Origin of the sequence: Burkholderia sp. AU31624 (genome assembly GCF_020420065.1) — a bacterium.
In the GTDB taxonomy this organism is placed as follows: domain Bacteria; phylum Pseudomonadota; class Gammaproteobacteria; order Burkholderiales; family Burkholderiaceae; genus Burkholderia.
This window is the reverse complement of sequence record NZ_JAIZRT010000007.1, coordinates 115,056-172,063: the sequence shown is the minus strand read 5'-3', so window position 1 is coordinate 172,063 and position 57,008 is coordinate 115,056. Positions and strand designations below refer to the sequence as shown.

The 57,008-nt window shown below is 67.2% G+C and carries 54 protein-coding genes and 1 pseudogene (2 of these 55 cut by a window edge); 10 read left to right on the top strand and 45 right to left on the bottom strand.

Annotation, left to right across the window (positions count from 1 at the left end; translation table 11 throughout):
* Nucleotides 1-1,502: the 3' portion of a PEP-utilizing enzyme gene (locus LGM89_RS25355; RefSeq protein ID WP_226274307.1), read on the top strand. The gene continues 934 nt to the left of window position 1, outside the view; 1,502 of the gene's 2,436 nt are visible here — the last part of the coding sequence; its start codon lies off the left edge, out of view; the stop codon is at nt 1,500-1,502.
* A gap of 44 nt (nt 1,503-1,546) precedes the next feature.
* Here LGM89_RS25355 and LGM89_RS25350 read toward each other — a convergent pair whose 3' ends face one another.
* A complete protein-coding gene (locus LGM89_RS25350; protein ID WP_089498935.1) occupies nt 1,547-1,921 on the bottom strand; it encodes a sugar ABC transporter ATPase in 375 nt (124 codons plus the stop codon).
* Nucleotides 1,922-2,194: 273 nt separating this feature from the next.
* On the opposite strand from LGM89_RS25350, the gene LGM89_RS25345 reads away from it, so the two are divergent.
* On the top strand, nt 2,195-3,175 hold the full coding sequence (locus tag LGM89_RS25345; protein ID WP_226205165.1) for a helix-turn-helix domain-containing GNAT family N-acetyltransferase: 981 nt from the start codon (nt 2,195-2,197) through the stop codon (nt 3,173-3,175).
* A 355-nt stretch (nt 3,176-3,530) separates the two neighbouring features.
* Here the strand turns inward: LGM89_RS25345 and LGM89_RS25340 are convergent, their stop codons facing one another.
* The 9 genes from LGM89_RS25340 to LGM89_RS25300 form a co-directional block, all read right to left on the bottom strand.
* Entirely contained in the window at nt 3,531-4,412 is an 882-nt protein-coding gene (locus LGM89_RS25340; protein ID WP_089498937.1) for a hypothetical protein, read from the bottom strand.
* 448 nt (nt 4,413-4,860) lie between these two features.
* Nucleotides 4,861-5,931, bottom strand: a complete 1,071-nt coding sequence (locus LGM89_RS25335; RefSeq protein ID WP_089498938.1) for a substrate-binding domain-containing protein — start codon at nt 5,929-5,931, stop codon at nt 4,861-4,863.
* A 166-nt stretch (nt 5,932-6,097) separates the two neighbouring features.
* Nucleotides 6,098-7,156, bottom strand: coding sequence for an ABC transporter permease (locus tag LGM89_RS25330; RefSeq protein WP_226274306.1), 1,059 nt, complete (start codon nt 7,154-7,156; stop codon nt 6,098-6,100).
* Nucleotides 7,153-8,724 carry a sugar ABC transporter ATP-binding protein gene (locus LGM89_RS25325; protein WP_226274305.1) on the bottom strand — a complete coding sequence of 524 codons (1,572 nt, stop codon included), beginning with the start codon at nt 8,722-8,724 and terminating at the stop codon, nt 7,153-7,155. Before LGM89_RS25325 ends, LGM89_RS25330 begins: the two co-directional genes overlap by 4 nt.
* 101 nt (nt 8,725-8,825) lie before the next feature.
* Nucleotides 8,826-10,208, bottom strand: a complete 1,383-nt coding sequence (locus LGM89_RS25320; protein WP_089499082.1) for an LLM class flavin-dependent oxidoreductase — start codon at nt 10,206-10,208, stop codon at nt 8,826-8,828.
* Nucleotides 10,209-10,234: 26 nt separating this feature from the next.
* Nucleotides 10,235-11,002: an ABC transporter permease gene (locus tag LGM89_RS25315; protein ID WP_226274304.1), complete on the bottom strand. Its 768-nt coding sequence runs from the start codon at nt 11,000-11,002 to the stop codon at nt 10,235-10,237.
* The gene (locus LGM89_RS25310) at nt 10,999-11,733 is read right to left on the bottom strand and encodes an ABC transporter permease (RefSeq protein ID WP_089498942.1); all 735 of its coding nucleotides are present in this window, start codon (nt 11,731-11,733) and stop codon (nt 10,999-11,001) included. The genes LGM89_RS25315 and LGM89_RS25310 overlap by 4 nt, the downstream gene beginning before the upstream one ends.
* A 4-nt stretch (nt 11,734-11,737) precedes the next feature.
* Nucleotides 11,738-12,541: a transporter substrate-binding domain-containing protein gene (locus LGM89_RS25305; protein ID WP_319001515.1), complete on the bottom strand. Its 804-nt coding sequence runs from the start codon at nt 12,539-12,541 to the stop codon at nt 11,738-11,740.
* Between the two features lie 223 nt (nt 12,542-12,764).
* The gene (locus LGM89_RS25300; protein WP_226274302.1) at nt 12,765-13,331 is read right to left on the bottom strand and encodes a UTRA domain-containing protein; all 567 of its coding nucleotides are present in this window, start codon (nt 13,329-13,331) and stop codon (nt 12,765-12,767) included.
* A 716-nt stretch (nt 13,332-14,047) separates the two neighbouring features.
* On the opposite strand from LGM89_RS25300, the gene LGM89_RS25290 reads away from it, so the two are divergent.
* Nucleotides 14,048-15,157 (top strand): polyamine ABC transporter substrate-binding protein, encoded by a 1,110-nt coding sequence (locus tag LGM89_RS25290; RefSeq protein WP_226274300.1) that lies wholly within the window; start codon nt 14,048-14,050, stop codon nt 15,155-15,157.
* A 148-nt stretch (nt 15,158-15,305) separates the two neighbouring features.
* Here the strand turns inward: LGM89_RS25290 and LGM89_RS25285 are convergent, their stop codons facing one another.
* The 6 genes from LGM89_RS25285 to LGM89_RS25260 form a co-directional block, all read right to left on the bottom strand.
* Nucleotides 15,306-15,857 (bottom strand): DNA-binding protein, encoded by a 552-nt coding sequence (locus LGM89_RS25285; protein ID WP_226274299.1) that lies wholly within the window; start codon nt 15,855-15,857, stop codon nt 15,306-15,308.
* Nucleotides 15,858-15,908: 51 nt separating this feature from the next.
* Nucleotides 15,909-17,156, bottom strand: coding sequence for an MFS transporter (locus LGM89_RS25280; RefSeq protein WP_226274298.1), 1,248 nt, complete (start codon nt 17,154-17,156; stop codon nt 15,909-15,911).
* A 297-nt stretch (nt 17,157-17,453) separates the two neighbouring features.
* Nucleotides 17,454-17,783, bottom strand: a complete 330-nt coding sequence (locus LGM89_RS25275) for an H-NS family nucleoid-associated regulatory protein (RefSeq protein ID WP_089498947.1) — start codon at nt 17,781-17,783, stop codon at nt 17,454-17,456.
* Nucleotides 17,784-18,110: 327 nt separating this feature from the next.
* Nucleotides 18,111-19,460: a reverse transcriptase family protein gene (locus tag LGM89_RS25270; RefSeq protein ID WP_089498948.1), complete on the bottom strand. Its 1,350-nt coding sequence runs from the start codon at nt 19,458-19,460 to the stop codon at nt 18,111-18,113.
* Between the two features lie 265 nt (nt 19,461-19,725).
* Complete coding sequence (locus LGM89_RS25265) at nt 19,726-19,887, bottom strand: plasmid fertility inhibition factor family protein (protein WP_226274297.1); 162 nt, start codon at nt 19,885-19,887, stop codon at nt 19,726-19,728.
* Between the two features lie 29 nt (nt 19,888-19,916).
* On the bottom strand, nt 19,917-20,297 hold the full coding sequence (locus tag LGM89_RS25260; RefSeq protein WP_226274296.1) for a hypothetical protein: 381 nt from the start codon (nt 20,295-20,297) through the stop codon (nt 19,917-19,919).
* A gap of 661 nt (nt 20,298-20,958) precedes the next feature.
* Here LGM89_RS25260 and LGM89_RS25255 point away from each other — a divergent pair.
* Nucleotides 20,959-21,231 (top strand): hypothetical protein, encoded by a 273-nt coding sequence (locus LGM89_RS25255; RefSeq protein WP_089498949.1) that lies wholly within the window; start codon nt 20,959-20,961, stop codon nt 21,229-21,231.
* A gap of 351 nt (nt 21,232-21,582) precedes the next feature.
* Here LGM89_RS25255 and LGM89_RS25250 read toward each other — a convergent pair whose 3' ends face one another.
* The 10 genes and pseudogenes from LGM89_RS25250 to LGM89_RS25205 all read right to left on the bottom strand — a co-directional run bounded on the left by LGM89_RS25250 (nt 21,583) and on the right by LGM89_RS25205 (nt 29,989).
* Entirely contained in the window at nt 21,583-22,506 is a 924-nt protein-coding gene (locus LGM89_RS25250) for a LysR family transcriptional regulator (RefSeq protein ID WP_089498950.1), read from the bottom strand.
* Nucleotides 22,507-22,628: 122 nt separating this feature from the next.
* A complete protein-coding gene (locus tag LGM89_RS25245; protein ID WP_226274523.1) occupies nt 22,629-23,186 on the bottom strand; it encodes an ester cyclase in 558 nt (185 codons plus the stop codon).
* A gap of 72 nt (nt 23,187-23,258) precedes the next feature.
* Entirely contained in the window at nt 23,259-24,440 is a 1,182-nt protein-coding gene (locus LGM89_RS25240) for an MFS transporter (RefSeq protein WP_089498952.1), read from the bottom strand.
* Nucleotides 24,441-24,690: 250 nt separating this feature from the next.
* Nucleotides 24,691-25,008 (bottom strand): annotated as a pseudogene (locus LGM89_RS37395) (hypothetical protein); the annotation flags it as partial.
* A 57-nt stretch (nt 25,009-25,065) separates the two neighbouring features.
* Nucleotides 25,066-26,106 carry a polysaccharide deacetylase family protein gene (locus LGM89_RS25230; protein WP_373452580.1) on the bottom strand — a complete coding sequence of 347 codons (1,041 nt, stop codon included), beginning with the start codon at nt 26,104-26,106 and terminating at the stop codon, nt 25,066-25,068.
* A gap of 86 nt (nt 26,107-26,192) precedes the next feature.
* Nucleotides 26,193-26,579, bottom strand: a complete 387-nt coding sequence (locus LGM89_RS25225; protein ID WP_226274532.1) for a hypothetical protein — start codon at nt 26,577-26,579, stop codon at nt 26,193-26,195.
* A 102-nt stretch (nt 26,580-26,681) separates the two neighbouring features.
* Entirely contained in the window at nt 26,682-27,392 is a 711-nt protein-coding gene (locus LGM89_RS25220) for an SDR family oxidoreductase (protein WP_226274295.1), read from the bottom strand.
* Between the two features lie 186 nt (nt 27,393-27,578).
* Complete coding sequence (locus tag LGM89_RS25215; protein ID WP_089498955.1) at nt 27,579-27,983, bottom strand: extradiol dioxygenase; 405 nt, start codon at nt 27,981-27,983, stop codon at nt 27,579-27,581.
* 274 nt (nt 27,984-28,257) lie between these two features.
* A complete protein-coding gene (locus tag LGM89_RS25210; protein WP_089498956.1) occupies nt 28,258-29,223 on the bottom strand; it encodes a dTDP-4-dehydrorhamnose reductase family protein in 966 nt (321 codons plus the stop codon).
* Between the two features lie 352 nt (nt 29,224-29,575).
* Nucleotides 29,576-29,989, bottom strand: coding sequence for a DoxX family protein (locus tag LGM89_RS25205; RefSeq protein ID WP_089429970.1), 414 nt, complete (start codon nt 29,987-29,989; stop codon nt 29,576-29,578).
* 1,039 nt (nt 29,990-31,028) lie between these two features.
* Between LGM89_RS25205 and fliD the strand changes: the two genes are divergently transcribed.
* Complete coding sequence (gene fliD, locus LGM89_RS25200) at nt 31,029-32,531, top strand: flagellar filament capping protein FliD (RefSeq protein ID WP_089498957.1); 1,503 nt, start codon at nt 31,029-31,031, stop codon at nt 32,529-32,531.
* Between the two features lie 188 nt (nt 32,532-32,719).
* Here fliD and LGM89_RS25195 read toward each other — a convergent pair whose 3' ends face one another.
* From LGM89_RS25195 to rbsK, 3 genes are read right to left on the bottom strand one after another with little or no spacing between them, the layout of a single operon-like run.
* Nucleotides 32,720-33,664: a dihydrodipicolinate synthase family protein gene (locus LGM89_RS25195; RefSeq protein WP_226274294.1), complete on the bottom strand. Its 945-nt coding sequence runs from the start codon at nt 33,662-33,664 to the stop codon at nt 32,720-32,722.
* 44 nt (nt 33,665-33,708) lie between these two features.
* Nucleotides 33,709-35,028, bottom strand: a complete 1,320-nt coding sequence (locus LGM89_RS25190; protein ID WP_226274293.1) for an MFS transporter — start codon at nt 35,026-35,028, stop codon at nt 33,709-33,711.
* Nucleotides 35,029-35,088: 60 nt separating this feature from the next.
* A complete protein-coding gene (rbsK, locus tag LGM89_RS25185; protein ID WP_226274292.1) occupies nt 35,089-36,015 on the bottom strand; it encodes a ribokinase in 927 nt (308 codons plus the stop codon).
* Nucleotides 36,016-36,256: 241 nt separating this feature from the next.
* On the opposite strand from rbsK, the gene LGM89_RS25180 reads away from it, so the two are divergent.
* The gene (locus LGM89_RS25180; RefSeq protein WP_089498961.1) at nt 36,257-37,342 is read left to right on the top strand and encodes a LacI family DNA-binding transcriptional regulator; all 1,086 of its coding nucleotides are present in this window, start codon (nt 36,257-36,259) and stop codon (nt 37,340-37,342) included.
* Nucleotides 37,343-37,379: 37 nt separating this feature from the next.
* Here LGM89_RS25180 and LGM89_RS25175 read toward each other — a convergent pair whose 3' ends face one another.
* From LGM89_RS25175 to LGM89_RS25145, 7 genes are all read right to left on the bottom strand, one after another.
* Entirely contained in the window at nt 37,380-38,450 is a 1,071-nt protein-coding gene (locus tag LGM89_RS25175) for a lysozyme inhibitor LprI family protein (RefSeq protein WP_226274291.1), read from the bottom strand.
* Between the two features lie 130 nt (nt 38,451-38,580).
* Nucleotides 38,581-39,618 (bottom strand): CobW family GTP-binding protein, encoded by a 1,038-nt coding sequence (locus LGM89_RS25170; protein WP_226274290.1) that lies wholly within the window; start codon nt 39,616-39,618, stop codon nt 38,581-38,583.
* Nucleotides 39,615-41,282 (bottom strand): amidohydrolase, encoded by a 1,668-nt coding sequence (locus LGM89_RS25165; RefSeq protein ID WP_226274289.1) that lies wholly within the window; start codon nt 41,280-41,282, stop codon nt 39,615-39,617. Before LGM89_RS25165 ends, LGM89_RS25170 begins: the two co-directional genes overlap by 4 nt.
* Nucleotides 41,283-41,318: 36 nt before the next feature.
* Nucleotides 41,319-42,713: a sodium:solute symporter family protein gene (locus LGM89_RS25160; RefSeq protein ID WP_226274288.1), complete on the bottom strand. Its 1,395-nt coding sequence runs from the start codon at nt 42,711-42,713 to the stop codon at nt 41,319-41,321.
* An 84-nt stretch (nt 42,714-42,797) separates the two neighbouring features.
* Nucleotides 42,798-42,995: a DUF3311 domain-containing protein gene (locus LGM89_RS25155; RefSeq protein ID WP_085040323.1), complete on the bottom strand. Its 198-nt coding sequence runs from the start codon at nt 42,993-42,995 to the stop codon at nt 42,798-42,800.
* A gap of 270 nt (nt 42,996-43,265) precedes the next feature.
* Nucleotides 43,266-44,387, bottom strand: a complete 1,122-nt coding sequence (locus LGM89_RS25150; RefSeq protein WP_226274287.1) for a Fic family protein — start codon at nt 44,385-44,387, stop codon at nt 43,266-43,268.
* A gap of 118 nt (nt 44,388-44,505) precedes the next feature.
* Nucleotides 44,506-45,423: a LysR family transcriptional regulator gene (locus LGM89_RS25145; RefSeq protein ID WP_089444528.1), complete on the bottom strand. Its 918-nt coding sequence runs from the start codon at nt 45,421-45,423 to the stop codon at nt 44,506-44,508.
* Between the two features lie 128 nt (nt 45,424-45,551).
* On the opposite strand from LGM89_RS25145, the gene LGM89_RS25140 reads away from it, so the two are divergent.
* Both LGM89_RS25140 and wrbA read left to right on the top strand, forming a co-directional pair.
* Nucleotides 45,552-46,277 carry a pirin family protein gene (locus LGM89_RS25140; RefSeq protein WP_089444529.1) on the top strand — a complete coding sequence of 242 codons (726 nt, stop codon included), beginning with the start codon at nt 45,552-45,554 and terminating at the stop codon, nt 46,275-46,277.
* Nucleotides 46,278-46,338: 61 nt separating this feature from the next.
* Complete coding sequence (gene wrbA / locus LGM89_RS25135; protein WP_039355294.1) at nt 46,339-46,941, top strand: NAD(P)H:quinone oxidoreductase; 603 nt, start codon at nt 46,339-46,341, stop codon at nt 46,939-46,941.
* A gap of 91 nt (nt 46,942-47,032) precedes the next feature.
* Here wrbA and LGM89_RS25130 read toward each other — a convergent pair whose 3' ends face one another.
* From LGM89_RS25130 to LGM89_RS25105, 6 genes are all read right to left on the bottom strand, one after another.
* Entirely contained in the window at nt 47,033-47,338 is a 306-nt protein-coding gene (locus LGM89_RS25130; RefSeq protein WP_069249854.1) for a hypothetical protein, read from the bottom strand.
* Between the two features lie 225 nt (nt 47,339-47,563).
* Nucleotides 47,564-48,298, bottom strand: a complete 735-nt coding sequence (locus LGM89_RS25125) for an LrgB family protein (RefSeq protein ID WP_089498967.1) — start codon at nt 48,296-48,298, stop codon at nt 47,564-47,566.
* Nucleotides 48,295-48,666 (bottom strand): CidA/LrgA family protein, encoded by a 372-nt coding sequence (locus LGM89_RS25120; protein WP_089429982.1) that lies wholly within the window; start codon nt 48,664-48,666, stop codon nt 48,295-48,297. Before LGM89_RS25120 ends, LGM89_RS25125 begins: the two co-directional genes overlap by 4 nt.
* A gap of 187 nt (nt 48,667-48,853) precedes the next feature.
* Nucleotides 48,854-50,806, bottom strand: coding sequence for a sensor histidine kinase (locus LGM89_RS25115; protein WP_226274286.1), 1,953 nt, complete (start codon nt 50,804-50,806; stop codon nt 48,854-48,856).
* A 135-nt stretch (nt 50,807-50,941) separates the two neighbouring features.
* Nucleotides 50,942-51,595, bottom strand: a complete 654-nt coding sequence (locus LGM89_RS25110) for a FlhC family transcriptional regulator (protein ID WP_226274285.1) — start codon at nt 51,593-51,595, stop codon at nt 50,942-50,944.
* A complete protein-coding gene (locus LGM89_RS25105; protein WP_039355302.1) occupies nt 51,592-51,915 on the bottom strand; it encodes a flagellar transcriptional regulator FlhD in 324 nt (107 codons plus the stop codon). The genes LGM89_RS25110 and LGM89_RS25105 overlap by 4 nt, the downstream gene beginning before the upstream one ends.
* 417 nt (nt 51,916-52,332) lie before the next feature.
* Between LGM89_RS25105 and LGM89_RS25100 the strand changes: the two genes are divergently transcribed.
* Both LGM89_RS25100 and LGM89_RS25095 read left to right on the top strand, forming a co-directional pair.
* On the top strand, nt 52,333-52,962 hold the full coding sequence (locus LGM89_RS25100) for a response regulator (RefSeq protein ID WP_039355304.1): 630 nt from the start codon (nt 52,333-52,335) through the stop codon (nt 52,960-52,962).
* 90 nt (nt 52,963-53,052) lie between these two features.
* Nucleotides 53,053-54,768 (top strand): ATP-binding protein, encoded by a 1,716-nt coding sequence (locus LGM89_RS25095; protein WP_226274284.1) that lies wholly within the window; start codon nt 53,053-53,055, stop codon nt 54,766-54,768.
* Between the two features lie 101 nt (nt 54,769-54,869).
* Here the strand turns inward: LGM89_RS25095 and LGM89_RS25090 are convergent, their stop codons facing one another.
* The 3 genes from LGM89_RS25090 to LGM89_RS25080 all read right to left on the bottom strand — a co-directional run.
* On the bottom strand, nt 54,870-55,904 hold the full coding sequence (locus tag LGM89_RS25090; RefSeq protein ID WP_226274282.1) for an alpha/beta hydrolase: 1,035 nt from the start codon (nt 55,902-55,904) through the stop codon (nt 54,870-54,872).
* A gap of 57 nt (nt 55,905-55,961) precedes the next feature.
* Complete coding sequence (locus tag LGM89_RS25085) at nt 55,962-56,387, bottom strand: organic hydroperoxide resistance protein (protein ID WP_046547194.1); 426 nt, start codon at nt 56,385-56,387, stop codon at nt 55,962-55,964.
* Nucleotides 56,388-56,613: 226 nt separating this feature from the next.
* Nucleotides 56,614-57,008, bottom strand: the 3' portion of a protein-coding gene (locus LGM89_RS25080) for a TetR/AcrR family transcriptional regulator (protein ID WP_089448963.1). 172 nt of this gene lie beyond the right edge of the window; 395 of the gene's 567 nt are visible here — the last part of the coding sequence; its start codon lies off the right edge, out of view — the gene reads right to left on this strand; the stop codon is at nt 56,614-56,616.

The following is a 57,008-nucleotide window of genomic DNA, read 5'->3' as shown; positions in this document are numbered from 1 at the left end:
CCGCGCAGGCGGCCGCGCGCGTGGCCGAGTTGCTCGATGGCGGCCTCGAGGAAGCGGTCGTGCAGCGCTTCATCACGCCCGTGCTGTCGGGCATCGCGTTCGTGCGGCATCTGGCGGTCGAAGTCGAATGGGTGGAAGGCCACCTCGAAACGCTCGCCGACGGGCAGGCCAGCCCGCAACGCGCGATCCTGTCGCGGCTCGGCGAGCCCTGGCAGCGCGGTACGTTCCCCACCGCACACGGCCTGAGCGCGCCGCAGCTGTGGACCTTCCTGCAACGCGTGCTGCGCGCGTTCCACTACGTGCCGGGCGACGTCGAATGGGCGTGGGACGGCCGGCAGCTGTGGCTGCTGCAATACCGTCCGATCAGCAGCTACGGCTGGCATCGCCACCTGACCGCCGCGAACATCGCCGAGATCCTGCCACCGCAGCCGAGCCGGCTGGTCGAGTACGCGCAACGACGCGCGGCCGGCAGCATCCCGGCGATCATGGCGCGCTGGGACGCACGCGTACTGCAGGACAACGAACCATTCACCGCGCTCTATGGCGGCGCGTCGTACATCAACAACGACCTGTTCCTCGCCCGCCTCGCCGACTGGGGCGTGTCGGCCGGCAACTACAGCGGCGAGATCGGCGGCGCGACGCCGCCGCTGCGCTGGCGCCCGCTGCGGCTGCTGGGTTCGCTGCCGGTGTTCTGGCGCATGCTGCGCGTCGCGCGCGGACATCTGCCGACGCTCGAACGCGGCTTGCAGCGCTTCGACCAGGAACTCGCGACGCTCGTCGAGCAGCACGCCGACGGCCAGCAACTCGCCGACTGGTTCACTCGCTTCTACGTGTTCGTCGTGCAGGGCAACCTGTGCATCGCGTCATCGCTGGCCAGCAGCGGCGGCGCACTGTGGGGCCGTCCGCCGACCGCATACGGCCAGCTCGACGACAGCCCGCATCGCCTGCCGTGGGAAACCGATCCGGGCACCACGCGGCCCATGCCTACCGACCTCCCGCTGCAGGCGTTTCCCGACTGGCCGCTGCCGGTTCGCGTGCTCCACACGCTCGGCGCGCCCGGCATGCGCGGCTGGTATCTGCAGGTGCGCGAGTGGTATCGCGACAATCTGATGCGCGTGTTCTTCCGGCTGCATCATGCGATGCCGGCCGCCGATCGCGGCACGTGGTTCGCGCCGCATCCCGAGCGCCGCGAACGCAACGGCAGCTTCTGGCAGGACGGCGGCGAAGGCACCGACGAGGCGGCCGGCTTCATGATCTATCCGGGTCACACGCAAGGCGTGCTCGGCCACGACATCCTGCTGGAAGACACGCTCGATCCGGGCCGGCACGCGCAGTACCAGGCCGCGCGCGCCGTGATCGCGCGCATGGGGGGCCGGCTGTCGCACGGCGCGACACTGCTGCGCGAACTGCGCAAGCCGTCGGCCGTGCTGCCGCGCGTCGATGCGGCGTGGATCGGGCGCGAGGTGCGGCTCAGCGACGGCCGGCTGACGCTGGTCGAATAAACAGGATGCGGTTGCCGTACGCCCGAGCCTGACCTGCGTGCGGGTCAGCGCACCGGCGTGCGGACGACTCCGTCGACCTTCAGCGTGCGCCGGTCGTGCGCGGCTTCGTATTCGACCGTCTGCGCGGGCGTGACGGCGCCGTACGAACGGCCGTTCACATAGACGGTGCCGTCCCGCAGCTCGACCCGGTCGCCGTTGACCGTCGCGGTGGCCCGCTCGCCCTGCAGCACGGCGCCCGAGCAGCCGGCGGTCGAAAAGCTGCGTACCGACGTGCCCGGCATCGCGGCGACACCGCCCGGGTCCGCCGCATGCGCCGCGCTGCACGGCGGCGCATCCATGCTGCCGGCCGCGTGGGCCACGCCCGCGCTGATGCCGCATCCGGCAAGCAATGCAATCGTCATCGGCTTCAGAGGGTTCATGGTGCGCTCCGTTGTCCGCCGCCGCGGATCGATGGCCAGCCGACGCCCATGCGCGCATGGCAGGCAGGCCGGATGCACCCAGTATGCGTCCGGTTCGCGGCACGCCGCCATCCGCGTCAGTACCACTCGTCGCCGCCCCGGTTCGCTCCGACACCGCCCCCCCCCCCCGGAAACACCTCCCGCAGTGCGACCCGTCCCCATGAAAATCCGCCTTGATCAAGTTGCGACCCGCAACTATTATTCATTGCGATCCGCAACCTTTCCAGGCCACCCATGGACCTCATCGACGCGCCCGCCAAGCCTCGCGAAGCCACGATCCTCGAGCTGCGCGACTTCTCCCGCAAACTGGTTCGCGAGCTCGGCTTCATGCGCGCGACGCTGGCCGACAGCGACTGGGCGCCGTCGGCCGTCCACGCGATCCTCGAGATCGGGATGGCGCCCGGCATCAACGCCCGCGATCTCGGCAACATCCTGCGGCTGGACAAATCGAACACGAGCCGGCAACTCGCGCGGCTCGAGGCGGCCGGGGTCGTCGAGCGGCGCGTGTCGAGCGACGATGCGCGCGCGATCGAGCTGTACCTGACCGCCGAAGGGAAAAAGCTCCAGAAGAGAATCGACACGTTCGCGACGGACCAGGTATCGAATGCGTTGCGCCGCATGGTGCCCGCCGACCAGCAGGCGCTGCTGCGCTCGCTCGCGCTGTATGCCGATGCGCTCGCACAGGACAACGCCGCGAAAGCGCCCGCCGCCGCGCTCGATGCGCCAGCGATCCGAGAAGGTTACCAACCGGGCTGCATCGGCGATATAACGAGCCTTCACGCCCGCTTTTATTCGGAACACTGGGGCTTCGGTGCCTTTTTCGAAAAACGCGTGGCGACCGAGCTGGCCGAGTTCGCCGGTGCGCTACCGGCCGACGGCAAGGCGCTTTGGCTATGCCAGGAAGACGGGCGGACACTCGCGTCGCTCGCGATCGACGGCGATCCGGCAACCGGCATCGCGCATCTGCGCTGGTTCATCGTGAACGACGCGCTGCGCGGGTCGGGCATCGGCCGCCGGCTCATGACGGAAGCCATGCGCTTCGTCGACGCGCAGCGGTTTCGCGAAACTTACCTGTGGACGTTCAAGGGGCTGGACTCGGCGCGCCATCTGTACGAGTCGTTCGGCTTCACGCTGACCGACGAATCCGCGGGCACGCATTGGGGAACCGAGGTGGTCGAGCAGCGCTTCAGCCGGCCGGGGCCATCGGGCGATTGAGGGGCGACGGGACGGCTGCGTCGCGCTACCCCATCCCGACGAGCGAATCGAAGACGTTCCTGATCCACGTCTTGACGTCACCCCAGGCGACTGCTTTCTTCCTGAGCATGCTTGTCAGAAACACGATCGACCACGCGACGGCCAAGGCCAGGGCGACGCATACGCTAAAAAATGAAAATTTGCTCATTAAAATCGTACGAGCCGATCGGCTGCAATCAGGACGACCTGCCGGGATTACATCGGGATTTGCGGCAGACCACGTCGTCGCAACCGGATGAACGCCTCACTCTCGATGTAAAAGACGAACGTGCAGGATAACTGCACGCGAGCGACCACACGGCACGCGGCCGGCGCATCACTTGATGCGCTGCACGCGCACGATGCCCCAGACGAGTATCGCGGTAACGACGGCGGTCACCCCGATCGCGAGCCAGATCGACTTGGTCGTGACCCACGTCCCGATGAATGCGGCGGCAAAGAGGCAGGCCGCGCCCCATTCGAGCACATTGTCCAGCCGGTTTCTCGATCGATAGCGTGGCTTGCCGGACGGATCGCGCGGGATCGGTGCCGCCCGCCGCGCGCGCGGCGCGCAAGCGGGAAACGCTTCGACCAGCGCACGGCTCGGCCACGGGTGCGTATCGGCATGCGCGTCGCCAGATCCCGTCACTCGCCAGACGGCGTCGGCATCCGGCGCGCGACGCAGTTCCTGGATCTCGCGGGCCAGGCCGGCATCGGGATCCTTCTGCCGCTCCAGCAACGCGACCTGCGCAAGTTCGGTTGCAAATGCGTCCGTGGTATCACTCACGTCCGGCAATCCGCTCGTGCGAATCAGCACGAATTCACCGAACGCGGTGGCGACGTAGTCGACGAATGCATCGTAGATCGAACGGTAGCGCGCGCCGAGCAGATCGACGAGGTTGCCCCGGCGCGCGGCTGCGCGCGCCAGCGCGCTCGCCTTCGTCGTGACCAGATACGGATAGCGCGCGTCGCGCTCCTCGGGCGTCGCACCTTCCAGATATTCGTCGAGCTCGTCAGCCTGGTCTTCCGGGTCGAAATCGTCGATGCGATACGCGAAGCGCACGTCGTCGGGCCCGAACAGCACGCGCCAGAACAGCGGAATGACCGCGTTCGCTTCGAGCGACGGGCCGCCCGCCGCGAAATAGGCATTCAATTCGCCTTGGCGCCCTTCAGGCATGCGCGGCCACGGCGGGCTCTCGAGAAACACGGGATGGGACATAACGCGGGCCCCCCAGTCGGGATGATCGGATGGTTGTCTTTTTCGGAACGACTTTCACCAACGCACGACAGGCCGACGCATTCTGTCCGACTTTACAAACCTTGTCACCCCGGTCTTTCGACTGGCTTTCCGATGATCGTTCGCGGCGATCCGGGCGGCAAACCGTCGAATAGTCCCATCACTTCGCGTACGTCATGGCCGGCACAAGCAGCCCTGCTTGCGCGATTTTCCCGTCATCATCTGGATATACAAAAATGTCCGTTCGTCCGTTGCCAGCCACGACAGGCACAGCAGTTCCGCCATCGTCCGCAGATGTCGCAGAAAGTTGGCACTCGACCTCACCAGGTATCCGAATCTCGCGCACGCCGCCGCGACCGGGCGCGTGCGCGGCCATCTTCAGTGTCCGCGTCTCGAGAATGTGATCGTCGCGCGCTACGCGCCGAGGCGCTCAGTCGACCGCCGGAATCCATGCGGCGGTCGCCGCGCCGCTCGCGCGGAACGCCGGAAACTTCGCGGCGAGTTCGGCCACGGTATGAATGTCGTTCTTCACGAGATCGTCACGCGTGATCAGCGTCGGCTTCACTGCGATGCGCGCGCCCGGGTCCTGCCCTGCGACCAGCAGCGCGGCGGCCCGCACCGACACCGCGCCGACGACCGCCGGATTGGTCGCGGCCGTCGCGACCCACGCGCTGTTCGGCGCGCGGATGGCCTCGATGTCGGCCGTCGACACGTCCGCGCTGTAGATGCGGATTTTCGACGAGAGCCGGGCCTCGTCCGCCGCGAGCTTTGCGCCGCGCGCGAACTCGTCGTACGGCGCGAACACGACGCGAATGTCGGGATTCGCGCGATACACGGCCGCCGCCTGGTTCGCGACCGATTGCGCGATCGGATTGTCGACGGTGCCCCAGCGCGCCTTTTCCTGCACCTTCGGGTGCGCATGCTTGAAATCGCGCCACGCGGCATCGCGCCGGTCGAGCGGCGCGAATCCGGCCACGTACACGTACCCGGCCGCGAACGCGTCGCCGTTGTCCTTCACGGCCTGATCCAGCAGCAGGTTCGCCAGGTCGCGATCGTTCTGCTCGATCTGCGGCACCTTCGGATTGGCGAGATCGACGTCGAACGCGACAACCTTGATGCCTTTGTCCAGCGCGCGCTGAACGACGTCCTTCAGCGATTCCGGCAAACCGTGATTGACGATGATCGCGGACACGCCGATGCTGATCGCCTGCTGAATCTGCTCACGCTGCTCGGCTGCGTCCTGCCGGCCTTCGTAGATGCGCAGGTCGACGCCGAGCGCCCGTGCCTGCTTCTGCGCGCCGGCTTCGTAGGCCTGGAAGAAATCGCCGGTCGACAGGTAGTTGACGAGCGCGATCTTCACGCCGCCCTTGTCGAACGGCGCAGGCGCCCCCTTGAGCGGACCGGCGTGGGCCGTGGGCACACCGAACACGAGCGCGGTGCCCAGCACGAGTGCACCGAGTTTCAGTTCGATACGCGACTTTCGGCGAAGCAACGAGCGCATGGCGTGTCTGTCTCCACATAGGACGATATCGGCTCAATCTATCAGCGCACCACGCGAATTCAAACCGACCGATTCAGCAATGGATATTATTTTGGATAACAAACCGTCCTGCGTGAAGATTCTCCGAACCGTGGGAGCCCGATCCTGGTCTCGGCGACCTCACGCGTCACGCCCGGGCATCGGTACGGCGACCGATGCCGAACGTAAATGCAAGGGCCAGCACGAGCAGGACGCCCTTGATGAAATCCTGCATGTAGTAGGGTGCGTTCAGCATCGTGAGCCCGTTGAGCAGCACGCCGACGAACACCGCCCCGACGACCGTGCCGAATACGTTGGGCCGCTTCGCGCCCCACACCGCGTAACCGATCAGCGCCGCCGCCACCGCATCGAGCAGCAGCGAGTGGCCCGCGCTCACGTCGCCGCGGCCGACCCGCGCGGCGATCAGCACGCCGCCCAGCGACGCGATCGCGCCCGACACGACATACGCGGCGACGCGGTAGCGCGCGGCCGGCGCGCCGGCCAGCCGCGCGGCCGTTTCGTTGCCGCCGATCGCATAGATCACGCGGCCCCAGCGCGTCGCTTCCATCGTGATGCAGGCCAGCACCGTCACCGCCGCGAGCAGCAGGACCGGCAGCGGTACGACGTCGAACACGCGCAACCGGCCGAGCGCGAGAAAGGCGTCGGGGAACACGCCCGTCGCGTCCGTGCCGTCGGGCAGCACGGAGCCGGTCGCGAGCGAACGGCCGCCGGTCGGGATCAACTGCAGGCCGGCCAGCAGGAACAGCGTGCCGAGCGTCGCGAGCTGGTCGGGTACGCGCAGCCGCGTGATCAGCAAGCCGTTGAACAAGCCGGCGGCCACGCCAAGCACGATGCAGGCGAGCACAGCCGCCCATGCGCTGCCGTGCCAGACGACCAGCACGTAGCTCGCGGCCATCTGCGCGGTGGCGGCCACGCTGCCGACCGACAGGTCGAAGCCGCCGGCCGCGAGCGTGACCGTCACGCCGATGCCGAGCAACGCGACGATCGACACCGCCTGCAGGATGCTGAACAGATTGTCGACGTTCAGGAAAGCCGGCTCCCTGAGCGCGAACACGACCACGAGGACGCCCAGCACGAGCAGGATGCCCGTCCGTTCAAGCACATCGCGGATGCGCGCCGGCCCGGGGCGCGACGACCGTTCGACGGATGCGGCATGGCGGACAGCGGAAGAAGTCACGGGTTTCATGAGCAGGCACGCACGATGGAAGAAGGGGGAGGCGGGCAATCGAGCGTCGCGCGATCGAACCGCACGATACGATCGGCGATCTCGGCCGCTTCCTCGAGATCGCTGACGAACACGATCGTCGTGCGCTCATGCGCATGACGCCGCAGCGTATCGACGATATCGGCGCGCGCGCCCGCATCGATGCCCTGGAACGGCTCGTCGAGCAGCAACAGCCGCGCCGGCTCGGCGTGCCAGCGCGCGAGCACGACCTTCTGCTGGTTGCCGCCGGACAGGTGCGCGACGCGATCGTCGGGCCCGTCGCAGCGAATGCCGAACCGCGCGATCGCCGTCGCGGCCGCCGTGCGTTCGCGCGCCCGGCGCACCGCGCCGCTCGCGAACCAGCGCGACAGGAACGGAAAGCCGATCGTGCCCGCGATCGACGCGAACGGAACGCTGTCGGGAAACAACGACGTACGCCAGCGGTCCTCGCCGGCCAGGAATACGCCGGCGCGAATCGCGTCGGCCGGCGAACGTGGCCGCCACGGCCGCCCGTCGAGCGTCATCTCGCCGGCCGCCGCCCGCACCGCGCCGAAGATCGTCCGCGCGAAGCGCGATTTGCCGCCGCCGACGGGGCCCGCGATCGCGACGATCTCGCCGCGCTGCACATCGAGATCGAACGGAGTACTGGTCGGCGTCAGCCGCATCTGCCGCACGCTGAAGCCTGGGCCTGGGCCTGAGCCTACCCCGGCTCCGGCCAGCCCGGCACGCTCCGGCGCCGGTGCACGCGTACGCGGCAACGGCCGGCCGATCATCGTTTCCACCGCGGCGTCGAAATCGATCGGCGCGGCCAGGTCGGCGACGATCCGCCCGTCGCGGACGATCGCCGCGCGATCGGCGATGCGGCGCAAATCGCCGAGCCGATGCGACACCAGCAGGATGGCGACGCCGTCGCGGCGCAACGCGTCCACCAGCACGAACAGCCGCTCGGCCTCCGCCGCCGACAGGCTGGCGGTCGGCTCGTCGAGAATCAGCAACGATGGCTGCCCGGCCAGCGCACGCGCCAAAGTCACGCGCTGCTGGTCGGCCAGCGACAGCGAGGCGAGCGGTGCGGCCAGGTCGACGTCGAGCCCGACCCGCGCGGCGAGCGATCGCGCCGCCGCGCGCCGTGCGGCCGGCGGCGCGCGCCACGGCGAGGCCGGGTCGCACAGCCGGTCGAGCAGCAGGTTGTCGGCAATCGACAGCGTCGGCACGACGGCGTCGGCCACCGACTGGTGCACGGTCGCGACGCCGAGTCGCTTGGCCGCGTGCGGCGACGCCGGCCGATAGGGTTCGCCGCGCAGCGTCAGCGTGCCGCCGTCCGCTTGCAGCGCGCCGCTCAGGATCTTGACGAAGGTCGACTTGCCCGCGCCGTTCGCGCCCATCAACGCGACGACTTCGCCGGCGCCGATCGACAGGTCGAGCGCCGCCAGCGCGACGGTCGCCTCGAAGCGCTTCGCGACGCCCGTGGCGCTCAGGACAGGCGGTAACGTCGATCGATGGGGCCGATCGTCGCGCGTCACGTCCATCGTCTCGTTCGTCGCGCTATTCATACCGAAGATTCCGGACGGCGCGATGCGGTTGCAGGAGAAACAGGTCGTCGTGGGTCATGTCACGCAACTCCACTGAGGGTCGTCCGGTATTGATCGGCTCGTCAGCCCGCTTCCGGCACCGGAAACCGGAACGAAGCGCCATAGGCGGTGTCGGGCAGGCGGTCCCTTCCGCTCAGCCGTGAACGGAAGGTGCCGCTCGCCGGCGTCGCTCGGTAAAGACCGCGCTTTTTCAGTTCCGGCACGATCAGTTCGGCGAAATCGTCGAGCGTACCCGGGCTGATGAGCGGATTGAGCATGTAGCCGCTCGTCGTCGATTGCCGCGCATGCTCGGCGAGCTGGTCGGCGACTTCGTCGGGCGAGCCGACGAGGATCAGGTCGGTGCCGCGCGTGACATTCGCGAACTTGCGCCGCACGTCGCCGGCGGTGAGCGGCTTGCCGCTGCCGTCCGGCCGCACCACGTAGGACGTGAGCCCTTCCGTTTGCGTCGTCAACGGCTCGTCGTCCGCATAGCGATCGATGTCGATGCCGGTATCGCCCGCATAGCTGACGAGTTGAGCCTGCAGGTGATAGTGCTGCTGCAGCGCGTGGTACTTCTCCTTCGCGTCGGCCGACGAACGCGCCGTCACGATCCGCAGCACCGTGAGCGCCTTCACATCCTCCGCTGCCCGGCCGTTTCCGACCGCCAGCCGCCGGATTTCATCGAGGCCGGTGCGAATCTCGTGCGGATTCGACTTCGCGACGAACACCACCTCAGCGTGCTTCGCCGCGAACTCACGCCCGCGCCCGGACCAGCCGGCCTGGATCAGCACCGGCGAGCGCTGCGGCGACGGCGCACAGACGTGCGGGCCACGCACGCGATAATGCGCGCCTTCGTGCGCGATCGGCCGCACACGGTCGCCGCGCGCGTAGCGCGGCTCGCGCTTGTCGGCGACGACCGCGTCGTCCGCCCAGCTCCCTTCCCACAGCTTGTAGGCCACGTCGAGAAACTCCTCCGCACGTGCGTAGCGTTCGTCGTGGCCGATCATCCGGTCGAGCCCGAAGTTGCGCGCCGCGCTCGTCAGATAGGAGGTCACGATGTTCCAGCCGATCCGGCCGTTGCTCAGGTGGTCGAGCGTGCTGAAGCGCCGCGCGAGCGCGAATGGATGTTCATACGTCGTGCTCGCGGTCACCCCGAACGCGAGCCGCTCGGTCTGCGCGACGAGCGCCGGAATCAGCATCATCGGATCGTTCGCGGGCGCCTCGACCGCCCACTGGACCGCCGCGTCGGCCGACCCGCCATGGACGTCATACAGGCCGAGCACGTCCGCGAAGAACAGCATGTCGAGATCGGCCTGTTCGGCCGTACGCGCGAGGTTCGACCAGAACGCGAGCGTGTTCGCGCGCAGCCGTTCGTCGGCGGGATGGGTCCACAGGCTCGGCGCACCGCCGCAGCCGACGCTGGCCTGTTCGTAAAGGGAAAACAGCAAGGGGCGAGGATCGGACATCGTCGTGTTCAGTGCAAAAGCAGGCATCAGTTGGGTGCCGCCCACGCGCCGGACGATGCGCGGCGGCGCCGTGCGGGCGGGCGATCGTCGGGCTCGCGCGTCAGGTAGCGGTTGAGGTGTGTCTCGAGACGGGCGGCCGGAATCGTCAGCAGCGCGACCAACACGACATAGACGATCGCCGCGCCGGCCAGCGACTCATAAACGCGCAAGGTTTCGAAACGAAGCGTATTGGCCGTCCCCATCACGTCGAACACGGTGACGGTCGACGCGAGGACGGTCGACTTCAGCAGCAGGATCGCTTCGCCGGTGAGCGCCGGCAGCGCGAGTCGCCACGCACGCGGACCGACGATCCGGCGCAGTACACCCGCCCGCGTCATTCCGTATGCCAAGCCGGCCTCGATTTCGCCGGCCGGCACCCCGGCAATCGCGCCGCGCAGGATCGTCGCGACATAGGCGCCCTCGTTCACGCTCAACGCGACGACCGCATACCAGAACGCGTCGCGCAACAGCGGCGACGCCCAGCTGTCGCGCATCCATTCGCGCGGGACGATCTGGCCGAAGCCGTAATACAGCAGATAAAGCTGCACCAGCAGCGGTGTACCGCGAACCAGCATGATCCAGCCGCGCGCGGGCCAGCGGCAGGGTGCGTGACGCGAACCCGCCGCCAGCGCGAGCGGAATGCCGATCGCCACGCTGGCGATACCCGACAACAGCAGCAACGCCAGGGTCGTCGGCACCGCGGCGAGCAGCTTCGGCATCACCGTGTCGAGCAGGAACGTCAGCGAAAAACTCATGCGCAGGCGCGCCTCGTACCACGATTCACGTAACGTTCGAGCATCGCGAAAAGGCCCGTCGACGCGACGCTCAACAACAGGAACAGCGCGGCCGTGACCAGGTAAAAGAAAACGTAATGCCGCGTCGCACCGGCGGCGAGCTGGCTCGCCTTCAGCAGATCCGTGAAAGACCCGAGCACGCTGATGAACGACGCATCCTTGGTCGCGTTCAGCCACACGTTGCCGACGCCCGGCAGCGCGAGCCGCGCCGCAACCGGAAGCCGGATGCGGGTCAACGTTTGCCACGGGCTCATTCCGTACGCGTGCGCGGCCTCGATCTGCCCGACCGGCACGTTGACGAGCGCCGCGCGGAAGATGTCGGTCAGATAGGCGCCCTGGATGAAACCGAGCGACAACGCGGCCACGATGAACGGATCGAACGCGAAGCCGTCGGGCACCAGGCCGCTGCCGTGCAACGCGGACTCGAGCGCTGGTGCGACCGCATAGAACGCGAGCAGCAGGCACAACAGTTCGGGCAGCGCGCGCACGAGTGTCGTGTAGAGCCGTGCCAGCCACGCGAGCGGGGCGTGCCGCGACAGCTTGCCGAGCGCGCCCGCGATGCCGAGCAGCGTCCCGGCGCAGAACGACGCAGACGCGACGCCGAGCGTCAGTGCGAACGCGCCGGCGAAGATGCGCCCGTAACCGCCGTCGCCGAACGCAAGCAATGCCAGCAGCGAATCGTCCGCGGTCATCGGCTCAGCGCCCCTTCTCGATCGTACCCTTCAGGTTCGGATAGCGAGCGGTGATCGTATCCCACGTGCCGTCCTGCTGCAGTTGCGCGATCACGGTCGACAACCGGCCGCGCCATGCATCGCCTTGACGCACGCCCGCGCCGATGCCGAGACCGAGCACGGGATTGTCCGCGCAGGTGGCCTTGACCTCGAAATCCTTGCCGTCACGCGACGACAGGAAGGCCGTAAACAAGCCCTTCGCTTCCTGCACGTAATCGACCCGGCCCGAGACCAGATCCGCGAGCGCGTTGTCGAATTTGTCGAACGCCTTGATCTGGGCGTCGCGCTTGAAACGTGCATCGAGGAACGCCGAGAAGTTCGTGCCCGCCTCCACGCCGATCACGCGATCCTTGAAGGTGGCCGGCACCGCGCAATCGACGCGGCGCCGATCGCTTTTCGCGCCGACGAAAACCGTCGGCGACTCATAGTAAGCACGACTGAAGTCGATCGCCTTCTGCCGTTCGCCGGTGATCGTCATCGACGACCAGATCACGTCGATCTTGCGGTTCTGCAGCGCGGGGATCAGCCCGTCCCATGCGATGTCGGTGAGTTCGCAACGTACATTGAGCTTGCTGCATGCCGCGTCGAGCAGGTCGACCTCCCAGCCCTTCCACTTGCCGGTGGCATCCTTCGAGAAGAACGGCGGGTACGACTCGGCGTCGATGCCGACGCGCAGCGTCGGTTGCGCCGCGTGGGCGGCCGGCAAAAGACCGATTACGAACAGCGCGGCCGCGGCGCGGCGGACCGTTGAGGGCATCAAGCGATTCATTTGGCAGACTTCTCGGATAACGTCGACATCGCCGGTGTCGCACCGGCATCGGGATGCGTGACTTTAGTGCCTGCCGATGCGTGTACCAAATGGTTATTTTTTCGATGGATATCTGATCGGAAGATATGCCGCTGCCCTACGTGCCTGAGGCCAGGACTACTCAAACCGTCGGCCTCGAATTCCGGCGTCTCTTGATTCCGGAGAACGCCGGGTCGACGGCCCCTCAACCGACGAACTTCGCTTCCACACCGCTTCGCACCACGAGATCGAAACGCTCGGGGCGGATATGGAATACCGTGGATTCGCACGTGCGGCCATCCGACAGGCGCGACGTACGCCGCAATACGAGCAATGGCGCGTGCAAGGCAATCCGGAGGTGCGCTGCGACTTCCATCGGAGAACCAATGGCCGTGACCGACATGTCCGCATCCGTGATGCGCCAGCCCAGCACGCCCTCGAGTACCTCGTAGGTCGACATTTGCCGCGCCTGCTCGAAGGTGACGATTCCGGCATCGGGCAGCAGGCAGATCTGCGCGAGCGCGATGGGCTCGTCGTCGACCCAGTGCAGGCGTTCGAGATAGATGCAGCGCGTCACGTCGGTCGAGAACGCGTGTCGAAGGCCCGTCTTGTGCGAAACGGCTTTCGCCGACGGGCGACAGGCCGACGCATGCGCGCCCGACCTGACCCACCTTGTCACCGGGGGCTTTCGACGGCCTTTCCGACGCTCGCCCGGTGACGATCGCGGCAGAAAACCGTCGAATATTCTCATCACTTCGAGCCGGTCACCCACCCTCGCCATCACACCCGAACGCGTTCATCGGCCTTCGAACGCCTAGGGAAAATCCGGAGACATCCTTACAGCGATTTACCTGATGATTCATGGAAGCGTCATGTTGCGGCGATTCAGGTGTCCGCCAAGCTTTCAATTCGCGTCACGAAACCGATGCCGCCGCGCGGCACATGCGCTGACCGAAACCTGAAACGGCAGCCACCGGCGAATCGTCAGGTGTTCAATACTTTCAACAACCCGGTCGAGAGTAATCGTGAGATTCCGTGGCCCGCTGGTGCGGTGGAGACGAGGCGATGCGCGAAACCTGCGCGCTACGATCGCGTCCTCCGACGACAGTGGCTGCGGCCCAAGCCCTCGCCTGCCGCTGTCGATCTACACCATCCTGTCCCGCCGCTCCGTTCGCCGCCACAACGCCGTCGCCGCGCGTGCGTACGTCGCGATCCATACCGACGACGTGGCATCGCTACTGCCTTAGCGCCCCGCCACTTTCCCTGACTCCGTTCGACCCATTCGCCGTGTCACCCGACCGGTGACGGGATCGGCTCGCACTGCGTTTCCTTGCAAGCCGGCTCCTGATCGAACGGACTCCTGATCGCCGTGCACCACGCTCGCTCGCCGCGAGCGACGGTCGCGCACGCCCGCTTCATCCGATGAACCATCGCGCCACGACCCGCGCCTTGCGGCTCGCTACGCGCACCGAAATGGAAGACTCCGTCATGCGAATCCGCACGCTTCGCCGCGCCCTTGCAACCGCCGCCATCCTGTCGGCCGCCGCGGCTGCCGGCACGACCGCCCACGCGGCCGGCGAACTGAACATCTACAACTGGTCCGACTACATCGCGCCGGACACGATCCCGACCTTCCAGAAGCAGACGGGCCTGCACGTCCGCTACGACAACTACGACAGCGACGACACGCTGCAGGCAAAGCTGATGTCGGGGAATTCCGGCTACGACGTCGTCGTGCCGACCTCGAACTACATGGCCAAGCAGATCCAGGCGAGCGTCTACCAGCCGCTCGACAAGTCGAAGCTGCCGAACCTCGCGAACCTCGATCCGCTGCTGATGAAGATGGTTGCCGATGCCGATCCGGGCAACCGGTACGGCGTGCCGTGGGCGTACGGCACCGACGGCATCGGCTACAACGTGCAGGCCGTGAAGAAGGCGCTCGGCGACAAGGCGCCGGTCGACAGCTGGGCGCTGGTGTTCGATCCGGCCAACATGGCGAAGCTGAAGAGTTGCGGCGTGTCGTTCCTCGACCAGGCCGTCGACGTGTTCGCGGCCACGCTGCAGTACATGGGCAGGGATCCGAACAGCACGAACCCGGCCGACTACCGCGCCGCGTACGAGGTGCTGAAGAAGGTGCGCCCGTACATCACGCAGTTCAACTCGTCGGGCTACATCAACGATCTCGCGAACAACGACCTGTGCGTGGCGTTCGGCTATTCGGGCGACGTCGGCATCGCGCACCGTCGTGCCGCCGAAGCGAAGCGCCCGTACGAGATCGGCTTCGCGAACCCGAAGGAAGGCGGGCTGCTGTGGTTCGACATGATGGTGATCCCGAAGGACGCGCCGAACCGCGACGCCGCATTGAAGTGGATCAACTACGTGCAGGATCCGAAGGTCAACGCCGGCATCACCAACGCGGTGTTCTATCCGACCGCGAACAAGGCCGCGCGCCAGTACGTGAAGCCCGCGATCGCGCGCGATACGTCGGTCTATCCGCCCGACGAGGTGCTGAGCAAGATGACGCTGCTCAAGCCGATGCCGCCGGAGATTCGCCGGCTGCAGAACCGGCTGTGGGCGCAGTTGAAGACGGGGCGCTGAACCGCGCGCCGCGGTAACGCATCGTGCCGCCGGCGGCTTGCGCGCGCCGGCGCCACGCCGTCGCCTCGAAACCGGGGACATCGCGTGCCAGCGGGCCCGCCCTGCCACGCGCGCATCGCAACGACAGTAGTCGAACCGGCCGCGCGAATTATCGCAACGCCGGCTCCGCCGAAAACGCGTGTTCCACGAAGCGGATCACGTCGTCGAACGACGACGTGCACGTGGCCCCCGCCGCGAGCTCGCGAAACGCACCGTCCGGCCCGAAGCAGATGAGCGGCTTGCGCCAGCGCCGCGCGAGCGCGATCTCCTCGGCCGTGCCGGGCCCGCCCGGCAGCGCGACGATCAGGTCGCTGCTCAGCACGTTCACGTAGTTGCGGTTGATCGTATCCGGGGCGGCGCCCGGCTCGCGGCGCGGCAGCGGCGTGAGGATCGGGATGTCGACGAACGGATGCGGATAGCCGTCGAGCGGCACGAAGCCCCCGAGCGGATCGGCTTGCGTCGGCAGGATGCCGATCGACCGGCCGGCCCGCCCCGGCACGCCGGCGAACGCGCGCGCGACCGCCAGCATCACGCCCTGCCCGCCGCCCGTCAGCAGGTTGAAACCGGCCTGCGCGAGCCAGGCGCCGAGCGGCTCCGAAAACGCGAGCCACGGCTCCTTGCCCGAGCCCATCACGCCGATCGTCTTGTTCTTCTGTTGCATCGAAATTTTCAGTGAAGTCGTTGGTCGTTGGGTGGTGCGCGATGGTCGCGCTCATTCGAGCTCGACGCCCTTGAGCTCGGGAATCAGGAACAGCGTCGCGACCATGTCGAGCACGTACAGGCCGGCGAGCAGCGCGATGGCCGTCTGGAACGAGTAGTGCGCGGCCAGCGCGCCGACCGCGACCGGGCCGAAGCCGCCGACCGCGCGGCCGATGTTCCACAGCACGTTCTGCGCGGTGGCGCGTGCGGCCGTCGGATAGCCTTCCGACATCAGCGTCCCGTAGCCGCCGACCATCCCGTTGACGAACATGCCCATCAGCGCCCCGGCCCACAGCATCGCGGTCGGATCCGACAGCCGCGCATACGCGAGGACCGTCACGACCGCGCCGAGCTGGTACAGCAGGAACGTCGGCTTGCGCCCGATGCGGTCGGCCAGTTGCCCGAACACCCAGACGCCGATCATCATCCCGACGACCGTCGCCGCGGTCCACAGCCCCGACTTCGTCAGCGAGAAGCCCATCTGTTTCGACAGGAAGGTCGGCAGCCAGATCATGATCCCGTAGTAGCCGAAGTTCTGGACCGAGCACAGGATCACGATGCCGACGCTCGTGCGCGCGGTGCGGCCGTCCGCGACGAGCAGGCGGAACGCGTTGGCCTTCGGCTGCGCTGCGCGTTGCACGAACGCTTCAGGCTCGTGCAGCCTGTTGCGCATCGCCCACGCGAGCAGCGCGGGCAGCACGCCGACCACGAACATCCCGCGCCAGCCGATGTGCTGCAGCAGGAATGGCGTCAGCAGGGCCGCCAGCAATACGCCGGCCTGCCAGCCGAGCGCGACGTAGCACGACACGCGTGCGCGTTTGCTCGCCGGCCACGCTTCCGCCGCGAGCGCCATGCCGATCCCGAACTCGCCGCCGAGCCCGATGCCCGCGATGGTGCGGTACACGAGCAGATCCTCGAAGCCCTGGGCGAACGCGCACAGCCCGGTGAAGATCGCGAACAGCAGGATCGTCCAGGTCAGCACGCGCACCCGCCCGTACCGGTCGCTCAATGCACCGAACAGGATACCGCCCGCGACGGCGCCGATCAGCGTCCACGTGACCAGCGCGCCGCCCTGCCCGGGCGTCAGATGCAGCGCCGCCGTGATCGCCGGCAGCATGAAGCCGAGGATCAGCAGGTCGAAGCCGTCCATCGCATAGCCGATCGCCGATCCGGCCAGCGCTTTCCACGCGTACGCGCCGACCTGCCCCACGCGCGGGGCCGGCGGGCCGCCGAGCGTCGAAGATTCTATGTTTGCTGCCATGGTGTCCTGCCACGATTGTCCGGCGACATTTTAAAGCCTGTGCCCGTGAGCGACGGGCCGGCAGCCCCCCGGTGAAAATGGATCGCGCGTGCGGCGGCGCCCGCTTGCAGGACGGCGAGCGGGAATTGGCGGGGAATGAACGGGAGGGAAAAACGGCGATCCGGTGTCGGCGGCGAAGCCGGTGATGTCGCGGTCAGGCCGGACACCGGATGAAAGACAGCATGAAGGCGGCGTGTTACCGGCCGGCCCGCTGGCGCGAACCGGACGGCGCCGGGCGGCCTCGCGGCCCGGCCGGCATCAGCCTTGATCGTCGCCGGGCCACCAGGTCTTGGCCTCGCGGTCGACGGCGAGCGTATCGAGATCCTTGCCTTCGAGCCATTTCGGGCGCGGGCCGCGGCCCGACCACGAGCGGCCGGTCGACGGATCGTAGTACTTGGCAGGCGCCTTGCGTTTTCGCTGAACGATGTAACCGAGCGCGCTCAGCACTTCCTGCTGCGAAATTCCCAAAAGCTCGACCTGTTCCTTGAATGCCGCGAGCGCGGCCTGCTTCTCCTTCTGCTTCGCATCCGACAGCTTGATGTTCAGGTCCCGAAGTTGTGCTTCGAGTTCCTGCAGGGCCTGGGTCATGTATTCATCCTCTTTGGGCATGTTTTCGCAAAAAGCTCCGATGGCGGAACCTACCATGAAGTTCCGCCGATGGGGGCTGTCAAATGTCTGAATCGTTTGCCGGTGCCAGCATGGCTTGCGCGATACGCACTAAACGACGCCGCGCGTCAATCAATGGCAGACAGGACCGGGCCGGCAACGCGCAGCCCGCCATGGTCGAAGGCACGGCGAACGGCTGCGGCAAGTAAGCGTCGCACCATGGCACTGGCGCGGCATGGCGCGAATGATAGCAGTGCTCGGCGTCGTGTTGCAGAAGTCGTCGGCCGGCGTCGATGCGGATACGTCGGATTACTGGCCGACGTCGCGGGCGTCCCACTGGATCCGGTCGAACAGCGCGCGCAGCTTCGCGCCGCGCGCCGCGTTCAGCGCGGCCGCATGCGCGACACGCCCGGCGAGATGCGCGCGAAAGTCCGGATGCGCATCGCGATTCTGCGACGCCGGGCCGCTGCGGATGCAGTTGGTCAGGATGGCCTTCAGGAGATCGAACGCATCGCGCGCCAGGTTCGGATGACGATTGACGACCACGCCGGCCAGTTGCTGCCGCGTACCGCGCCGCATCACGCGCGTCTTGCGCAGTTGCAGCGCAAAGCCTTCCTCGAGCGCGATCGCGGCGACCCGGATCTGCAGCCGTTCGACCTCGCGCGCCAGCGTGCCGCCGCCGGAGAAGGCGAGATCGTCGGCATAGCGCGTGTAGGTTGCACCGAGCGAACGCGCGAGCGCGGCGAGCCGCATGTCGAACCGGAACGCGCTCAGGTTCGCCAGCGCCGGCGACGTGGGCGCGCCCTGCGGCAGATGCCGCTCTCGATAACGCTGGCGGCCGATCCAGTCGAACCGGTCGCGCAGGTCCGGCGCGAGCAGCCGTGCGGACGGCACGCGGTTGGTGCACAGCCCGGTGAGCATGCGCGCGACTTCGACCGGGTACCCGAGCGTGACGAACAGCGCGTGCACGCGGGCGGCGCGTATCGATACGAAGAAATCCGCGAGATCGAACCGGACGACGACGTCGCGATCCGCATGGGGCGCCGCGAACGACACGATCCCGTGCCCCTTGCGAAAGCCGTGTACCGCACCATGCGGCGCGATGCGATCGAGCAGCCCGTGCAGGATGCGGCGCTGTGCTTCGCGCAGCCGGCCTTTCGGGATTTCGACGAGGCGGCTGCCGCCGCTGCGCTTGTCGTGCGCCACGTACGTGTAGTGATGCAACGGCGTGGCGCTGCTGCGCGCGTCGACGCGCCAGTGGTCGGACAGCCAGTCGAGCGCCGGCGCGCTCACGCCGAGCCAGCCGGCCAGATCGCCGGGCGTCGCCCATTGCGGCACGTCGCAGCCGGCGAGCGGCGCCGGCAAGGGTTGCTGGACGGGGGGACGCCGTATGACGCGGATCACGGCCGGCCGATCCTCGCGATACCAGGCGCGCACGAACGCGGCCGCATCGGCCAGAACCGCCGCAAGCACGTCGATGTCGACGTCGTCCCAGTTCGCGCCGAAGCGGGCGAGCGCGACGTCCGCGCATTCGTGCGCCCACGGCTGCGCGCCGCCTAGCACGGCAGCCATACGCGCGATGACGCCACCGCGCTCGGGCGTCCCGGCGAGCATCGCCTCGGCAATCGTGCGGGTGGTATCGCGCAGGGATGAATGCATGGAGAAAGATGGGCGGGACGATGAGCCAACGTGACTGGTGCTGCGAGGGGAGGCGTTACGCCACGCGCAACCCGGCCCCTTGCGACGCATCGGGGTGTCAATCTCATCCACGGGGTAGCCCCGTAGTCCTGGAACATCGGCTGCCTGTTCCGGGCGTGTGCTTGACCCACCGGCCCGCGATGCGACTTTAATGGCCGCGAACGCGGCGTGTCAAACCGGGTGGCGATCCGGCGCCGCGGCGGCGCGCCGGATCGCGACGCGCAACCTACGCGTGCCGGGAAAACAGTGCGCGGTACGCGATCGGCGCGACGCCGACGCCGGCCATGTTGTTCAGCATCGTGGCCCAGGTCGCGTTGTCGACGCTGACCGGAAACGACCGCACGCGGTTGGCGAGCAGCCAGAAGGTGCGCGTCATGCCGTTGCTCATCGCGACTTCGTACCCGCTTCCCTCGAGCCTTAGCCGACCGGCGGCAGCGCCACCGGTTCGACGCGGCCGGCCCGGAACGCGGCGGCGGCCGACGCGTATTTGCTGTCGAGCGACATGACGCGGCGCGGCACGCAGTCCTGCGAATTCAGCTGCGGAAACGCCGGGCTCGTGCCGAGCCACAGGCCGTAGAACCTTTGAGCGTCGAGATGCACGACGAAGCGCTCCGTTTCGGCGGGCGTTGCCGCCATGTAGCAGTCGGCCTGGCCGGGAACGACGACGCGCCACGTCGCGCGCTGCGCGCTCAGGTCGACCAGCTCGCTCGGCAGCGGCCGCGGCTGGATGGGAGACGGTCGTCCCGCTTCGCGCAGGTCGCGTGCGCGATCGAGTCCGATACGAAGACGTGTCAGCATGGGCCCTCTCTTTCTCTCGTGATTTGTTCGAATGCGTCAGGGGGCGGGCGATTACATCGTCACGTGTTCGCAATCCGTGGGCCCGGCGTCCTGACGCCCCCGGTGTGTTCGGGAACTGGCGCAGTGTAGCGTCTTTCCGGGTCGGCAAGACTCAACTCGGCCGGCGCCGACTGCAGTATCGACGGACCTGCGCTGCGCAGTTCAAGCACCGGACGAACCCCACGCTCGAATGCTCGAACCCTCATGAACGCCCATGCGCTTCACCTGCCACGCCATCAACCAGAGAATCAATATTCGTCGCCGATTATCTGAATATCGAAACAATCAAAAACAATAACAACAGACCGCAGAATTCAATAAAATCAAATTCAAACAAAAAATTATCGAATTCGATCAACGATAAATTAATACGATTGGCGCCCTCAAAATCAAATAAATAGTCTGTGTTGTGCGCCGCAACACCGTGATTCAAAGATCAACGAGATACGGAGGCGCAGCACGAATCGCTTCATTCGTGCTTTGTCGCAAAGTTTCCACCTTGTCAGGCCACCGTTGATTTCCAGGCATTTGTGAATCAGCAATCCGGAAAGGCATACCTGTCTTCCCGGACGTGACCGACGTCGTCAGATCGCATTAATTCATTCAATACCAAAGGAAAGTCATGAAGAAGATTGCAACCGTGCTGTTTTCAGCACTGATGCTCGCCTCCACGTGCGCGTCCGCCCAGGCGCTTTGCAAGGCCGGCAAGATCGACAAGATCGAAACCGACGCCACCGGCAACCTGCTGGTGACCATCAACGACGGCATCTACTCGTTCAGCGCAAAGGAAGTTTATTCAATTATTTACCAGGCCTATTCAGAAAACAGGAATCTGTTTATCTACGGAAACAATTGTGCGAATGGCTCGCCGGCAACCCGCTTTGCCATTCGTTAATCGACCTTAACGCTCGACGATTATCAATACGTGGAGCACGGGGCTGGATTGACGTTCCGAATCCGGTGCCATCGCGGGCCGTGGTGTCGGCGCTGCGCGTCATGACACCACACCCGCGGGCCGCCCCACCCCCGTTCCGGAATCCATGGAGCAGCCGCGCTTGCCGCGACGAGCCAAACGTTGCCCGGTATTTTTCACCCCGACCACCTCCGGCGCCCGCAAGGACAGCGCCGACCCGCATCGCGACGGCCATCGTGCTCAATCGGCGAGCGCGATGTCGCGAACGTGGGCCGAATCGAATGTCTTCACGCGCCACCCCGGCGAACGCAGAATGCCTGCGATCGCGGGACACTACCGCAGAAACGGCGCCAGCGCGTCGGAAGCTTCGGAGAACCGCTGCTCGAGGAAGTCGAGCAACGTGCGCACGCGCGGCGCCATATAAAGCGTGCGTTGAAACAGCGCGTTCACGGGCACGTCCGGGCAGCGCCACTCCTGCAGGAGCAGCTTGAGCCGCCCGGCCTGAAGATCGGCGCCGATGTCCCAGATCGATTTCATGGCCACCCCTCGCCCCTCGACCGCCCATTCGCGGGCAAGCGAACCATCGTTGGTCTGACGGGAACGGTCGAGCGGCGCGGTGAACGACGCGGTCTCCCCGTCGCGCGTGAAACGCCAGTTGTTCGCCACGCCGGCCGCCGAAGAAAGGACGATGCATCGATGCTCACGCAAATCGTCGGGATGGCTCGGCATGCCGTGCTCGGCGATGTAGTCGGGCGACGCGCAAAGCGCGCGGCGATTGTCGGCCATGCGCTTGGCGACCATCGAGCTGTCCGCCGGCACGCCGAACCGGATCGCGAGATCGATATCGTCCTGCAGCAGGTGTGACAGTGAATCCGAGAGCACGAGCGAGAGCGTGACGTTCGGATGGCGTTCGTTGAATGCGTCGAGCCAGCGACGCAGCACGGTGCGCCCGAAATCGGAGGTAGCCGATACACGCAACGCCCCGCTCACCGATGCACGTCCGGCCTGCAACGCCGCACGCGCATCCTCCAGCGTTTGCAGCGCATGCTGGCAATGTACGAGATACAGACGGCCTTCATCCGTGAGGCGCAGCTTGCGGGTCGAACGCTCGAACAGCTGCGTGCGGAGTTCTCCCTCGAGCTTGACGAGCCGGGCGCTCGCCGCCGCGGGGGACAGTCCGAGCTTTCTGCCGGCCGCCGAAAGACTGCCCTGGCTTGCTGCTTCGACGAAAAGGCGAATGTCACCGAGATTGTCCATGGTCGCGTCGCGCGAAAGGAATGTTGGGGTGTGCCGCGCGATGCGCCGCGCGGACCGGGCATGGTAACGCGATGCGGACGGACGAGGAAAAGGCCGATCGGCAGGATCGGCCCCCGGCCCGCTTACTTGGCGACCACGCCGAGCTGTTGCAGGAACGTCAGGTTGTCTTCGAGATGCCAGTTGTCGGTGATCTTGCCGTCGCGAATGCGATAGATGTCCGTGGCGATGAAGTCGACCACCTGCCCCTTGCCCTGCACGCCGTTGAAGGTGCCGGTGAAGTGACCGGTGAAGTGCAGATGGGTGACGACGCGGTCGCCGGCGACGATCATCTGTTCGACGTCGGCGTGAACGTCCGGCACGGCGCGATGGAAGCCTTTCGATGCAGCCAGCGGCCCGGCGATGCCCTGCGGCCGACCGGCGGGCAACGTGCGGTCCGTAAAATCGGCCGCCAGCGCCTCGCGGGCCTGGGCCTCGTCGCCCGTGCTCCAGAAGGTGTCGTAAAGACGTGCCGCGCGAATCTGTTGCTCGGCCTGCTGCTTCGAGAGGGTCTTGTCGACGATCAGCGTTTTCGGCTGCACGAGATCGTCGCCGGTCGCGGCGACGGCAGGCAACGCGGCAGCAGCGGTGGCTGCGGCCAGCGCGATGCGGGAAACGGCGGAAAGGACGGTGCGGGTTTTCATGACGGGCTCCTTGAGGGTGTACGCGATGCTCGATGAACGGATTGAATCCGGCAGTGGTGCGACTTGGGTCATTCAGGCTGGAAAGCGGGCGGTGCGATTCGCTTGCGCGGTCTCGCGTCGATCAAGCCGGGACGCGAAAGCGGTCACCGCAATCGCCATCAGCGTCATCGCGGCGGCCACGAGCGGCAGCGTGTCGAGTGCCTGCCCGTGCGAAAGCGCCATGCCGCCGAGCCACGCCCCCATCGCATTCCCCACGTTGAACGCGCCGATGTTGAGCGTCGATGCGAGGTTCGGTGCGCTCGCGGCCTTGCTCAGCACGCGCATCTGCAGGCCCGGGACCGTCGCAAATGCCGCGACGCCCCAGACGAAGATCGTCAGGACCGATGCCACGGGGTGATGCATGGTGCGGCTGAACACCACCATGATCGCGACCAGCACGACGAACACGCCCGTCAGCGCCCGCATCACGCCGCGATCAGCAAGCTTGCCGCCGAGCGCATTGCCGATGGCGAGACCGATGCCGAACAGCACGAGAATCTTCGTCACGCCGCTCGGCGCGAATCCGCTCGCCTGCTCGAGCACGGGGGTGATGTAGGTGAACACCACGAACATGCCGCCAAAGCCGAGCACGGTCATCAACAGTGCGAGCCAAACCTGCGGGTGCTTGAGCACGCCTACTTCGTGCGCAAGGCTCGCGGGTGGCGCTTCGAGCGTGTTCGGCACGAGCGCCACGAGGGCCAGCGCGGCGAGCACGCCTGCGCCGGCGACGGACCAGAATGCGGCACGCCAGCCGAGCATCTGGCCGATGAAGGTGCCGAGCGGCACGCCGAGCACGTTGGCGAGCGCAAGGCCGGTAAACATCAATGCGACGGCACTCGCGCGCTTGTCCTGCGGTACGAGCGACGCGGCAACGACCGACCCGATGCCGAAGAAGGAGCCATGCGCGAACGACGTGACGACGCGGGCGATCATGAGGCTCGTGTAGCCCGGCGCGACCGCGCACAGAACATTGCCGACGATGAAGATTCCCATCAGCAGCAGAAGCGCCCACTTGCGCGGCATACGGCTCGTGAGGACGGCGAGCAGCGGCGCACCCACGGCGACGCCCAGCGCATAGCCGCTCACGAGCAGCCCCGCCGACGGGATGGAAACGGAAAGCGACTGCGCGACATCGGGCAGGATGCCCATGATGACGAATTCCGTGGTGCCGATCGCAAAAGCGCTCAGGGCCAGCGCGAGAATGGGAAGTGGCATGGCTGTCTCCGGGAAAGCGGCGAAGCCGCAGTGGATGTGCAGCCATTCTGCTTGCCACCGTGTGGATTGATAATTGGCCTCCGTCTTAAATGATTTTCAAGCCAGACAAGAAAATCAACGCAAGGGGCGGCGCGTGCCTGATCAGCACTCCATCATTCGTCGCCGGTCAACGCGTCGATCAGCGCGCGCACGCGAGCCCGGCGTCACGAGATTGACGAACAGCGGCGCGGGGCGACAGGTCGGCAACACTTCAACGAGCGTGCCGCTGCGCAGGTGGGGCTTGGCGAGAAACGCGGGGACCTTGTTCGAGGCCCGCGCCAAGCGCGGCAGCTTCGGCGAGCGCTTCACCGTGGTTGATGCGGAAGCGGGACTCGATGGGCAACGCGACCGTTCGCCCGTGTTCGACGAACTCGAGTGGCCGGTCGCGGCCCGTGGTTGGTATGCGAAACGCAATGAGGCGATGCTTCCACAAATCGTCAACCGCACGAATCGTCGGGTTGGCCGTCAGGGAATCCGGATGCGTGCACAGGATCGGCGCCGCTTCGTCGATGCGACGGGCGACAAGCGAAGAGGCGTCGAGCGCCTTCGCACGAGCGCACCGGTGCGAAGGCGCTCGGGCAACCCGCTAGATCGTCTCGCTTTCGCGCACCGTAATCGGGCTTTGCAGCACGAACCGCGCAATGTCGTCCTTGCGCATGAATGCAACGCCGGGATGGCTCTTCGCATGACGCAGGAACGCGTCCCATGCACGCGTCATCTGCGGCGTGCCGCTGATACGGTCATGCGCGCTGATCGACATCATGCGCCGACGCGTACCCGCTTCCTCGTACAGCTGATCAAAATCGAACTTGATCTGTTCGAGGAACTTGTCCGGCGAGTAATTCCGGCCCTCCACCAGCAGGATGTCGTTGTTGCGCAGCGTATACGGAATCACGACGAAATCCTTGCCGTTGACCTTTTCGATGAACGGCTCGTCGCGGCTCGTATCGTCGATGTGATACACGTAGCCCAGTTCCTGCAGCAGCGACAGCGTGTTCGGCCCGCGTCGCAGCCAGTTCGCGTTGTAGCCGATCGGACGTTGGCCCGTCACCTCCTCCACCATCGATCGCGCCTGGATCAGAAACTCGCGTTCCTGCGGTCGCGACATCGCGTACTGCGAGTTCCACGTCGGCCCATGGCCCGACGCTTCGTGGCCGCGCGCCACGATTTCGCGCGCCACCTGCGGATGCCGCTTCGCCGCCTCGCCGATCATGTGACTCGTCACCTTCACGTCATGACGATCCCACAGATCCAGCATTCGGGGAATGCCTTCGCGATACCCGTACGCAAACCACGCTTGCGCGGCAAGATCGGCGGGCGCGCTCGCCGGGAAATCGACTTTCGGAAACGGATTGTCGGCACCCTTTGGGGGCTGTCCGCCCGCCTCGAACTGCATCGAGATCGAAATGACCAGCCGTGCACCGTTCGGCCAGAATTCACCCGGCACGGGCGCGGCGACCGGGGCCGATCGGGGGCTGCCCGTTTGCGCACCGGCCTGGGCGGACTGAAGCATCGCACCGACGGCGAACGCGCCCGCGCCGGCTCCGGCCTTGGTCAGGAACGAACGGCGCGTCGGCTGGTCGGGCGCCTGCTCGGCCGGATCACGATCCACGTGATCGATTTGAATTGCCATGGACAATCTCCTCATGACGCGCAAGCGCGTCGCTCGCACCGCAACGCGATGCATGATGACGAATGAACGGATATGGAATGTCACGCAGATACGTGCGCGTACAACCCATTGTCGGAAAGCGGCCCCGCTTTGAAAATGGGCTTTGAAATGAATAGACTTTCAATCCAGACCAAAGAATCGGTGTTCCGTCCGGATACGGCATGTCCGCTCGGCCTGCTGCGCTTCAATGCGCCGATACCCTTCGGTAAATGACGGTGAGCGCCAGCAGCAACGTCGGCGCCGTCGCATCGTGATGGCGATCCCTCAACCATCCGAACACGATCGGCCCAGCAAAACCGATCAGGTTTCCGAATCAATTGATCGACGCGATCCCCGCCGCCTCGGCCGCGCCGGTCAATCGCATGGTCGGCAGGCGCCAAAACAGCGGCAATCGGTGCGATCGACACGTACGCACGATCGCTCGTCATGCCGACGATATCGGCCCTGCTCGCGCGACACCCGCAGTGATACGTGTCCGTTCAGGAATTTCCGGCTGCGGCGATCGACCAGGTCTTCAACCGACCCGGCCGCTACGCGATCGCACCGCCACCGTCGACGAGCACCGTCGAGCCGGTCGCGTACGGAGTCGACGCGAGGTAGAGCACGGCGTTCGCAACGTCCTCGGGTTGACCGACACGGCCGGCCGGCAAGCGCGCCGCGGCGCCTTCGTACATCCTGTCCCGCGCCTGCGCATCGAGCTTCGACCAGAGCGGCGTCGCGATCAGGCCCGGGGATACCGTATTCACCCGCACGGGCGACAGCTCGAGCGCAAGCCCCCGCGCCAGCGATTCGAGCGCCGCGTTGATCGCGCCTTGCAGGACCGAGGTCCTGCTCGGCCGCACGCTCAGGAAGCCCGACACGAACGTCAGCGACCCGCCCTGCCGAATGCGTACGGCCCGCGCGACGCGATAGGCGCCCCAGAACTTGCTGTCCATCGCCGCGTAGGCATCGGCGAGCGCGAGACCACGCACCGGCCCCGTGGGTGTCTGCGCGGCCGACACGACGACGTGGTCGAATTCGCACGCCGATTCGAAGAATGCACGTACGCTCGTGTCGTCGGTCGTGTCCATCACACCGGTTCGCACGCCGTGACCGATCCTCGCTGCGCTCGCCGCCAGTTTGACCGCGTCGCGCGACGCGATCGTCACGCTCGCCCCGGCCGCCGCAAAGGCCCGCGCGGCCGCTTCGCCGATTCCCGAGCTTCCGCCGACCACCAGCACGTCTTGTCCATCGAATTTCATCGTTCGCTTCCTCCGATCAAAAGCGTGTTCCCGAGCGTGAAGCCGTGCCCGTCGCACGCGTCAAATGTTCTGAATACCGCTTGCGGCCGAGGATCGTCGGCCGCCACGCCGCCACGCCGAATCGCCGCTGTCGCCGGCGAAGCCGGCAAGCGTCATGTGTCTCGCGAGACGATTGGGCAGATCCGGTCATCCGTCAGGAATCCCGACCTGCTCGTCGGCCGCGAGCGTCGTCACAAATTCGACGGAAACCCCCGGGGCAATGGACACGAACAACTGAAGCTCATTGGACAACGGTACTTCACTCAGCGAGTAGTCGATCCGACTGCTGGACAGCCGATCGATCAACGTCACCCATTCGCGGTGTGTGTCGACGCGAAGCGCAATATGATCGATGCGCGGCGTGCTACGGCCTGCTTGCGCCGGTAGCGTCGCGCGCGTGACGTGAATCATCGGGCGGCTATCGAGGTACAACCAGTAGCCATCCACCCTGAACGGCGGTCGAGGCCCGGTATCGAGACCGGCGACCTCATCGAAAAAGCGGCGTGTCCCTTCAATGTCATCGGTGACGATGGTGGCGTGGTCGAAATGCATGCTTCGTGTCCATGCTGGAAAGCCTGGTACGCATTCTGTCGCACGTCGGTCGGTCTTGATAATTGGCTTCGCCATTGAATGATCTTCAATGACGACAAGGAGATGGGGGCCGCTGGTTGCCCGGGGTCCCGGTTTCGTCGCATGCCAGCGGATTCACGAGACACGATGTCACCGCGACGCCATGTGTGCACGTCTTCGGCAAAGTCGCGAACGGCATTCATGGCGCGGCCGGCGCAATGGGCGCATGCGCACGGGCCGCGCGGGGCGCCCGATCCTACAGCCCCTGCGGCGCATCGCGCAGCACGGCGCGCAGCGCGGTATCGAACGGCGTCGCGTGGTCGATCCCGGCGGCGCGCACGCGCGATGCGTCCAGATGGCAGTCATAGGGGCGCGGTGTCGCGTCGGTCGGCTGATCGATCCGCTTGAGCGCGGCGTCGATGCCGAGCGCGGCCGCGATCCGCTGCGCGATGTCGTACTTCGTCATCGGCTCCTCGCCCGACCAGTGGCGGAGGCCCGTGATCGACGCACCCGCGAGATGGCGCAGCGTGAGGTCGCGGATGACGTCCGCGACATCCGGCGTATACGTCGGGTACCGGATCGCCCATGCGTCCATGCCGACCGCATCGGCGCCCGGCCGAGCGGAAGCGACGATCGCCGGCACGAGGCTCGTGACGGCCGATTCGCTCCAGTCGACGATCGGGCCGAAGAGCAGCGGCAGGCGCAACACACACGACAGCGGCGACGCGGCGAGCAGGGCCGCCTCGCCTTCGAGCTTCGTGCGGCCGTAGATGTTCAGCGGGTTCGGTGCGGCGTCCTCGCGGTACGGCGCCGCCTTGCCGTCGAACACGTAGTCGGTGGAGATGCCGAGCGTCCATGCGCCGTGGCGCGCAGCGAGCGCGCCGATGCGGGCCGGGGCCGTGACGTTGATCGCCCGCGCGCCGGCAGGGTCGCGTTCGCAGACATCCGGGCGGCGCTCGGCCGCGCAGATGATCACGGCGGCCGGTTGGCGGACGGCGAAGAGGTGTTCGAGGGCTGGCTCGTCGAGGACGTCGAGTTCGGCGAGGTTTTCCGGGGGCAGCGCCAGGCGTTTGGCGCCGGCGCCTTGCGGGTTCCGGATGGTCGCGACGAGGTTCAGCGACGATTCGCGGGCCAGGGATGCGGCAACCGCGCGGCCGAGGAGGCCGGCGGCGCCGATGAGGAGGACGGTCGGGAGGTCAGTCGACGAGGTCGGATTTGGCATGGGCGGTCATTCGGGTGACTGGGAAGTGCACGAGGTCGCGTTCGACGCTCGAGTTCGGGTCGCGGGGAGCATAGCCGAGTATGACAGCCGCTACATCGTGATGGCAGATCGGCACCCCCGCGACGGGCGCGCGTCACGTGCATCACGTGCGCCGCGGTCGGCGGCCGGCGCTCGGCACGGCGCCCCCGTCCACCGGGATGACGCCCGTCCTGCCGACGACGTCGACACGCCGCGCGGCCGCCCGCGCGCGGGCAATCCGCGGCGGCGCCACCTCACGAACCTCGCCCAAAAGCAAAGCCCGGTGCGCTTGCACGCACCGGGCCGTCACCTCTGCGGAAAACCGCGCCCCGCGTTACTTCCGGTCGAGCGAATACCGCCCCGGCCCGGTCAGTGCGAGCAACAGCAGCCCGCCGATGATGCTCACGTTCTTGTAGAAGTTGATCATCGCCATGTATTGCTCCATCCCCTGCAGCGCCCAGTAGCGATGGCCGATCAGCGCGGTCGCGAGCGTATAGGCGGCGAACACGAGTGCGAGCGGACGCGTATAGAAGCCGATCGCGATCAGCAGGCCACCGGCCAGCTCGACCGCCACCGCGATCGCGGCCGCCAGCTCGGGCGCCGGGTTCCCGGTCGACGCCATGTACGCGACCGTGCCCGAGAAGCCGCTCAGCTTCTGCCAGCCGAACAGCACGAACAGGATCATCAACAGCACGCGAGCGGCCAGCAGCAGCTCGTCCTTCTTCGACTCCAGTGAAACGTAACGCATGACAATCACCCTTGAATTGACGGTTTGATGCGTCCGGTGCCGATACGCGCCCAATCGGCGCGCCAGGTCGGCAACGAACCACTCCTCGCACCATCGGACAGCAGGCCGGTTGGCCCGCCGCCGAAGAATCCGCCTGGTCACGCCGTTCCCGGCGCGCTCCGGATCGGTTCTGGCGAAGCACGGATGCAGTCTACTGTCTCCCCGTGAATCATCAATCCGTCAAAACAAGATTCGCTGTCACAATCAAGTGGACAATCGAGCGGACAATCGAGCGGAACAAGAGCGTGACGCAGCAGCCATGAATCCGATCGGATGAATCTGCGCTTATGTTTGAAGGACATGAAAACCGCCCATTCATATCCGGCCTCCCTATCCAGTCGGTATTGAAGCGCCGATTCGTGCTCACGGGGCACATCGAAATATCGCAATCGCGATTCGACGATACGTTATGTGTAAAAACCTGCCATCAGTGAATTAATTTACAAACTCGACTTTCTTTCCAATCGACGAAGGCCCCTGTTCCGGGACAAAGGCGTCTGGCCTGGCAATGCGCATGAGCAAACGAAAACGTTTCGCGGGCAAGGCGGGTTGATGTCATCCGCGGAGGATGCCGCCCCGTGGGCAAGGGTTTTCAGCCTGACAGCTGCCAGGACGAACACTTTCCGCGCACTGTCGATCGAGCCGGTGTTTAGCCGAGCAAGCGAAAAAACCGATCAAACATTCATGCTCCTGGCAAGTTCTCAATTCCAGTAAAACCCCTCAATAAATACACTAAAAATAGTGCGTCGTTAACGGCAAAAAATCGCAAACCTTTAATCCCCACTCCACCACCGCATTTCCATCCACACTTTTCCCAACAATCATTACAAAAAATTACTAATTAATACAGATTTAAATATACGATAGCGCACGTCCTTACGTTTTCCCGACACTCCCGTGACGCCCGGAACGCGTCGCTCCGGACACGGCCCGCACGCGCATCGCCGCAGGCCGCCGACAGCCGCTCGTCACGGGATCGCTTTTCAACCGGAGACCACCCATGGCAACGAACATGCCTGTGAACAGCAGCGCGAATACGAACAGCCTGTTGCAACAGGCGGCGCAATCGATCATCAACGGCTCGACCGGCAATGGGTCGATGGATGTCGGCTTGCTCGTCACGACGCTGGTGAACGCGAAGACGGCCGGCCGGGCCGCGGCGCTCGCCGCGTCGCAGCAGACCGGCACCACGCAGATTTCCGCATTCGGCGCGCTGTCGTCCGCGCTAGGGGCGCTCGAGACGGGCCTCGCCACGCTGGCGAACGGCGCGCTGCAGTCGACGTTCACCGCGGTCACGAGCGGCAAGGGCCTGACCGCGACGCCGAGTGCAGGCGCGGTTGCCGGCACCTACACGATCGGCGTCACGCAGATCGCGACCGCGCAGTCGCTGGCTTCGTCGGGCGTCGACGGGAAGAAGGCGCTCGGCACCGGCACCCTGACGCTGTCGCTCGGCAACCAGTCGTTCAAAGTCGACGTCAACGGCACGAACAACACGCTGTCAGGCATCGCGGCCGCGATCAACTCCGCCTCGAACAACCCGGGGATCAGCGCGACGGTCATCAACGGCACCGACGGCGCGCACCTCGTGCTCGCGTCGTCGAAGACGGGCTCCGCGAGCACGATCAGCGTCGCGGTCGGCAACGTGGCCAACGACAACGGGCTGTCGAACCTCGGCGTCACGTCGACGGCCGACCCGACGGGCGGCCCGTCGAAGATCGACTCGGCGAACAGCGCGGCCGCATGGCGGCAAAGCGCCGTCGCGCAGGACGCGAAGTTCACGGTCAGCGGCATCGCGTCGACCAGCGCGAGCAACACGGTGACGGGCGTGCTGAACGGCGTCACGCTGAACTTGTCGGCGGCCGCGGTCAGCGCAACCGATACGCAGACGCTGACGATCAGCCCCGACACGAAGTCGCAGGCGGCCACGATCACGAATTTCGTGAACCAGTACAACGCCGTCGTCAAGACGATGGGCGCGCTGTCGAGCTACACGCCAGGGGCGAGTGCGCAGGGCGCGCTGATCGGCGATTCGACGCTGCACACGATCCGCAACGCCCTCGCGTCGACCATCGCGCGCGGCGTTCCCAACAAGAACGGCGACGGGCACACGAACCTGGCGGCGATCGGCGTCTCGCTCGAGAAGGATGGCACGCTGAGGGCCGACAGCGCGAAGCTCGACAGTGCGCTGAACAACAACCCGTCGGGGGTCGCGCACCTGTTCAACGCGACGAACGGGGTCGGCAAGCAACTGACCGACCAGATCGCGACCTTCACGAAGCGGGGCGGAATGATCGACCTGCGCACGAACGCGCTGGGCGCCGACCTGAAGCGCGTCACGCAGCAACAGACGAATCTGGCCGACTACGCCGCGCAACTGACCAAGCAGTACCAGGCGCAGTTCACGGCACTCAACGCGCTGATGGCCAAGATGAACTCGAACACGCAGTACCTGACGCGACTGTTCGGCGGGGCCAACAGCAACGGCACGCTGGCGAACAAGTGAAGAGCGTCCGGGCCGATTGACGATCATCGCGGCGCGAGCCGGTCAATGGATCGACCGGCTCGCGCCGCCGCGCACGGTGTTCCGCGTGGAAGCCTCACTCACTCACGTACGCCCGGCAGTGCGCGAGCATGCGCTGCGTCCGGTTCCCCGTCTCGCACCGTCAACCCCGGACGGCCGCGCGCGCACGATTACGCGGCGATCCTTCGCCGGAAATGCTCGGTCCCGGCCACGATCTTGTCGAGCACCGCATCGAGCGCCCAGAACCGCTCACGCACGTCGTAGTCGATCACGCGGCAGCGGATCGACGCGAAGGTGCCGATTCGCTGGTGATAGAGCTTCGCGAGCGCCGGGTACCCCAGCGCTTCCGACACCGCCGACACGACGAGGAACGTCGACAGCTCGTCGGCCAGCGCCGGATTCGACGCCCCTTGCATGCGCAACCATCGGTACAGATCCGGATGGAAGTTGGTGAACACGCCATTGAAGCCGGCGGACCCCGCCTGCATCGCGTCCCACGCAATCGCGGCGTTCGCGTTGAGGATCTTCAGCGGCGAGCCCTCGGCGAGCGCGACGCGCCGCTTCACCGTCTCCAGGTCGCAGCTCACGTCCTTGAGCATCACGAAGCGGCCCGTGTCGATGCACGCACGCAGTTCGTCATCCGACAGCAGCCGCCGGTAAGGCGCCGGGCACTCGTACAGCCCGAGCGGCAGATCCGACGGCAAGCGCGCGAGCAGCCGGTGCAGATGGTCGAGCAGCGCGGCGCTGCCCTTGCGCTGCGGATCGAGGCGATTGGTCACGAGCACGACGCCCTGCGCGCCCGATTCGGCCGCCGCGCGCAGTTCCTCGGCCTGCGCGTCGAGATCGTCGCTGATGTGCCCGGACGCGACGACCGGCACGCGCCCGGCCACCCGCTCGACCACGAAGCGCGCGAGTGCCGCGCGTTCGGCCAGGCTCAGGAACTGCATCTCGCTCGACTGCGCGACCGCGAACAACGCATCGGCGCCGTGCGCCAGATACCATTCGATGAGCCGCTCGAGCCCGGCGTAGTCGATCGCGCCGGCGTCGTCGAACGGCGTCAGCATCACCGGGACGATGCCCTCGATGGTCACGTTCGATTGCTGCGGGTGTTGCATCTGTTTCTCCTTGCTTCAGTGAATGCGTGGCACATGCCGCGTGCTCAGGCCGGCAACGGCCCGGGCGCGGCGTTCGCGGCCTGCTCGGGAATCGGCTTGCGCACCAGCAGCAGGTACGCCATCGCGCCCGCGAACGCGATCGCCGCGGCCGCCAGCAGCGCCGGCACGAACGACCACTTCTGCGCAATGATGCCGGTCAGGATCGGCGCGAGCGCGCCGCCGATGAAACCGCCGAAATTCTGGATCGCGCCGAGCGACGCAATGCGGCTCGGCGGCGCGGCTGCCGTCGCGAGCGCCCACGAGCAGGCCGACGCCGCGTTGGCGAGAAAGATCACGACCGAAATGCAGGCGAGCGCCACCGTGTTGCTCTGCGCGAGCGCGGCGGGAATCGTGAACGCGACCATCCCGAGCATCGCGACCACCACCGCATTGCGCCGGCTCACGACCGGCGAACGGCTGCGGCGCGTGACCAGGTCCGACAGCCAGCCCGCCAGCAGCGAGCCGACGAACCCGCACAGGAACGGCACCGACGCGGCGAAGCCGGTGCGGATCAGGCTCATGTGCCGCTCCATCGTCAGGTAGCCCGGCAGCCAGGTGAGGTACACCCAGTTCAGGTACACGGAACCGAAATAGCCGATCAGCATCCCCCAGGTCGTGCCGTGCGAGAACAGGCCGCGCCATTCGGCGAACGTCAGTTTCGGCGTCGCGACCGTGCTTTGCGCGTCGGCGTCGAGGTAATTGCGCTCGGTGGCAGTCAGTTGCGCGCGCACCGGATCGCGATACAGCGCGAACCAGACGACGGCGACGACGAGACCGGCTGCGCCCGTCGCGATGAACGCCCAGCGCCAGTCCAATGACGCGACGAGGATCGACAGCAGCAACGGCGCGAGCGCGGTGCCGAGCGGCGAAGCGGCGTTGAAGATGCCGGTCGGCGTGCCGCGTGCGCGCAGCGGAAACCAGTTGCTCACCACCCGCGCGGCCGACGGGAACTGCGGCGCCTCGCCGATGCCGAGCACGATGCGCGCGACGATGAACCAGCCAAAGGTCGACACGATACCGCCCGCCGCTTGCGCGATCGACCACACGATCAGGCCGATCCCGAGCAGCCGGCGCGGCCCGATGCGGTCGACCAGCCCGCCGACCGGGAACTGGCACAGCGCGTAGCTCCACGAGAAGGCCGACAGCAGCAGCCCCATCTGCGCGAGCGACAGGCCGAGATCGCCGCGAATCGCCGAGCTTGCAACGGCCAGCGTGCCGCGATCGAGGTAGTTGACGATGCCGCTCACCATCAACAGCGCGAGCGCGATGCGTTGCCCGCGCCGGATACGCGGCGGGGCGGGCGGAACGGTTGGGGTTTCGTTCATTGCGGTTGTCTCCATGTCAGTGATATCGGCCGGTTCCGGCCTGTCCGTCTGATGCGGAATTCAAGGTTCCAGGCATGCCACTTCGTCGCGCGTCGGAATCGAGGTCTGCGCGCCGTGGCGCGTCACGCTGATCGCGGCGGCGCGCTGGCCGAAGCCGATCGCGTCGTCCATCGACGCGCCGCCCGCGCGAGCGGCCGCGAACCCGCCGACGAAGGTGTCGCCGGCCGCGGTCGTGTCGACGGCGACCACCGACATCGCCCGCAGGCGGCCGTTGCCTGCACCGCCACGCCAGCACACGCCGCGCGCGCCGAGCGTGACCAGCACGTTGCCCACGCCCTTCGCGCACAGCGCATCGGCGGCGCGCACGGCGGACGCATCGTCGCCGACGGCGATGCCGGTCAGCGACTCGGCTTCGGTTTCGTTGACGACGAGGTAGTCGACCCGTGCGAGCAGCGCGTCGAACAGCCGCTGCGCGGGCGCGGGATTGAGCAGCACCGGCGTGTGGTGCGCGGAGGCACAGGCGATGGCGCGCGCGACGGTAGCGACCGGCACTTCGAGCTGGCTCACGAGCATCGCCGCCCCGGCGATCGCGTCGCGCGCCGCGTCGATCCGGTCGGCATCGAGGCGCGCATTCGCGCCGGGCACGACGACGATGCTGTTCGCGCCGCCCGCGTCGACCGTGATCGTGGCCACCCCGGTCGCGGTGCCGCCGATCCGGTCCAGGTGCGTCACGTCGATGCCCTCTACCGACAGCGCGTCGTGCAGGCGCGCGCCGAACGCGTCGTCGCCGACGCAGCCGATCATCGCGACCGACGCGCCCAGGCGCGCGGCCGCGACCGCCTGGTTCGCGCCCTTGCCGCCATGGACGGTCTGGAAATCGGTGCCGAGCAGCGTCTCGCCCGGCACCGGCAGGCGCGGCGCCCGTGTGACGAGGTCGATGTTCACGCTGCCGACGACGGCGATGCGCGGGGAAGGGGTGTCTCTCATTTCGGAATGTAACCGCTTACATTTGCGACGGACAAAAAGGCCGGAATGGCCGTCGTCGATGAAAATTTCACGATCTGGATAGAATATGCGTTTGACATAATATGGAAGCACGTCAAGATAGCGCTTACATTCTCACAGGGTCGAGCGAGAATGCAAGCGGCGCCACCACGAATCGAGGGTAAACATTGACGCATTTGACAACTTGTAGCGCTGCCATCGCCGCTACGCCTGGAGACAGCCGATGAGCTCGCCCCCGTCCCGCGCCGGCGCGCCCCGCGCGCGCCGCGGCAGCGGCCGCTCGGTGCTCGGCGATGTCGCGAAGCTGGCCGGCGTGTCGACCGCGACCGTTTCGCGCGTGTACAACGATCCCGGCAAGGTGTCGGCCGACGTGCAGCAGCGCGTGCGCGACGCGGCGCGCGCGCTGAACTGGATCCCGAATGCGGCGGGCCGTGCGCTCGCGTCCACGCGCACCCACATCACGGGCGCGATCATTCCGACGCTCGACGACCAGGTGTTCGCCTCGCAGGTCGCGGGCATGCAGACGGTCATGGCCGAGCACGGCATCACGCTGTTCCTCGGCTGCTCGAACTACGATCCCGCGCAGGCGCTGGACCAGGTGCGCGCGATGCTGTCGCGCGGCGTGGAAGCCGTGTCGCTCGTCGGCGAAGCGTATCCGCCGGAACTGTTCGAACTGCTGGCGATGCACCGCGTGCCGTACGTCGTCACCTATGCGTATCGCGACGACAGCCCGCACTGCTGCATCGGCTTCGACAACCGCGCGGCGTTCGCGCGGCTCACTACCCACCTGCTCGACCTCGGCCACCGCGATTTCGCGATCATCATGCAGCCGTCCGCCGACAACGACCGTGTGCAAGCGCGCCTGCGCGGCATTCACGACACGCTGGCCGCGCGCGGGCTCGCGGTGCGCCCCGTCCATCAGCACGAAGGCGCGGCCACGATCGCGTTCGGGCGGGCGAGCCTGCGCGCGATCGCCGACAGCGACGCGGCCACGCGGCCGACGGCCGTGATCTGCGGCAACGACGCGCTCGCGCTGGGCGCGTTGCTCGAGGCGCAGGCGCTCGGCATCGACGTGCCCGCGCAATTGTCGATCACCGGCTTCGACGACATCGCGCTCGCGCGCGAGATCCAGCCGCCGCTGACGACGATGTGGGTCGACACCCACGCGATCGGGCGCCAGGCCGCGCAGGCGTTGCTCGACGCACTCGAGAACGGTGCAACGGGGCCGGGTCATGCGGTGCTGCCGGAGTTGCGCATGCGGGAATCGGCTGCGGCGCCGGCGCAGGTTCGGGCAGGACGTAAAAAATGACGATGCGCCGGGCGGCTTCGACTGCCCGGCCCGCCTGTCACTGCATCACGTCGACCGGCAGCGTCTTGTCGAGATGGTCGTGCCACGCCTGGATGGTCTTCGGCACGTTTTTCTTCCACGCCGGCACGTTCGTGTAATAGCGCATCCGGACGTCGTTCTTCGCGTCGAACACGAGCAGGCCGATCCACAGGTCATTCCCGCGGCGCATCACGATCGCGGCATTCGTCGTCGCGATGCCGCGCACCCAGTACGCATTCACGTGCGCGTTCAGCCCGTCGAGATCCTTCTCGTCGGCGCTGTAGTTGACGTTGTCGACGAGCGTCTGATAATCGGCGCCGAGCAGCTTGTGCGCGGTCGCGTTCTGCGTCGCGTCGTCGACGACCTTGAGGCTCAGCAGGTCGGCCGCCGGTTTGGCCTGGAACTGCGACGCGGTCACGTACTGGCCGTCGTAGGAGACGCCCGAGCCCGCACCGCAGTCAAAATCCGCGCCGTGTTGCGTGACGCCGATGCGCCCGCCCTTCCGTTCGAAATCGAGCCGGCATTTGTCCTTGCGGTAGGTGCCGCTGTCGCCGTGCAGCACGATGTCGCCGTCGAGCCCGCCCGTATTCGCGCCGTTGTTGCCGCCCAGCTCGAAATGCAGGCGCGGCGCCGTGCCGGTGAACGTCAGCACGCCGCCGAACGACGGGTTGTCGCTCGTCATGTACCACGTCTGCTGCCAGCGGTCGGCGGCCAGCGGCTTGCCGTTCAGGCTCGCGAGCCGTTCGCGGTAGCGATCGCCGAGGCACTGCGCGTCGCCGCCGCACCGGTCGCGCTGCTTGAGCCACTTCAGTTGCGCGGCTTTCAGCGCGGCCGTATCGCCGCCTTTTCCGAGCGCCTGCTTCCATGCCGTCGTCAGGTCGCCATCGAGCTTCGACAGCGCAGCATCCGCGCAGATCGCCTTCTCGGTGGGCGAGGCGGCTTTCGCGCAGTCGAAGCCTGCGGCATGCGCGGTGAGCGGCAGCAGTGCCAGCAACGCGGCGGCCGCGACGGATCGCAGGTGCGTGTGCCGCACGGCACGGGCGGAAATCGCGGTTTGCCCGCGCGCATTCTTTTGGTTCTGGAGGGTCATCGGCTTGATCGTCGCTGGATCGCGCGCCTGTAGAAGCTACCTGCACGCGGCATTCGAGGTAAAAACGCCCGGCCCGGCATGCGGCGCATGCCGTTGCTCGCCGAAGCCTAACCCGAATGCGCGGCGCCGATCAATCGACGTTAGATGTCAGCGCAACCGTCGACGTAGCCGCGCTACATTGCACGATGCCGTCGCGCAACGCGGCTTCCACGGCGGCATCGATGAAGCCGATGAACACCATCACGCCGTCTCCTTCGTGCGCGGCCAGCCCTTCGTCTTCCATCGACGAAAACCGGATGCGCCGCGCGGCGACCTGGCACACGCGCGTGGCGACCGCGCCCTGCGCATCGGCCACGCGCACGATGCCCTTCGCGCGCAGGATCGTGCGCGGCAATGCCTTCAACCATGTACGCAGCCGCGCCTTGTCGAGCACGGCCGGCGCGGCGACGGTGACGCTCGCGAACGCCGGCATCGCGTCATGTCCGATCACCCGGTGTGAACGCGCGAAACCCGCCGGCATCGCACCACGATCGGGCACGGCCGCGTCGAACAGCAACGCGAGCGGAATCTCGCCATGGCGCGCGGCGACGACGATGTCGGTCGGCGCACACGCGCGCACGTCGTCGAGCACCGCGTCGCGCCGTTCCGGCGCAACGCGGTCGAGCTTGGTCACGACGATCGCGCCCGCGCCGTCGAGCTGGCGCTGCGCCATCGCGCCGACGAGCGGATCGGCGAGCGTGTCGCGCCACGCGAGCGCATCGGCGACGACGAGCACCGACGTCAGCCGGAACGCACCGTTCAGCAGCCCGATCTGCGCGATCTTCGCGGGATCGGCCACGCCGCTCGCTTCGACGAGCAGCAGGTCGGGCCGCACGTCGCGCGTCGCGACGCGTGTCAGCGCATCGACGAGCGCACCGCCGATCGTGCAGCAAATGCAGCCGTTGTCGAGTTCGATCACGTCGTCGCCGCGCGCCCGCACGAGGCGCGCATCGATGTTCACCGCGCCGAAATCGTTGACGAGCACCGCGATGCGCCGGCCATGCGGCGCCTGCAGGATCGCGTTGACGACCGTCGTCTTGCCCGCGCCGAGATAGCCGCCGATCACCGCGAGGTCGATCGGCGCGAGTGCGGCCGCAGCTGGCAGGACGGCGTCGGTCTGCGTGCTCATCGCGGCGACCGGAACACGCGCCCGCCGAGCACGGTGCCCCACACGGCGAGTTCCTTCAGGCGTGCGGGCGTGCAGACCGACGGATCGTCATCGAGCACCGCGAAATCCGCGAACTTGCCGATCTCGATGCTGCCGACGAGATGATCCATCTGCAATGTATAAGCCGCGCCGAGCGTGATCGCATGCAGTGCATCGTCGACTGAAATCCGCTCGCCTTCCCCGAGCACGCGCCCGGACGCCGTCTCGCGCTGCACCGCGCACCATGCGGTGAACAGCGGATTGAGCGGCGTGATCGGCGCGTCCGAATGCAAGGCGAACGGAATGCCGAGCCGCTGCGCGGAGCCGGCCGCATCCATCCGGTTCGCGCGATCGGGGCCGATGGTCTGGCCGTAATGCGCGTCCCCCCAGTAGTACAGATGATTCGCGAAGAAGTTCACGCACATCCCGAGCGCGCGTACGCGCTTCAACTGCGCGGCGTCCGCCATCTGGCAGTGCTGCAGCGTATGGCGATGATCGGGGCGCGGATGGCGCGCGAGCAGCGTCGCCATCGCGTCGAGCACGACGTCGGTCGCTTCGTCGCCGTTGGTATGCACGTGCAGTTGCAGCCCCGCGCGATGAAACGGCTCGAACACGTCGACGAGCTGGGCGGGCGGAATCAGCCACAACCCGTTCGGCTGGCCGCCCGCGTAACCGGGCCAACGCACGCGCGCGGTGAAGCCCTGGATCGAGCCGTCGACGATGAACTTCACGGGCCCGAAATGCAGCTTGTCGGTATTGCGCTCGATCTCCGCCAGCACACTGTCGGCCGAGCGCGCCGGATTGCGCTGCGGCGCGAACGCCGGCACGATTCGCACCGGATAATCCGGATCGGCGGTGACCTCGCGCAGCGTGCGGTTGCCATCGGCCGACAGGTCGTTGACGAGATCGGTGGCCGTCGTCACGCCCGCCAGCTGCGCGACGCGCCCGAAATTCCAGACGGCGTGCGGCTTCTCGCTCGCGGAAATCGCGAGCTTGCCGCCGATCGTCTGATACACCGGCAGCATCGCCGCGAACTCCTGCAGCTCGCCGGTCGGGCGGCCGTCGGCATCGCGCGTCACGCCGTCGATGTCGGTGTCCTCGTCGATGCCGGCGCGCGCGAGCATCGCACCGTTCACGTTCATCAGGTGCACGCTCGCATGCAGGATCGCGATCGGCCGCTGCGCCGACACGCGGTCGAGTTCGTGCGCGGTCAGCCGCGCGGTGCCGAAGAAGATCGGATCGAAGCCCCACGCGAGCAGCGGCCCGTCGTCGGTCATCGCGCGCTCGGCTTCGCCGAGCCGGTCGAGCACCGCGTCGAGCGAGCGCAGCCCCGGCCACAGCGTGCCGTCGGGGCCGCGCCGGTCGTAGTAGCCGACGTACACGGCGTCCCACATCGCGCCTTCCATCAGGTGGCAATGCCCTTCGACGAGCCCCGGCATCAGCACCTTGTCGCGCAGCGTGTCGTCGGTCGCGCACGCGCCGAACCGCGCGTGCCACGTGGCGGCGGCGGCGGCGTCGCCGACCGCGAGGATGCGGCCGTCGCGCACGGCGACGTGCGTGGCCGACGGCTGCGCCGGGTTCATCGTCAGGATGCGGCGCGCCGTAAACACCGTCACGGGCGCGGCAGGGGTTGCGGATGCTGGCATGGGATGCGGTTCTCCTTGCGGTGGAACGCCGATGCGTCAGGATACGGCGTATTGCTTCACGGGACGGCCATGCAGCATCACATGCACGGCCGCGACGACGAGCACGTTGACGACGAGGCACACGAGGCCGAGGTTGATGCCGCCGAAGTCGACATGGAGCACGTAGAAGATCATCGCGAGCACCTGGCCGCAGATCATCCCGGCCCCGACCGCGACCGGCCGCACCCGGCGCCCCGCGAGCAGGATCAGCACGCCCGGCAGAAACTGCGTGACGCCGTAGTACGTGGTGTTGATCAGCGTGAGCATCAGGTTCGGCGCGAACATCGTGGTCGCGATCGACAGCAGCAGGTAGCCGACGATCACGTATTTCGCCGCACGCTTCTGGCGCGACTCGGGCAGGTTCGGCATCAGGTTGCGCGTGACGATCGGCCCGATCGCGAGGCAGATGCCGGCCAGCACGAGCAGCCCCGACAGCGCGGCGCCGGCCGCGACGAGGCCGATCAGCCAGCCGGGCAGCAGGTGCGTGACGGCGGCGAAGAACGCGTCGTTCGGCGACGCGAGCGTCAGGTTCGCGGTGATCGCGTAGTACGACGCGATCACGAGGAACGGATACATCAGCATGTACAACGGCATCACGACCTGCGTGCGCCGGATCGCATCCGGCCCGCGCGCGGTGAAGAAATTCTGCGCGGCGAACGGCATCAGGTAGAAGCCGAGCGACTGGAACAGCATCGTGCTCATCGAGAAGCGCAGCTGCGATCCGCTCATCGTGTTGCTGACCTGCCGGCTCGCGGCGTCGAACACCGGATGCACGCCGCCCACCTGCCACGCGACGGCCACGCCCGTCACGACGATCGCGAGCAGCATCAGGATGTCCTTCAGGATCGCGATGTACGCCGACGCGCGCACGCCGGAGATCGCGATATAGGTGAACGCGAGCGCCGCGCACACGAGGATCAGGTACAGCGGCTCGACGTGCCAGCCGAGCCCCTTGAGCGCCGCGACGAGCCCGGTGAACTGCAGCTGCCCCCACGGGATCAGGAACAGGATCGATGCGCACGCAACGACCAGCTCGAGCCCGCGGCTGCGGTAGTGGCCCTTGAACAGGTCGGGCAGCGTGATCGCGTTGTGGCGCTTGCCGGCCTCCCAGATCTTCGGGCCGACGAAATAGCCGATCGGGTAGGCGAGCAGGATGTAGCCGAGGAACCATACGCCGTAGGTCGGCCCTTTCGCGTAGATGCCGCCGGGGAAGCCGACCATCGTGCCGATGCTGTAGATCTCGCCGGCGGTCAGGAAGAACACGAGCGCCGTGCCGAACTGGCGCGACGCGACGAAGAAGTCATGCACGCTCTGCTTGCCGCGGCCGCGGCCGGATCGAATGGCGAGATAGAGCGACAGCGCGATCAGCGCGGCGAAGACGACCGTGGACATGCGCACCTCTGCGAAGGAAAGGAATGCGTTGGGTTCGCCGGAAAGCGCGGGCGGCCGGCGGTCCGCAGGAAGCGGATGCGTGCGCTAGGCGGCGCCGCTCGCGCGGCGGTCGAACAGCATCCAGCACGCGAACAGGCAGCCGGACGTCAGCACGAACCACGCGAAGATCCACATGAAGATGAACGGCACGCCCAGCACGTAGCGGTCCTGCGCGGCTGCCCACGGCAGCACGCCGATCACGCCGAGATACGGAATACCGATGCCGATCAGGTACCTGAGCATGCGTGTCTCCTCGAAAGCGGGTTCGTACGGAAGGGGCGTACGCGGGGGCGGCGGATGTCGCCGGTACGACATCCGGGCTCGAATCCAGTATTCGAAGACAAAAAGGCGCGGGATAGTGCCAGACGCGGGCAATCGCTTGGGCCAGTGACCCACTGCCCGGCGCGGCCCGGTGTAGCTCTGTGTTGCCCGGTCAACGCGGCAACGATCGAAGCGACAACCCGACTGCGCTCCGTCGCGGCCAGCGCCCACCGGACATGACCCGGGCCGGCGTCAGCCGCCAAACGGCATCAGCTCGTAACTCGTGCTCCTGCCGCCGGACGACGAGCGGCGCAGCACACCGTGCTCGACGAGCTCCGTGATGTCCCGCAGCGCGGTGTCTTGCGAACACTTCGCCAGCGCCGCCCACTTGGTGGACGTGAGCTTCCCCTCGAAGCCGTCGAGCAGGCGATTCATGACCTTCACCTGGCGTTCGTTCATCGCGAAGCCCGCACAGCGCTGCCAGAAGCGCGCCTTGACCAGCACCGCGTCGAGCGTCGTGTGCGCGTGGTCGATGGCCCCGCCGAGCGCGGTCAGGAACCACGCGAGCCATTCCGTGACGTCGAGCGAGCCGCGCTGCGTCCGCTCCAGCACGTCGTAATACGCGTTGCGCTCGCGCTGGATTTGCGCCGACAGGCTGTAGAAGCGCTGCGGACTGCGGTCGGCGCGCGCGAGGACCAGATCCCCGAGCGCACGCGCGATCCGGCCGTTGCCGTCGTCGAACGGATGGAGCGTGACGAACCACAGGTGGGCCAGGCCGGCGCGGATCAGCAACGGCTCGACCGGCGCGGCATTGAGCCATGCGAGAAAGCGCGCGATCTCGCCGGCGAGGCGCGCGGCGGGCGGCGCCTCGAAATGCACGCGCTGCCGGCCGATCGGCCCGGACACGACCTGCATCGGCCCGGTGGCGTCGGTGCGCCAGCCGCCGACCGTGATCCGCGACATCCCCGAATAGCCGGTCGGAAACAGCGCCGCATGCCACCCGAACAGACGGGCGTCCGTGACCGGTGCCGCCGCGTGGGCGGTCGCGTCCAGCACCATGTCGACCACGCCCTCGACGTGACGATCGACCGGCGCCAGCGCGCCGATGTCGACCCCGAGCCGGCGCGCGATCGACGACCGCACCGATGCGACGTTCAGGCTTTCGCCCTCGATCGCGCTGGTCTTGACGACGTCCTCCGTCAACGCGGCGAGGCTGGCCTCGTCGCGCAGCGCCAGGCCGACATCCGCCAGCCGGCCGGCCAGCATGCCTTGCGCACGGCTGACGTCGGCGAGTGGCGTCGCCAGTGCAGGGAGGTCGAAGCGCCACGCGGGCCAGTCGGCCGACTCCCAGATGTAGGTGTAATCTCCGCTCATGATGCGGAGATTATCCCACCGATTCACCGCATGACTCAATATTCTCCGCAAATCATGCGGAGAATAGCACCCCCATTCCCCGCAAACCGGCCCGCTACCGTGCCCGCTACCGTGCCCGCTACCGCGCCCGGCCCGCCCCGCCCTTCGCGGCCGGCGCCGCGTCGCCGAGCCGTTCCGCGAGAAACCCGATGAACGTGCGCAGCGTGACGAACCCTTCCCGATGCTGCGGAAACACCGCATTGAGCGTGATCGGCGACGGCGCGTACGCGTCGAGCACCGGCACGAGCGCGCCGCTGTCGAGCGCCCCGCCGACGATGAAATCCGGCAGCAGCGCGATGCCGAGCCCCGCGATCGCCGCGTCGCGCACCACCTCGCCGTTGTTCGCGACCAGCGGCCCCTGCACGTCGAACGTGCGCGCCGCGCCGTCGACGCGGAATTCCCAGCCGATGCGCCGCTCGCGCCCGTACAGTACGCACGTATGGCCGGCGAGATCGGCCGGCGTCTGCGGCGTGCCCTGCCGCTTCAGGTAGGCGGGGCTCGCGCACGCGATCATCCGCCACGCGCCGAGCGGGCGCGCGATCAGCGTCGAATCCTCGAGCGAGCCGATCCGCAGCACGAGATCGAAGCCCTCGCCGATCAGGTCGACGCGCCGGTCGGTCAGGTCGAGGTTCAGCCGCACGGCCGGGTGCGCGGACAGGAATTCGGCGATCAGCGGCGACACGTGCGTGATCCCGAACGACAGCGGCGCGCTGATTTTCAGCGACCCGTGCAGCTCGGTGCTGCGCACCGACATCGCCTGCTCGGCGTCGGCGATCTCCGCGAGGATCCGCTGCGCGCGCGCATAGAACTCCTGCCCCGATTCGGTCACCGCGAGGTTGCGCGTGTTCCGGTGCAACAGCCGCACGCCGAGCGACGCCTCCAGCGCCATCGTGCGCCGGCTGACGAATTGCTTGGACAGCATCAGCTGGTCGGCCGCCGCCGTGAAGCTGCCCGCATCGACCGTCGCGACGAAGATCCTGAGATCGTTGATTTCCATATTGTCCACTCCATAGCGACAGTCATTATCGCTACAGCCATTTATTTGTCAAATCGATTGACCTAAGATTCATCTCAACGAACGGCCGGGCCCACTTCCGAGGTCCGGCGTCTTGAGGAACAAAAATCATGATCGAAATCCGTGCAGCAAACCAACGTGGCCGTGCGGAGCATGGCTGGCTCAGCTCCCGTCATACGTTTTCGTTCGCGAATTACTACGATCCGAAGCAAGTCGGCTTCTCCGACCTGCTGGTGATCAACGACGACCGCGTCGCCCCGGGCCGCGGCTTCGGCACGCACCCGCACCGCGACATGGAAATCCTGTCGTACGTGCTCGACGGCGCGCTGGAACACAAGGACTCGATGGGCACCGGTTCGGTGATCGTGCCGGGCGACGTGCAGCTGATGAGCGCCGGCACCGGCGTGCGCCACAGCGAGTTCAACCACTCGCCGGAACTGCCGGTCCACTTCCTGCAGATCTGGGTCGGGCCGGCCGAAAAGGGTGCCGAGCCGCGTTATCAGCAGACGAACGTCACGGCCGACGACAAGCGGGGCAAGCTCGCGCTCGTCGTCTCGCCGAACGGCGACGCCGGTTCGCTGAAGATCCGGCAGGACACGCGGATCTACGCGGGCCTGTTCGACGGCGATGAACGCGCGACGCTGGAACTGGCGCCGAACCGCTTTGCTTACGTGCACGTGGCACGCGGCAGCGTGACGGTCAACGGCGTGACGCTCGGCGAAGGCGACGGCGTGCGCATCCGCGACGAACAGGCGCTGACGTTCGCCGACGGGAAGGATGCCGAAGTGCTGGTGTTCGACCTGCGTCCGGTCGAAGTGACGGCCGAATGGGCATGACGCCCGTTCGGGAAACCGGGCCCCGCTGAACGCGGGGCCCTTTTAATCGGAGATTCGCAACATGGCCAAGGTACTCGTTCTTTACTACTCGTCCTACGGGCACGTCGAAACGATGGCGCAGCACATCGCGGAAGGCGCGAAATCGGTGGCCGGCGTCGAGGTCACGCTCAAGCGCGTGCCGGAAACGATTCCCGTCGACCAGGCCCGCGCGATCGGCGTGAAGGTCGACCAGGCCGCGCCGGTCGCGACGGTGGACGAACTCGCCGACTACGATGCGATCATCTTCGGCACGCCGACCCGCTTCGGCAACATGGCCGGCCAGATGCGCACGTTCCTCGACCAGACCGGCGGCCTGTGGATGAAGGGCGCGCTCGTCGGCAAGATCGGCAGCGTGTTCGCGTCGACCGGCACGCAGCACGGCGGCCAGGAAACGACGATCACGTCGTTCCACACGACGCTGCTGCACCATGGGATGGTGATCGTCGGTGTGCCGTACGCCTGCAGTGGCCTCGTCAACATGAACGAAATCACCGGCGGCACGCCGTACGGCGCGACCACGCTCGCGGGCGCGGACGGCAGCCGCCAGCCGAGCGCGAACGAGCTCGACATCGCGCGCTACCAGGGCAAGCACGTCGCGGAAATCGCGAGCAAGCTCGCGTCGTAACGCGGCGGCCCGGCGGTTCGGGCCGCCCCGCACATACGCGAACGGCGCCGGTCGATCCGGCGCCGTTCGCGCTGTGCCCGGGTTGCGGCCGTTACTGGCCCGATGCCGGGGCGGCCGGCGCCGCCTTCGTCGCGGGCGCCTTCTGTGCGGCGTTCTGCGGATAGTTGCTCTGGTCGTTGGTCAACCGGTAGCCGCTGCCCGTGCCGATCGCCTTCAGGTCCGACGCATGCCGCGCCCGGGCGGCCTTGCGGGCCGCCTTCTTCTGCGCCTTGTCGAGCTGCTTCTGCGTCGGCGCGGACGCCGGATCCTGCGCGTATGCCGCCGGCGCGGCGGTCAACAGCAGACCGAACGACGCCGTTACTGCCACTGCCACCGATACCACGCGAGACTGCTTCATGGCCGGATCTCCTTGTCGATTGTTGATAATGGGTCGAACACCGGCGCGCACGCGACCGCTTGCGACATCGGCGCCGTTGCAACGTTAGCCGATCAGTATTCCGTTGTCCGTGTGCGTTCCTGAATTCTCCTGATAACGGCCACGATACATGCGCACCGCGAGAGCCGCCGTTTCGGCGCCGCGCCGGCGCCATCAGGGAAACCGATAACCCGGCCCGGCCAGCGCTCAGATCCAGCGCGACAGCACCGGCAGCAGGATCGGCACGACGAAGGCGGTCAGCACGCCGTTCAGCCCCATCCCGAGCCCGGCGAACGCGCCGGCTTCCTCGCCGACCTGGAACGCGCGCGCGGTGCCGATCCCGTGCGACGCGACGCCGAGCGCGAAGCCGCGCACGGCCGGTTCGTCGACCCGCAGTGCATTGAGGATCCCGCGTGCGCACACCGCCCCGAAAATCCCGGTCGAGATCACGAGCACGGCGGTCAGCGACGGAATCCCGCCGATTTCGGCCGCGACGGCCATCGCGATCGGCGTCGTCGCCGATTTCGGCGCCAGCGACGCGATCGTCTGGTGCGACGCGCCGAACAGCGCCGCGATGCCCACCGCCGACACGATCGCGGTCAGCGAACCCGCGAGCAGGCCGACCAGCAGCGGCACCGCGGCGCGGCGCAGCTTCGACCACTGGCGGTACAGCGGCAGCGCGAGCGCGACGGTCGCGGGGCCGAGCAGGAAGTGGACGAACTGCGCGCCTTCGAAATACGTCGGATACGGCGTGCGGGTGATCGTCAGCAGCACGACGATCAGCGCGACCGCGATCAGCACCGGGTTCGCGAGCGGGTTGAAGCGCGCCCGCGCATAGACGGCCTGCGCGAACAGATAGGCGATCAGCGTGATGGTCAAGCCCAGCAGCGGGGTCGCGGCGAGATAGACCCAGATCGCGCCGAGTGTCGGGAAGGCCGTCATCGCGTGCCCTCCGCCGCGCCGCCCGCGCGCCGCTGGCGCCGCAGCAGCGCACGCGTGACGAGCGCGGTCACGGCGATCGCGAGCGTGGTGCTCACCGCCAGCGCGACGACGACCGCGACCGCATCGCCGCGCACGCGGTCGGCCGACACCATGATGCCGACGCCGGCCGGCACGAACAGCAGCGACAGGTGGCGCAGCAGCTCGAGCGCGGTCGGCTCGATCGCGTCGGCCACCTGCGGGCGCAGCATCACGAAGCCGAACAGCAGCAGCATGCCGATCACGGGGCCCGGCACCGGCAGGCCGAACAGGTAGGACACGCCTTCCCCGAGACACTGGAAGGTCAGCAAGACCGCGAACGCCTGCAGCATGAACCGCTTCTCCCGAACGGGGCCGCGCTGCCGGACGGCCGCGCGACCGATGGCCGGCGGCTTGCGGCGCCGGCGTGAACGATACGCGCGATCCTACCAACTTCACGCGCGATCGAACATCGCCGCGTGCGGCTGCGGGACGACACCACCGGCTGCTGCACGGTGTGCGGCCTCCCGCCGCCACGCATCATCCCGGCACCGGTTCGGCCGGCATCGCCCTGCCCGGCTCGTGCGCGTGGCGGGATACGCCGGCCACGGGCAGCGTGAGCGTCACGGTCGTGCCCTGCCACGGGGCGCTGCGCACGTGGATCTCGCCGCGGTGCCGGTCCACGACCGCCTTCGCGAACGCCATGCCAAGCCCGACACCCTTCGTGTCGGGCTGTCCCGGCAGACGAAAGCGCCGGTAACGCTCGAACAGGCGCGCCTGATCCTCGGCCGCGATCCCGTAGCCGTCGTCGCGAATCACGCAGCATACCGAAGCACCGTCGTCCGCCAGTTCGACGCTGCACGCGATGCGGGTATGCGCCGCGCTGTAGTCGACCGCGTTCCCCAGCAGATTGACCAGCGCACGCGACAGCAGCGCCGGATCGCCGCGCACGAGCGCGTCGTCGCTCCACGGGACGTCGTCGATCGCGATGTGCTTGTCCCGCGCACGCGGCCAGATTTCGTCGCGTGCCTGATTCATCAGGTCGGCCACGTTGACGAGTTCCGACGCGTACTCGCCCGCCTCCGCCCGCGACACCTGCGCGAAACCGTCCGCCATCGCCAGCGTATGACGCGCCAGCCCGCCGATCTCGTGAAGACGCTCGCGCAGCGCGCAGTCGGGCGGGCAGGCGGCAGGCGCGTTCACGAGCACGATGACCGACGTGAGCGGCGCACGCATGTCGTGCGAGAACAGCGTCAGCATGTCGTTGCGCTGCCGCTCGAGCAGCGTGCGATGAACGTAGGCGCCGCGCAGCGCGTCCAGTGCATCGTTCACGTGCGCGATCTCGGGGCTCGTGCCCGGAATCCGGACGATCGGCGACACGTCGCCCTCGCTCAACGCGACGATGCGCCGGCTCAGCGCATCCAGCGGTTTCGACAGCGTCCGCTGCGTGCCGCGCACGAGCAGGAACAGGATCGCGATGCAACACGCCGCCTCGGCGCCGGACAGCGTCATCCGGACGCGCGCCGCATCGCGCAGCGCCACCGCGCGCGCCCGCGTGAGGTCGAGCACGTGGTCGCGCAGCTGCGCCGATGCGTCGAGATCGCGCATGATCCGCGACGCGAAATCCTCCGCGTTCATCGCATAGGTGCCCGTGCGCCCTGCGCGAAGCGTCGTGGCCACGAGCGGCAGGAAGCTGCCGTCCATCGTGTCGTTCAACCGGGCCAGGTCATTCGACAGCATCGCGTCGTCGAGCAGCGGCGCGATCGCGCCGGCGATCAGTGCGCGGAGCTGCACGATGCGCCCGCGCATCTGGAGGATGCGCGCCAGCCGATCATTGTCGAGCGCCTCGTTCCTCACCAGCGGCGCGACGAACAGCGCGCCGAGCCGGCCGGTGTATTCACGCAGGTCGCCCAGCAGGCGCGCGAGGACCAGCGCGCCGGCCGTGTCCGGATGACGCATCGCCGTGCCCGCCATCACGCCGCTGGTCAGCGCCGCCAGATCGTCGGCGGCCGCGAACATGCGGTCCTGCGCAGCCTGCACCTGCCACGTCGCACGCGCCGCCGCGGGCCGCGCGGCGAGCGCATCGACTTCGCCGCGCGCGCCGGCCAGCCCGGCGCGTATCGACTCGAGCGTGTGCAGCGCGGCCCCGCGCTCGGATGCACCGAGCGCCGCCGCCCGCGTGAGGTCGTCTCGCAGCGCATCGAGCGCCTGATCCGTGTGCGCGCGCGCATCGCGCACGGCCTGCGCTTGCGCGGCCGAATCGCGCCGCCGCAGCGCCAGCAGCCGGTTGGCCGGCCAGCGTTCGGCCGAGATCCGGTTCGACGCGATCATCACGCACTCGATCAACGCGAAATCGCGCAGGTCGAGCATTCCCCGCCGATACTGCCGATAGCTTTCCCACAGATTCGTGCCGCACGCGACTGCCGTCAGCATCACGACGAGCACGAAGCCGGCACGCATCCGCTGCCGGATGGAGAGACCGCGGAGGTTCACGATGCCGGCTCGATGCGCACAGGATGCGCGCAGCCTTCGCCATCGGGCGAACGCGCCGCCCCGGCCGACGCGAGGCGCCGACCAGCGTGATTCGCCGCGGACCGCGTGGGCCCTGCCGCGGCCGCCCTCGCCCCGCTAGATCGCACACCATTCTCCCGATGAATCGTCCACGGCGCTCCCGCTGCCGCGACGGGACGCGACGGCGACCTGTGCGTCGTGCCGTCGCGCATGACGCGTGCCGGGCGCCACGCGCGGCGACGTCCCGACCGCGCGCTTGCCGGCACGCGCCGGCAGCCGGCAGGCGACGCACACGGGATGCCTGCGCAGCGCGTGGCGGTAGGTGATGAACGCCGCGCCGCAATCCCGGCATCGGGCGATGTCGAGCACGCCGGCATCGACGAAGCGCACCAGCATCCAGGCGCGTGTCAGGTCCAGCGGCAACGCGCAAGACGCGGCATCGCCCTGTTCGGCATACAGCGTATAGGCCTTGACGAGCGCCTCGAGTCGCGTGCAGCCCGCCTGGTTGCGCAGGAAGCGATAGATGCTGTGGAACAGCGATGCATGAAGGTTCGCGAACCACGTCATGTACCAGTCGATCGACGACGGCAGCAACCCCTTCGGCGCGGCCACGCCGCGCACTTCGCGATACAGGCGCACGAGCCGGTCGCGCGGCAATCCGCACTCGATCTCCAGCATCTGCAGCCGCGCGCCGAGCCGGATCAGCGCCGCCGCGTGCATCGTCAGTTGCGCGTCGTCCGCGAGGCCATGCCGCCCTTCCCGGCCGTTCACGATGTTTCCTCGTCGGGTAGCGCAAGGCCGGCCAGCACCATCGCGGTATGCACGCGCACGAGATCGACCGGCGGCGTCGCGCGGGTCAGTGCCGACAGCACACCGTACCGGCCCGGCCGCAATGCGCAGATCAACTGCCCCGCCGACGCGAGCTCGTTCATGTGCTTCATCGACAGCGCGGCCAGCGCGGCGGCGACATCGGCGGTCACACCCAGGCGAAACATGCCGGTTGCGCGATCCGACTGCAGCAGTCGCTGCGCAAGCCAGAGATACGACATGTTCAGTTCCCACATTGCATCGCTGTCGTTGGCAACCTTCATCGTTCACCTCGATTCATGCGCGATCAGGATCAATGATTCATCGTCAAAATGCGTGCCGATAATCCGGTTATTACGAACCGTTATTTTTTTGTGTTCGACGTGAATAACAGAAATTCACCGCCGCCAAACGGCGCACATTGCGTGCGTGCAGCCCGCCGTCAATCAATCCTGTAGCGGCCGCCTGCTACGTCGCCCACATCGCCGCGATGCCGGCGACGCATCGAATGGCGTGCCTGCATTCACCTGCATTGCGAACTGTCGTGATTGAGTCTCGGCGATATTCCGCTGAATGTAAATGCGACGTTAGACGCAAGACAGATGCAGGACAAAAGCGACTTTAGTATTAAGACTTTCGTCTTGTACAATCCGGTTCGTTCGTGTCGGCCCGACTCCGGATTCACTTATTCAAGCGTCCTCATGAAAATTCTGATCGTCGACGATCACGCGATCCTGCGGGATGGCGTGGAGATGCTGCTGCGCCAGGGTGACGACGACACGGTCGTCGTCCAGGCGAGCAGCGCCGATGATGCGGTGCGGCTGCTCGACGATCACACCGACCTCGACGCCATCGTGCTCGACCTGAAGCTGCAGGGCATGGACGGCCTCGACGCGCTCGCCGTCTTCGCGACGATGCGCCCGGGGCTCCCGGTCATCGTGCTGTCGTCGTCCGAGGATCCCGGCGCCGTGCGCAGCGCGTTCGCGCAGGGCGCGATGGGTTACGTGCCGAAGTCCGCCAGCCCGCGCACGTTGCTGTCCGCGATCCGGATCGCCCTCAATGGCGAACGCTACGTACCGCCGCTCGTGCTCGACGACCCCGCGCTGCAGCATCAGGACGGCGCCGCTGCAGCACGCGGTTCGATGCTGACGCAACGACAGGTCGAAGTACTGCGCTATCTCGCGGAAGGCGTACCGAACAAGGTCATCGCCGACAAGCTGGGCCTGTCCGAAAAGACCATCAAGGCGCACATCACCGCGATCTTCAAGGCGCTGAACGTCATCAATCGCACCCAGGCAGCGGCAGCCGGCAGGAAGGCCGGCCTCATCTGATCCGACGCCGGCTTGCGTCACGACATTGCCATGCCGGCGCGGAACGCCTAAATTTTCCTCATTGTCTCCGCCCGTTCGAGGAGCGTGCGCATGACGCCTGTCGACGAGCCGCCCGACGCGCCGGCCGACCATGAAGTCCCGTTCGACCTCGCCGCCGACGTGATCGCGCGCTGGCAGCGTCTCGTCGACCTGATGGCGGAAATCGTCGGCGTGCCGGCCGGGCTGATCATGCGCAACGTCGGCCGCGACATCCAGGTGCTGGTGGCGAGCCGCAACACCGGCAATCCGTTCTATCCGGGCGAATCGGCCGAACTGCACGGCTCGGGGCTTTACTGCGAAGCGGTCATCGCGAGCGGCGATACGCTGGTCGTGCCGGATGCGCGGCAATCCGCGCAGTGGCGCAACAATCCGGACCTGCGCGTCAACATGGTCTCGTATCTCGGCCTGCCGATCCGCTGGCCCGACAATACGCCGTTCGGCACGATCTGCCTGCTCGACTGCAAGGAGAATGCGTATTCGGAACGCTACATCCGGCTCGTCGAGGAATTCCGCGACCAGATCGAGATGCAGTTGCAACTGATCCGCGCGCAGCGGATCGCCGAACGCGAACGCCAGCGCGCCGCGCAGCTGGCCGAGAATTTCCGCCGGCAAAAGGATCTCGCGACGGAGGCCGTGCACGTCAAGTCGAGCTTTCTCGCGGCCGCGAGCCACGACCTGCGCCAGCCCGTCCACGCGTTGAGCCTGTTCGTCGGCGCGTTGCGGCACGTGCCGATGCCGGCCGACGGCACGCTGCTCGTCGATCGCATCGACCAGTCCGTCAACGCGATGGACGCGCTGTTCACCGCGATCCTCGACATCTCGCGGCTCGATGCGGGCGTCGTGCCCGTCCATCGCCGGCCGTTCGCGATCGGCGCGGTGCTGGAGCGCGTGTGCCGCGAAGTCGCCGCCGACGCGCACGGGAAAGGCTTGTCGCTGTCGTACGTGCGCAGCAACGCAGTGGTCGATTCCGATCCGGTGCTGATCGAGCGCATCGCGCGCAACCTGCTGTCGAATGCGGTGCGCTATACCGACACCGGACGCATCGTCGTCGGCTGCCGGCGCACACGCCAGCACGTTCGCCTGCAATTCATCGACACCGGGCGCGGCATTCCGGCTGACCAGCAGGCGCGCGTATTCGACGACTACTACCAGTTGCGCCGTCGCGGCGACGAGCCCGAACGGGGCGTCGGCCTCGGGCTGGCGATCGTGCGGCGCCTCGCGGGGCTGCTCGACTGTCCGCTGACGCTGCGCTCCGAACCCGGGCGAGGCTCATGCTTCGAACTGCAGCTGGTGCGGCTGGACACGGCCGTGCTGCCGGGCGCCGCCGCCGACGAGATCGCCGTCGACGAGGCGACGGCCGCCGCGCACCTCGTGGTCGTGATCGACGACGAAAGCGCGATCCGCGCCGGCATGTCGATGCTGCTCGAGCGCTGGGGCTACCAGGTCGTCACGGCCGCGTCGGTCGATGACGCGATCGCGTGCCTGGCATCGTGCGAGGTCCGGCCGACCCTGCTGATCTGCGACCTGCACCTGCACGGCGACCAGAACGGCATCGCTGCGATCGCGCGCATTCGCGACGAGTACAACACGGCAATTCCGGCGATGCTGATCACGGGCGACACGACCGCGCGGCGGCCCGGCCGGCTGAAGCACGGCGGGTTCGTGCTGCTGCACAAGCCGGTGCCGAGCGACAAGCTGCGCGCGGCGATGGCACGCCTGCTGCATGCGCAGGCCCCCGGGCAGCAGCGCCGGGCCGACGCGGGATAGTCGGCGGCGCACCGGCGGCATGCAAAAACGGCGGGCATCTGCCCGCCGCCGAGTCGTCTCACGCGCACCGCGTCAAGCGCGGCGCGCGTGCGGGCCCCCGCTTACTTCAACCGCGTCGCGATCTCGTTCGCCATCGCCTTCGTCGCGGCTTTCGTCGGCGCATCCGCGGCCAGTGCGTTCAGCAGGCCGAAATCGTGGATGGTGCCGTCGTAGCGCGTGGTCGTCGCATCGACACCCGCCGCATCGAGCTTGCGGCCATACGCTTCGCCTTCGTCACGCAGCACGTCGAACTGCGCGACCTGGATCAGTGCGGGCGGCAGGCCCTTCAACTGCGCGGTGCTCGCGCGCAGCGGCGACGCGTAGATCTCGTTGCGTTGCGCTTCGTTCTTCGTATAGGCGTCCCAGAACCACTTCATCATCGGCCGCGTCAGGAAGTGCCCTTGCTGATACGCGTTGTACGAGCCCGTGTTGAAGTTGTGGTCCGTCACCGGCCACATCAGCCCCTGGAAGCGGATCGCGGGGCCGCCCTTGTCCTTCGCCATCAGCGCCACCACGGCCGCCATGTTCCCGCCGACGCTGTTGCCGACCACCGCGAGACGGCTGCCGTCGACGCCGATCTCCGCGCCGTGCGCGGCCACCCACTTCGTCGCCGCATACGCCTGGTTGATCGCCACTGGGTAATGCGCTTCCGGCGACGGCGTGTAGTTCACGAACACCGCGACGGCGCCCGATTGCACGACGAGGTCGCGCACGAGGCGTTCGTGTGTCGGGAAGTCGCCGAGCACCCAGCCGCCGCCGTGAATGAACACGAACACCGGCAGCGTGCCCGTCGCGCCTTGCGGGCGGACGATCGTGACCGGCACGGACAAGCCGTCCTGCTCGATCGTGCGGTTCGACACGTCGATGCCCGACAGGTCGACCTTCGTGCCGTTCTGCGCATCGACCAGCACCTGGCGCGCCGTCGCGGGGCTCAGCGTTTCGAGGCCCGGGCCCTTCTGGCCGTTCAGCACGGCGAGGAATGCGCTCGTCGTCGCGTCGGGACCGACGGCGTCGGCACCCGCGGCGAACGCGGCAGGTGCGGTGGACAATGCGGCTGCCGCGGCGGCGGCGATCAGCAGCGGCTTGACGATCTTCATGGTGCAACTCCTTGGTCGAATCTTTGAATGGCGATGGATGGTTGGCAGTGCGACTGATCAGACGAGCGTGAGCGTGACGTCGATGTTGCCGCGCGTCGCGTTCGAGTACGGGCAGACGACGTGCGCGCGGTCGATCAGCGTTTGCGCGACATCGCGATCGAGGCCCGGCAGCGAGATCTTCAGTTCGACTTCGATGCCGAAGCCGTTCGGGATCGCGCCGATGCCGACGCTGCCTTCGATCGCGGCGTCCGCGGGGATCGCGATCTTGTCGCGCGCGGCGACGAACTTCATCGCGCCGATGAAGCACGCGCTGTAGCCGGCGGCGAACAGTTGCTCGGGGTTCGCGCCCGCACCGCCCGCGCCGCCGAGCTCGCGCGGCGTGGTCAGCTTCAGGTCGAGGCCGCTTTCGGGCACCGTCGCACGGCCGTCACGGCCGCCGGTGGCTTTTGCATGGGCGCGGTACAGCACTTTTTCGATCGACATGACAGACTCCTTTTTCAGCAAATGAATGAAACAGCCTTCGAACCGGGGACCACGTGCCGGCGGCTTCTTCGCCGGCTTCGCATTGTTTATCTACTCATAGATAGACAAACATCCCCAAAAAATGCAGAGGATTGGTTCCTCTGCGCCAGCTATCTATCTATTACATGATAGATAACGAGATTCAATAAAAAGGCGGCGAACCGCCTCACTGCTCGTGCGCCGCCCGTCAGGACCGCGCTTTCCAGACGGCCTCGACATCCTCGAGACGCGCCCGCGTATGAAACAGCCGGCTGGCCAGCACGCTGCCCTGGAACGCCGCGTACAGCGTGCGCGCCGCCGTGTCCGGCTCGCCGCTGAACTGCAGCGTGCCTTCCTTCGCGCCTTGCGCCAGCAATTCCGCGAGCCAGCGCTCGTTGGCCGTGAAGAACGCCTGCACCGCCTGCCGCACGTTCTCCGGCAACGTTTCGATGTCGGACGCGAGCATCCCGCACAGGCAGATCAGGTTGCCGTCGCCCAGCGTGCGGCCGAACATCTTCGTGTACAGGCTCAGCTTCACGTCGGCCGGCAGCGCCGGATCGATCGCCCGCACGGCCGCGAGGACTTCGTCGCTGTAGGCCGCCA

Coding starts and splice junctions, on each gene's coding strand:
- LGM89_RS25240 (WP_089498952.1), bottom strand. CDS start 24,440: ATGCCACTTCCCATTCTCGCGCTGGCCCTGAGCGCTTTTGCGATCGGC.
- LGM89_RS25085 (WP_046547194.1), bottom strand. CDS start 56,387: ATGTCGATCGAAAAAGTGCTGTACCGCGCCCATGCAAAAGCCACCGGC.
- LGM89_RS25210 (WP_089498956.1), bottom strand. CDS start 29,223: ATGCCAAATCCGACCTCGTCGACTGACCTCCCGACCGTCCTCCTCATC.
- LGM89_RS25260 (WP_226274296.1), bottom strand. CDS start 20,297: ATGCTGACACGTCTTCGTATCGGACTCGATCGCGCACGCGACCTGCGC.
- LGM89_RS25100 (WP_039355304.1), top strand. CDS start 52,333: ATGAAAATTCTGATCGTCGACGATCACGCGATCCTGCGGGATGGCGTG.
- LGM89_RS25270 (WP_089498948.1), bottom strand. CDS start 19,460: ATGCATTCATCCCTGCGCGATACCACCCGCACGATTGCCGAGGCGATG.
- LGM89_RS25130 (WP_069249854.1), bottom strand. CDS start 47,338: ATGAAGCAGTCTCGCGTGGTATCGGTGGCAGTGGCAGTAACGGCGTCG.
- LGM89_RS25125 (WP_089498967.1), bottom strand. CDS start 48,298: ATGACGGCCTTCCCGACACTCGGCGCGATCTGGGTCTATCTCGCCGCG.
- LGM89_RS25140 (WP_089444529.1), top strand. CDS start 45,552: ATGATCGAAATCCGTGCAGCAAACCAACGTGGCCGTGCGGAGCATGGC.
- LGM89_RS25290 (WP_226274300.1), top strand. CDS start 14,048: ATGCGAATCCGCACGCTTCGCCGCGCCCTTGCAACCGCCGCCATCCTG.
- LGM89_RS25150 (WP_226274287.1), bottom strand. CDS start 44,387: ATGAGCGGAGATTACACCTACATCTGGGAGTCGGCCGACTGGCCCGCG.
- LGM89_RS25350 (WP_089498935.1), bottom strand. CDS start 1,921: ATGAACCCTCTGAAGCCGATGACGATTGCATTGCTTGCCGGATGCGGC.
- LGM89_RS25165 (WP_226274289.1), bottom strand. CDS start 41,282: ATGCCAGCATCCGCAACCCCTGCCGCGCCCGTGACGGTGTTTACGGCG.
- LGM89_RS25220 (WP_226274295.1), bottom strand. CDS start 27,392: ATGAAATTCGATGGACAAGACGTGCTGGTGGTCGGCGGAAGCTCGGGA.
- LGM89_RS25190 (WP_226274293.1), bottom strand. CDS start 35,028: ATGAACGAAACCCCAACCGTTCCGCCCGCCCCGCCGCGTATCCGGCGC.
- LGM89_RS25205 (WP_089429970.1), bottom strand. CDS start 29,989: ATGCGTTACGTTTCACTGGAGTCGAAGAAGGACGAGCTGCTGCTGGCC.
- LGM89_RS25170 (WP_226274290.1), bottom strand. CDS start 39,618: ATGAGCACGCAGACCGACGCCGTCCTGCCAGCTGCGGCCGCACTCGCG.
- LGM89_RS25160 (WP_226274288.1), bottom strand. CDS start 42,713: ATGTCCACGGTCGTCTTCGCCGCGCTGATCGCGCTGTCGCTCTATCTC.
- LGM89_RS25120 (WP_089429982.1), bottom strand. CDS start 48,666: ATGCTGCAGGCGTTCGCGGTCTTGCTGACCTTCCAGTGTCTCGGGGAA.
- LGM89_RS25215 (WP_089498955.1), bottom strand. CDS start 27,983: ATGCATTTCGACCACGCCACCATCGTCACCGATGACATTGAAGGGACA.
- LGM89_RS25280 (WP_226274298.1), bottom strand. CDS start 17,156: ATGGCAGCAAACATAGAATCTTCGACGCTCGGCGGCCCGCCGGCCCCG.
- LGM89_RS25340 (WP_089498937.1), bottom strand. CDS start 4,412: ATGTCCCATCCCGTGTTTCTCGAGAGCCCGCCGTGGCCGCGCATGCCT.
- LGM89_RS25105 (WP_039355302.1), bottom strand. CDS start 51,915: ATGAAGGTTGCCAACGACAGCGATGCAATGTGGGAACTGAACATGTCG.
- LGM89_RS25195 (WP_226274294.1), bottom strand. CDS start 33,664: ATGCAACACCCGCAGCAATCGAACGTGACCATCGAGGGCATCGTCCCG.
- LGM89_RS25145 (WP_089444528.1), bottom strand. CDS start 45,423: ATGGAAATCAACGATCTCAGGATCTTCGTCGCGACGGTCGATGCGGGC.
- LGM89_RS25305 (WP_319001515.1), bottom strand. CDS start 12,541: ATGAATCGCTTGATGCCCTCAACGGTCCGCCGCGCCGCGGCCGCGCTG.
- LGM89_RS25245 (WP_226274523.1), bottom strand. CDS start 23,186: ATGAAAACCCGCACCGTCCTTTCCGCCGTTTCCCGCATCGCGCTGGCC.
- LGM89_RS25315 (WP_226274304.1), bottom strand. CDS start 11,002: ATGAGTTTTTCGCTGACGTTCCTGCTCGACACGGTGATGCCGAAGCTG.
- LGM89_RS25095 (WP_226274284.1), top strand. CDS start 53,053: ATGACGCCTGTCGACGAGCCGCCCGACGCGCCGGCCGACCATGAAGTC.
- LGM89_RS25335 (WP_089498938.1), bottom strand. CDS start 5,931: ATGCGCTCGTTGCTTCGCCGAAAGTCGCGTATCGAACTGAAACTCGGT.
- rbsK (WP_226274292.1), bottom strand. CDS start 36,015: ATGAGAGACACCCCTTCCCCGCGCATCGCCGTCGTCGGCAGCGTGAAC.
- LGM89_RS25250 (WP_089498950.1), bottom strand. CDS start 22,506: ATGGACAATCTCGGTGACATTCGCCTTTTCGTCGAAGCAGCAAGCCAG.
- LGM89_RS25325 (WP_226274305.1), bottom strand. CDS start 8,724: ATGAATAGCGCGACGAACGAGACGATGGACGTGACGCGCGACGATCGG.
- LGM89_RS25275 (WP_089498947.1), bottom strand. CDS start 17,783: ATGACCCAGGCCCTGCAGGAACTCGAAGCACAACTTCGGGACCTGAAC.
- LGM89_RS25090 (WP_226274282.1), bottom strand. CDS start 55,904: ATGAAGATCGTCAAGCCGCTGCTGATCGCCGCCGCCGCGGCAGCCGCA.
- LGM89_RS25225 (WP_226274532.1), bottom strand. CDS start 26,579: ATGACGAGCGATCGTGCGTACGTGTCGATCGCACCGATTGCCGCTGTT.
- LGM89_RS25345 (WP_226205165.1), top strand. CDS start 2,195: ATGGACCTCATCGACGCGCCCGCCAAGCCTCGCGAAGCCACGATCCTC.
- LGM89_RS25285 (WP_226274299.1), bottom strand. CDS start 15,857: ATGCAACAGAAGAACAAGACGATCGGCGTGATGGGCTCGGGCAAGGAG.
- LGM89_RS25320 (WP_089499082.1), bottom strand. CDS start 10,208: ATGTCCGATCCTCGCCCCTTGCTGTTTTCCCTTTACGAACAGGCCAGC.
- LGM89_RS25265 (WP_226274297.1), bottom strand. CDS start 19,887: ATGAGCAACGGCATGACGCGCACCTTCTGGCTGCTCGCCAACCGCGTG.
- LGM89_RS25330 (WP_226274306.1), bottom strand. CDS start 7,156: ATGAAACCCGTGACTTCTTCCGCTGTCCGCCATGCCGCATCCGTCGAA.
- wrbA (WP_039355294.1), top strand. CDS start 46,339: ATGGCCAAGGTACTCGTTCTTTACTACTCGTCCTACGGGCACGTCGAA.
- LGM89_RS25175 (WP_226274291.1), bottom strand. CDS start 38,450: ATGACCCTCCAGAACCAAAAGAATGCGCGCGGGCAAACCGCGATTTCC.
- LGM89_RS25255 (WP_089498949.1), top strand. CDS start 20,959: ATGAAGAAGATTGCAACCGTGCTGTTTTCAGCACTGATGCTCGCCTCC.
- LGM89_RS25310 (WP_089498942.1), bottom strand. CDS start 11,733: ATGACCGCGGACGATTCGCTGCTGGCATTGCTTGCGTTCGGCGACGGC.
- LGM89_RS25180 (WP_089498961.1), top strand. CDS start 36,257: ATGAGCTCGCCCCCGTCCCGCGCCGGCGCGCCCCGCGCGCGCCGCGGC.
- LGM89_RS25155 (WP_085040323.1), bottom strand. CDS start 42,995: ATGCTCAGGTACCTGATCGGCATCGGTATTCCGTATCTCGGCGTGATC.
- fliD (WP_089498957.1), top strand. CDS start 31,029: ATGGCAACGAACATGCCTGTGAACAGCAGCGCGAATACGAACAGCCTG.